The organism is Geodermatophilus sp. TF02-6 (assembly GCF_003319115.1).
GTDB lineage: Bacteria > Actinomycetota > Actinomycetes > Mycobacteriales > Geodermatophilaceae > Geodermatophilus.
On sequence record NZ_QOHF01000028.1, the window covers coordinates 1 to 53,595 of the forward strand.

General features: G+C 73.5%; 43 protein-coding genes and 1 pseudogene. 19 read left to right on the plus strand and 25 right to left on the minus strand.

Annotation, left to right across the window (positions count from 1 at the left end; translation table 11 throughout):
* From DQ238_RS23955 to DQ238_RS19835, 4 genes are all read right to left on the minus strand, one after another.
* A partial coding sequence (locus DQ238_RS23955) for a hypothetical protein (protein WP_233496127.1) occupies nt 1–495 on the minus strand: 495 nt, incomplete at its 3' end.
* Complete coding sequence (galE, locus tag DQ238_RS19825) at nt 456–1,439, minus strand: UDP-glucose 4-epimerase GalE (protein WP_113783009.1); 984 nt, start codon at nt 1,437–1,439, stop codon at nt 456–458. The genes galE and DQ238_RS23955, both read right to left, overlap by 40 nt.
* A 246-nt stretch (nt 1,440–1,685) precedes the next feature.
* The gene (locus DQ238_RS19830; protein WP_147263148.1) at nt 1,686–2,474 is read right to left on the minus strand and encodes a hypothetical protein; all 789 of its coding nucleotides are present in this window, start codon (nt 2,472–2,474) and stop codon (nt 1,686–1,688) included.
* 96 nt (nt 2,475–2,570) lie between these two features.
* Nucleotides 2,571–2,957 carry a hypothetical protein gene (locus DQ238_RS19835; protein ID WP_147263150.1) on the minus strand — a complete coding sequence of 129 codons (387 nt, stop codon included), beginning with the start codon at nt 2,955–2,957 and terminating at the stop codon, nt 2,571–2,573.
* A gap of 846 nt (nt 2,958–3,803) precedes the next feature.
* Here DQ238_RS19835 and DQ238_RS19840 point away from each other — a divergent pair.
* The 9 genes from DQ238_RS19840 to DQ238_RS19880 are packed head-to-tail and all read left to right on the plus strand — an operon-like array spanning nt 3,804 to nt 13,941.
* Nucleotides 3,804–4,745, plus strand: a complete 942-nt coding sequence (locus DQ238_RS19840) for a glycosyltransferase family 2 protein (protein ID WP_199506476.1) — start codon at nt 3,804–3,806, stop codon at nt 4,743–4,745.
* Nucleotides 4,742–5,773: a glycosyltransferase family 2 protein gene (locus DQ238_RS19845; protein ID WP_113782975.1), complete on the plus strand. Its 1,032-nt coding sequence runs from the start codon at nt 4,742–4,744 to the stop codon at nt 5,771–5,773. The genes DQ238_RS19840 and DQ238_RS19845 overlap by 4 nt, the downstream gene beginning before the upstream one ends.
* Nucleotides 5,770–6,603 carry a polysaccharide deacetylase family protein gene (locus tag DQ238_RS19850; protein WP_113782976.1) on the plus strand — a complete coding sequence of 278 codons (834 nt, stop codon included), beginning with the start codon at nt 5,770–5,772 and terminating at the stop codon, nt 6,601–6,603. The genes DQ238_RS19845 and DQ238_RS19850 overlap by 4 nt, the downstream gene beginning before the upstream one ends.
* 50 nt (nt 6,604–6,653) lie before the next feature.
* Nucleotides 6,654–9,212, plus strand: coding sequence for a glycosyltransferase family 2 protein (locus tag DQ238_RS19855; protein WP_113782977.1), 2,559 nt, complete (start codon nt 6,654–6,656; stop codon nt 9,210–9,212).
* The gene (locus DQ238_RS19860) at nt 9,209–10,531 is read left to right on the plus strand and encodes a lipopolysaccharide biosynthesis protein (RefSeq protein WP_113782978.1); all 1,323 of its coding nucleotides are present in this window, start codon (nt 9,209–9,211) and stop codon (nt 10,529–10,531) included. Before DQ238_RS19855 ends, DQ238_RS19860 begins: the two co-directional genes overlap by 4 nt.
* Nucleotides 10,528–11,139 carry a DapH/DapD/GlmU-related protein gene (locus DQ238_RS19865; RefSeq protein WP_113782979.1) on the plus strand — a complete coding sequence of 204 codons (612 nt, stop codon included), beginning with the start codon at nt 10,528–10,530 and terminating at the stop codon, nt 11,137–11,139. The genes DQ238_RS19860 and DQ238_RS19865 overlap by 4 nt, the downstream gene beginning before the upstream one ends.
* Nucleotides 11,136–11,540 carry a hypothetical protein gene (locus DQ238_RS19870; RefSeq protein ID WP_113782980.1) on the plus strand — a complete coding sequence of 135 codons (405 nt, stop codon included), beginning with the start codon at nt 11,136–11,138 and terminating at the stop codon, nt 11,538–11,540. The genes DQ238_RS19865 and DQ238_RS19870 overlap by 4 nt, the downstream gene beginning before the upstream one ends.
* Nucleotides 11,537–13,390, plus strand: coding sequence for a hypothetical protein (locus DQ238_RS19875; RefSeq protein ID WP_113782981.1), 1,854 nt, complete (start codon nt 11,537–11,539; stop codon nt 13,388–13,390). The genes DQ238_RS19870 and DQ238_RS19875 overlap by 4 nt, the downstream gene beginning before the upstream one ends.
* Nucleotides 13,387–13,941 carry a serine acetyltransferase gene (locus DQ238_RS19880; RefSeq protein WP_113782982.1) on the plus strand — a complete coding sequence of 185 codons (555 nt, stop codon included), beginning with the start codon at nt 13,387–13,389 and terminating at the stop codon, nt 13,939–13,941. Before DQ238_RS19875 ends, DQ238_RS19880 begins: the two co-directional genes overlap by 4 nt.
* Before the next feature lie 49 nt (nt 13,942–13,990).
* Here the strand turns inward: DQ238_RS19880 and DQ238_RS19885 are convergent, their stop codons facing one another.
* From DQ238_RS19885 to DQ238_RS19900, 3 genes are all read right to left on the minus strand, one after another.
* Complete coding sequence (locus tag DQ238_RS19885) at nt 13,991–15,010, minus strand: endonuclease/exonuclease/phosphatase family protein (RefSeq protein WP_158550859.1); 1,020 nt, start codon at nt 15,008–15,010, stop codon at nt 13,991–13,993.
* A gap of 5 nt (nt 15,011–15,015) precedes the next feature.
* Nucleotides 15,016–15,717, minus strand: coding sequence for a family 16 glycosylhydrolase (locus DQ238_RS19890; protein ID WP_158550861.1), 702 nt, complete (start codon nt 15,715–15,717; stop codon nt 15,016–15,018).
* Between the two features lie 841 nt (nt 15,718–16,558).
* Nucleotides 16,559–17,011 (minus strand): hypothetical protein, encoded by a 453-nt coding sequence (locus tag DQ238_RS19900; protein WP_147263155.1) that lies wholly within the window; start codon nt 17,009–17,011, stop codon nt 16,559–16,561.
* 121 nt (nt 17,012–17,132) lie between these two features.
* Here DQ238_RS19900 and DQ238_RS19905 point away from each other — a divergent pair.
* A pseudogene (locus DQ238_RS19905) lies at nt 17,133–17,669 on the plus strand (glycoside hydrolase family 16 protein); the annotation flags it as partial.
* Between the two features lie 39 nt (nt 17,670–17,708).
* Here DQ238_RS19905 and DQ238_RS19910 read toward each other — a convergent pair.
* Nucleotides 17,709–18,698 (minus strand): glycosyltransferase family 2 protein, encoded by a 990-nt coding sequence (locus DQ238_RS19910; RefSeq protein ID WP_158550863.1) that lies wholly within the window; start codon nt 18,696–18,698, stop codon nt 17,709–17,711.
* Nucleotides 18,699–18,947: 249 nt separating this feature from the next.
* A complete protein-coding gene (locus DQ238_RS19915; RefSeq protein ID WP_147263157.1) occupies nt 18,948–21,566 on the minus strand; it encodes an alpha/beta fold hydrolase in 2,619 nt (872 codons plus the stop codon).
* A 314-nt stretch (nt 21,567–21,880) separates the two neighbouring features.
* On the opposite strand from DQ238_RS19915, the gene DQ238_RS19920 reads away from it, so the two are divergent.
* The 3 genes from DQ238_RS19920 to DQ238_RS19930 all read left to right on the plus strand — a co-directional run bounded on the left by DQ238_RS19920 (nt 21,881) and on the right by DQ238_RS19930 (nt 26,232).
* A complete protein-coding gene (locus DQ238_RS19920; RefSeq protein ID WP_113782990.1) occupies nt 21,881–22,594 on the plus strand; it encodes a 4'-phosphopantetheinyl transferase superfamily protein in 714 nt (237 codons plus the stop codon).
* Nucleotides 22,591–25,551 (plus strand): acetoacetate--CoA ligase, encoded by a 2,961-nt coding sequence (locus DQ238_RS19925; protein ID WP_233496128.1) that lies wholly within the window; start codon nt 22,591–22,593, stop codon nt 25,549–25,551. The genes DQ238_RS19920 and DQ238_RS19925 overlap by 4 nt, the downstream gene beginning before the upstream one ends.
* A 144-nt stretch (nt 25,552–25,695) precedes the next feature.
* On the plus strand, nt 25,696–26,232 hold the full coding sequence (locus DQ238_RS19930) for a metal-dependent hydrolase (protein ID WP_158550865.1): 537 nt from the start codon (nt 25,696–25,698) through the stop codon (nt 26,230–26,232).
* A 48-nt stretch (nt 26,233–26,280) separates the two neighbouring features.
* On the opposite strand, the gene DQ238_RS19935 is transcribed toward DQ238_RS19930, so the two are convergent.
* From DQ238_RS19935 to DQ238_RS19940, 3 genes are all read right to left on the minus strand, one after another.
* A complete protein-coding gene (locus DQ238_RS19935; RefSeq protein WP_113782992.1) occupies nt 26,281–27,600 on the minus strand; it encodes a UDP-glucose/GDP-mannose dehydrogenase family protein in 1,320 nt (439 codons plus the stop codon).
* A 302-nt stretch (nt 27,601–27,902) separates the two neighbouring features.
* Nucleotides 27,903–28,040, minus strand: a complete 138-nt coding sequence (locus tag DQ238_RS23410; RefSeq protein WP_199506477.1) for a hypothetical protein — start codon at nt 28,038–28,040, stop codon at nt 27,903–27,905.
* The gene (locus tag DQ238_RS19940) at nt 28,040–29,644 is read right to left on the minus strand and encodes a sugar transferase (protein ID WP_199506478.1); all 1,605 of its coding nucleotides are present in this window, start codon (nt 29,642–29,644) and stop codon (nt 28,040–28,042) included. Before DQ238_RS19940 ends, DQ238_RS23410 begins: the two co-directional genes overlap by 1 nt.
* Nucleotides 29,645–30,563: 919 nt before the next feature.
* Here DQ238_RS19940 and DQ238_RS19945 point away from each other — a divergent pair.
* Complete coding sequence (locus DQ238_RS19945; RefSeq protein ID WP_158550867.1) at nt 30,564–31,886, plus strand: cellulase family glycosylhydrolase; 1,323 nt, start codon at nt 30,564–30,566, stop codon at nt 31,884–31,886.
* On the opposite strand, the gene DQ238_RS19950 is transcribed toward DQ238_RS19945, so the two are convergent.
* Genes DQ238_RS19950 through DQ238_RS19960 form a run of 3 tightly spaced genes read right to left on the minus strand, consistent with a single transcriptional unit; the run spans nt 31,825 to nt 35,450 of the window.
* On the minus strand, nt 31,825–33,285 hold the full coding sequence (locus tag DQ238_RS19950; protein WP_113782994.1) for a hypothetical protein: 1,461 nt from the start codon (nt 33,283–33,285) through the stop codon (nt 31,825–31,827). The genes DQ238_RS19945 and DQ238_RS19950 overlap by 62 nt on opposite strands.
* The gene (locus tag DQ238_RS19955) at nt 33,282–34,532 is read right to left on the minus strand and encodes a hypothetical protein (RefSeq protein WP_113782995.1); all 1,251 of its coding nucleotides are present in this window, start codon (nt 34,530–34,532) and stop codon (nt 33,282–33,284) included. The genes DQ238_RS19950 and DQ238_RS19955 overlap by 4 nt, the downstream gene beginning before the upstream one ends.
* 45 nt (nt 34,533–34,577) lie before the next feature.
* Nucleotides 34,578–35,450 carry a glycosyltransferase family 2 protein gene (locus tag DQ238_RS19960; protein WP_158550869.1) on the minus strand — a complete coding sequence of 291 codons (873 nt, stop codon included), beginning with the start codon at nt 35,448–35,450 and terminating at the stop codon, nt 34,578–34,580.
* A 230-nt stretch (nt 35,451–35,680) separates the two neighbouring features.
* Here DQ238_RS19960 and DQ238_RS19965 point away from each other — a divergent pair, with 230 nt between their 5' ends.
* The gene (locus DQ238_RS19965; RefSeq protein ID WP_113782997.1) at nt 35,681–36,523 is read left to right on the plus strand and encodes a WecB/TagA/CpsF family glycosyltransferase; all 843 of its coding nucleotides are present in this window, start codon (nt 35,681–35,683) and stop codon (nt 36,521–36,523) included.
* A gap of 115 nt (nt 36,524–36,638) precedes the next feature.
* The gene (locus DQ238_RS19970; RefSeq protein ID WP_158550870.1) at nt 36,639–38,213 is read left to right on the plus strand and encodes a polysaccharide biosynthesis tyrosine autokinase; all 1,575 of its coding nucleotides are present in this window, start codon (nt 36,639–36,641) and stop codon (nt 38,211–38,213) included.
* Between the two features lies 1 nt (nt 38,214).
* Here DQ238_RS19970 and DQ238_RS19975 read toward each other — a convergent pair whose 3' ends face one another.
* From DQ238_RS19975 to DQ238_RS19990, 4 genes are all read right to left on the minus strand, one after another.
* Nucleotides 38,215–39,336 carry a glycosyltransferase family 4 protein gene (locus DQ238_RS19975; protein WP_158550872.1) on the minus strand — a complete coding sequence of 374 codons (1,122 nt, stop codon included), beginning with the start codon at nt 39,334–39,336 and terminating at the stop codon, nt 38,215–38,217.
* Between the two features lie 16 nt (nt 39,337–39,352).
* Entirely contained in the window at nt 39,353–40,330 is a 978-nt protein-coding gene (locus tag DQ238_RS22930; protein WP_158550874.1) for an NAD(P)-dependent oxidoreductase, read from the minus strand.
* A gap of 63 nt (nt 40,331–40,393) precedes the next feature.
* Complete coding sequence (locus DQ238_RS19985; RefSeq protein WP_113783000.1) at nt 40,394–41,386, minus strand: NAD-dependent epimerase/dehydratase family protein; 993 nt, start codon at nt 41,384–41,386, stop codon at nt 40,394–40,396.
* A gap of 252 nt (nt 41,387–41,638) precedes the next feature.
* The gene (locus tag DQ238_RS19990; protein WP_113783001.1) at nt 41,639–42,484 is read right to left on the minus strand and encodes a class I SAM-dependent methyltransferase; all 846 of its coding nucleotides are present in this window, start codon (nt 42,482–42,484) and stop codon (nt 41,639–41,641) included.
* 296 nt (nt 42,485–42,780) lie between these two features.
* On the opposite strand from DQ238_RS19990, the gene DQ238_RS19995 reads away from it, so the two are divergent.
* Nucleotides 42,781–45,738 (plus strand): acetoacetate--CoA ligase, encoded by a 2,958-nt coding sequence (locus DQ238_RS19995; RefSeq protein ID WP_113783013.1) that lies wholly within the window; start codon nt 42,781–42,783, stop codon nt 45,736–45,738.
* Nucleotides 45,739–45,752: 14 nt separating this feature from the next.
* Here DQ238_RS19995 and DQ238_RS20000 read toward each other — a convergent pair whose 3' ends face one another.
* Nucleotides 45,753–46,877, minus strand: a complete 1,125-nt coding sequence (locus DQ238_RS20000; RefSeq protein WP_147263159.1) for a GNAT family N-acetyltransferase — start codon at nt 46,875–46,877, stop codon at nt 45,753–45,755.
* Nucleotides 46,878–47,392: 515 nt separating this feature from the next.
* Between DQ238_RS20000 and DQ238_RS20005 the strand changes: the two genes are divergently transcribed.
* Nucleotides 47,393–48,517 carry an LCP family protein gene (locus DQ238_RS20005; RefSeq protein WP_233496129.1) on the plus strand — a complete coding sequence of 375 codons (1,125 nt, stop codon included), beginning with the start codon at nt 47,393–47,395 and terminating at the stop codon, nt 48,515–48,517.
* A gap of 232 nt (nt 48,518–48,749) precedes the next feature.
* On the opposite strand, the gene DQ238_RS20010 is transcribed toward DQ238_RS20005, so the two are convergent.
* From DQ238_RS20010 to DQ238_RS20020, 3 genes are all read right to left on the minus strand, one after another.
* Nucleotides 48,750–49,370, minus strand: coding sequence for a hypothetical protein (locus DQ238_RS20010; protein WP_199506479.1), 621 nt, complete (start codon nt 49,368–49,370; stop codon nt 48,750–48,752).
* 198 nt (nt 49,371–49,568) lie between these two features.
* Nucleotides 49,569–49,769 carry a hypothetical protein gene (locus tag DQ238_RS20015; protein WP_113783004.1) on the minus strand — a complete coding sequence of 67 codons (201 nt, stop codon included), beginning with the start codon at nt 49,767–49,769 and terminating at the stop codon, nt 49,569–49,571.
* Nucleotides 49,770–49,772: 3 nt separating this feature from the next.
* A complete protein-coding gene (locus tag DQ238_RS20020; RefSeq protein WP_113783005.1) occupies nt 49,773–50,501 on the minus strand; it encodes a PP2C family serine/threonine-protein phosphatase in 729 nt (242 codons plus the stop codon).
* Nucleotides 50,502–50,711: 210 nt separating this feature from the next.
* Between DQ238_RS20020 and DQ238_RS20025 the strand changes: the two genes are divergently transcribed.
* Entirely contained in the window at nt 50,712–50,930 is a 219-nt protein-coding gene (locus DQ238_RS20025; protein WP_147263162.1) for a hypothetical protein, read from the plus strand.
* A 260-nt stretch (nt 50,931–51,190) separates the two neighbouring features.
* On the opposite strand, the gene DQ238_RS20030 is transcribed toward DQ238_RS20025, so the two are convergent.
* Both DQ238_RS20030 and DQ238_RS20035 read right to left on the minus strand, forming a co-directional pair.
* Nucleotides 51,191–53,035 (minus strand): IS1634 family transposase, encoded by a 1,845-nt coding sequence (locus DQ238_RS20030; RefSeq protein ID WP_113783007.1) that lies wholly within the window; start codon nt 53,033–53,035, stop codon nt 51,191–51,193.
* 185 nt (nt 53,036–53,220) lie between these two features.
* Nucleotides 53,221–53,457, minus strand: a complete 237-nt coding sequence (locus DQ238_RS20035; RefSeq protein WP_113783008.1) for a hypothetical protein — start codon at nt 53,455–53,457, stop codon at nt 53,221–53,223.
* Nucleotides 53,458–53,595 lie beyond the last annotated feature (138 nt).

A 53,595-nucleotide genomic window follows, 5' to 3' on the forward strand; every position in this document is an offset into this window, starting at 1 on the left:
TCCATCACGGCCACCGCCGATCTTCGAAGCTTCGCAACTCCGAAGGATCACGCGGTGGCCGCCTTCACGCCAACCCCGAATCCCAGCAGTGCAACTCCCGGGGGGCCGGGAGGTTAAACGACAAGCTGAGACCGGCTGGCGCTGGCGGCGCCGGAGCGGTCGCCGATGCTGTCCCACGCCTGGGTGGCCGCCTTCCTCGAGACCGCACTCGAGCGTGGCCAGACCTGGCGGTACCTGCTCGCCCACCGTGGCGACGCCTTCCTCGGCGTTCTGCTCGTCGTCCGCACGAGCCATCTGCAGGGCAGCCACCTGAGGCGCGTTATGTGGGTTGGCCTGTGCAACACCGAGGTCGGTGAGGTGCACGCGCAGCAAGGTGTGTGCGGCGATGGTGGCGGCGGTGCGGGTGAGAAGCCCCAAAGGTGTGGGCACCGTCGCGGCCGAAACGGCAAGCTGCCTCAGGCCGCCGGGTCCCTGCTCGCCGTCCAGCCGGCCCACGCCGAGGACACCATGGCTCGTACGTCGTGGCGCGCCTCCCACCCAAGCCCCGCGCGGATGGCGTCGGCGCTGGCCACCACCCGGGGTGGGTCGCCAGACCGGGGTGGGGCGACGATCGGTTCGGCCCATGCCTCCCCGGCCGTGCCGGTGACCGTGCGGATCACCTCCACCATCTCCCGGACCGACACCCCCTCCCCGCGGCCGACGTTCGCCGTCAGCGCGCTCGCCCGGCCATCGGCCAGCGCCCGCGCGGCGGCGACGTGGGCCGAGGCGACGTCGGCGACGTGGACGAAGTCCCGGACGCAGGAGCCGTCCGGTGTCGGGTACCGGTCCCCGAAGACGACCGGCGGCAGCCCCTGCTGGAGCCGGTCGAACACCATGGGGACGAGATTGGAGACGCCGCGGTCGGCGAGTGCGGGATCCGCCGTGCCGGCGACGTTGAAGTAGCGCAGGGTCGCGTGCCGCAGGCCGGTCACCGCCGCGACCTGCTCGATCATCCGCTCGCCGATCAGCTTCGTCGTCCCATACGGGTTGACCGGCCGGCACTCGGTGTCCTCGCGGACGAGGTCGATGTCCGGCATGCCATAGACGGCGGCGCTTGAGGAGAAGACCAGGAAACCGACGCCCGCGGCGAGGGCCTCCTCGAGCAGCACGCGCAGGCCTTCGACGTTCTCCCGGTAGTAGAACAGCGGCCGCCGAACCGACTCCTCGACCCGCTTCTTCGCCGCGACGTGCACGACGCCGCAGACCCCGTGCTCGCGGATCGTGCGGCGCAGCAGGGGGCCGTCGAGGACGCTGCCGACGACCAGAGGTACGCCCGGGATTCGGGCCCGATCACCGGTCGAGAGGTCGTCCACCACGACCACCTCGTCACCCGCCTGCCGCATGGCCGCGGTCACGTGCGCACCGATGTAGCCGGCTCCGCCGGTCACCAGCCAGGTCACGCGGAGCAGCATCGACCACGGACAGCGCATTCCCAAGCGCACCCGGGACGACGGCGTGCTGGAAGTGGGTGGGACCGCACCCGGCGCCCTGTCCATGCCGCGGTCGAGGCTCGGGCCGGCGGCTCGGCGGTTACGTTTAGTGACCGTCGGCCGTCCCGGGATCAACTGCATTGAACGGCGACAGGTGCATGTTCTCGATCACTCTGCGCAGCGGTCGTTCGGCGTGCCGCGATGGTGCGTCAAGTCTCAGTCGATCGGGTTGATCTCACCACGGACTCCGACCACAGTCGGCGACGAAGCAAGGGTCCCGCTCCGGCGGCAGCCGACACGAAGGGTGAGCGTGGTCAACAGGACGGCGTCGGAGCGCGCCTCCCTCCTGGGGACATGGGTGGCGGACACGTCACCCGACCGGGGCGGGCGGCTGTGGCTCGTGCGTGCGCTGCTCTGCGTCCTCTTCCTGTTCACTGCTTGGGCGGTACTGGTCCTGGTGAGCGGCTCGGCCCACGCGGACACGGTCGAGAGTCCACCGTCCGGCGCGTCGAGCACCGAGATGCCGGGCACGGGCGCTGACGAGCCCGTCGTCGCGGAGGCGACCACCGCCAGCACCGCCGAGTCGACCCCGGAGGCCGATTCCTCGCCCGCCGCAGTCACCGATGCGGAGTCCGCCAGTGACTCTGCGCCAACCGCTCCCGCGCCGTCGTCCGCCGTTCCCGCTCCGCCGACGGTCCAGCCGACGGACGAGGCAGTCTCAGGTGTCGACGCGCAGAACGACACCCCGAAGGCCTCCGCGGCGCCCTCGGCGAGCACCGCAGACGAGGAGACGGCCACCGGCGGATCCGTCGCGGGGACCGCGCAGGACTCCACGAGCTCCGCGGCCCCTGAGGTGCCCGCCGGCGCCGGGACACCGAAGGCCTCGATCCCGAACACCGCCGGCCCCGACCGCGCCTCTGCACCTCCGGTGCGGACGGAGCCGACCGTCCGCTCCGCTCCCGCGACCCCGAGCACCGCAGCGGTGCCGAACGGGACGAAGACCACGAGCGCGGCCTCGGCGCCCTCGGTGGGGACACCCGCGCCGGCTCCCGCCCCCTCGGGTACCGCGGCGATCACGCCCGAGCACTGCCCGGTCCCGGCTCAGATCGGCACGACCTCCCGGACCCGGGACGGCGCCACGGCCAGCGGCACCACCACGGTCACCGGCGCCGGCACCGCCACGGCCACCTCGGCGGCCGGCGCGCCGAAGGGCGGCACGACGCCGGCCTCCACCGGAAGCACCGCGAGCACGACGTCGGCCGCGACCGCCACGTCGGCCTCCCATCCTGCCGTCCCCTGCTCGATGACCTCCGGCGCAGCGCCGTCGGCCACGTCCGAGGCAACCACGAAGCCGTCCACAGGCTCGGACAAGGCCATCACGGACAAGGCCACCACGCACAAGGTCACTCCTCCCACGTCCCCCGCGCGGACCGCGACCGACAAGGCCACTGCCGAGAAGGCCCCTGCCGACAAGGCCACCCCGGGCACGGCCACTCCCGGCACGGCCACCGTGACCTCGGTGACACCGGCCGTCGTGATCGCTCCGCACCCGATGGTGCTCGACTGCGTCCGGAGCGCGGCCGGGTCACTGGCCGACTCCGCGAAGCAGGTCCAGACCATGCTCAGCAAGGGCGCGCGAGCTGCTGCGCACCGGACGTCCGTGCAGCCGTCGTCCGGGGAGTCCTCGCCTGCGCACGGGCGACCGGTCGCTCCACCGGCTGCGCCCGAGCCCGCGCCGGCACCTCCGGCGCCTCCGGCACTCCCGGCGCCGCCTGCGCCCCCAGGGGGGTCGGGGACGAACAGCTGCCCGAACGTGAGCGGCCACCACGCGGGTGGTTTGTCGGTCGACGACGCAGTCCTGCCCTCGTCGGCCGGCCGTGCGCTGGCCGACCAACGCGTGCGGCTGATCGACCCATGGGTCGCCCACGCCGTCACCGGCTCGGACGAGCCCGGTGCGCGCCCCGACTGACCCCGCGAGCCCCTGATCGACTCCGGATGGACGTGGTGGCCGTGGGTCACCGCAGGAGCCGGGGTTCACCCGATCACATGACGAGCCAGGGGCTTTCGTGGACACGACCGCAACCCTGCGTGACACTGGGTGTCGCGCCCGGGTGACAATGGCTGATCCCCGTGGTGCACGACCGGTTGGTACGGGGGCCTCATCGTGACGCGAGAGTCCAAGTCCTGAGCGCCGCGTGCCGGTACGCCGGCACGGAGACCGACACAGCAATCAGCAACACGGGTAGCGAAGACCCGTCGGGCGACCTGGTCGCCGCATGCCCGACGGCGAGCAATGGCGAAACCGGACCCGTCTCCCGCAACGAGAGGACCGGCATGCGCCCACAGCAGGGCACCACGACGATGACCCAGACGATGACCCACCGGACCAGCAGCCCCCGGATCAGCGTCATCATCCCGACGTACAACGAGGCCAAGAACCTCCCGCACGTCTTCGGCCTGCTGCCCGAGGATCTGCACGAGGTGATCGTCGTCGACGGGCACAGCGTCGACGGAACGGTCGACATGGCCCATTCCCTCCGCCCCGACGTCGTCGTCGTCGAGCAGAACCGTCGGGGCAAGGGCAACGCCATGGCATGCGGCTTCGCCGCCGCGACCGGCGACATCCTCGTCATGCTCGACGCCGACGGGTCCGCCGACCCGCGGGAGATCCCGCGCTTCGTCGCCGCGCTGACCGGTGGCGCCGACTTTGCGAAGGGCACCCGGTTCAGCCGGGGCGGCGGGAGCAGCGACATCACCCGCACCCGCGCCTGGGGCAACCGCTGGCTCAACCGCGCGGCCAACGTGTTGTTCGGCACATCCTACAGCGACCTGTGCTACGGCTACAACGCCTTCTGGGCGCACTGCCTGCCGGTCCTCGAGCTCGACGCGTCCGACGTCGGCCGGAACGGCAAGCTGTGGGGTGACGGGTTCGAGATCGAGACGATCATCAACACCCGGGTGGCCAAGGGGAAGCTCGTGATCATCGAGGTACCGAGCTTCGAGTTCCCGCGCATCCACGGGCAGAGCAATCTCAACACCTGGCGCGACGGCTTCCGGGTGCTGTGGGCGCTGGTGGTCGAGCGGGCGAACGGCATCGGCCGTGCCGCGCCGGTCGACCGGACGAGGGCTCGCGCGCTGGGCGCGACCGTGTCGTCGGCTGCCGACGTCGAGCACATGGCGGACCGCGTCGAGGGTTCCCGCGACCTCGACACGCTGGCCGAGTTGATGGCGGTCTCGCGCATCGGCATGGCAGAGCCTCGAGGTGATGTGGCATGACCTCGGTGTCGGTCGTCATCCCCTGCTTCACCGAGGAGCGGTGGGAGGAGATCACGCGAGCCGTCCGGTCGGTGCTGGAGCAGACCCACCCCTGTGACGTGATCGTGGTCGTCGACCACGATGACGTCCTGCTGGACCGACTCCGGCGGGCGGTGGGCCACCGGGCCCGGGTCGTGCCAAACCGGTTCGCCCGGGGGGCCTCCGGTGGCCGCAACACGGGCGCGCTCGTCGCCGGCAGCGACCTCCTCGTGTTCATGGACGACGACGAGGTCGCCGAACCCGACTGGGTCGAGAACCTGGTCCGCGCCCACCGGCGCGCACCGTTCGCCGTGGGTCTCGGTGGCGCGGTCGAGGCCCGCTGGCCGGGCGGGGCGCCGCACTGGTTTCCCGAGGAGTTCTCCTGGACCGTGGGTGGCACGGCGCCCCGGCCGGACGACACCGATGTGCGCAATGTCTGGGGCGGGAACATGGCCGTGCGCCGCGACCTGTTCCTCCAGGTGGGCGGGTTCGCCAACGAGTTCGGCAAGGTGGGACACGCCTCCCAGCCCGAGGACACCGAGCTCTGCCTGCGGATGAACGCCCACGTGGGCACGGGCGCACGGTGGCGCTTCGTGCCGGGGGCGGTCATCTCACACGACGTCCCGCCCGAGCGCCGCACGTTCCGCTTCTTCCTGCGCAGGAACTGGCTGGAGGGGACGGGCAAGCGGGTGATGGCGTCGCGGTCGGCCACTGGCGGTAAGGTCCTCGACGAGGAGGCCGCCTTCGTGCGTGCCGTCCTCACCCGCGGGCTGCTGCGCAACCTGGTCGTGGCCGCGCGCGGCGACCTGGGCGGCCTGGCGCGGACGGGGGCGACCGTCCTCGGCGTCGGCGCGGCCGCGCTCGGTTACCTCGCCGCGGCGGTGCGGCCGGTGCGGGCCGGCGAGCGGCGCCGCGACGTCGAGGAGGCCGTCCGCTCCCTGCCCCTGATCGACCTGTCCGCGCCGGCCGCGCCCGGACCGCAGGTGCAGAAGGTGGGGGTGGAGGCGTGACGGCGGTCGGATCCGCGAGGACCACCGGCGGGAGCGCGGTCCGGCGTGCCCGCTGGCGGATGCCGGTCCTCATGTACCACTCCGTGCCGGCGACGGCGCCGACCGTACCCGACCAGCACAAGGTGCCGGTGGCCAAGCTCGAGGAGCAGCTGACCCAGCTGGCCGAGGACGGCTGGCAGCTGATGGGCCTGACCGAGGCCCTCGCGCTGCGCGCCGCCGACCCGGCCGCGCGCGTCGTCGGCGTCACCTTCGACGACGGGCTGCTCGACTTCCTGAACGCCGTCGAGGTGCTCACCCGGGTGGGCGCACGGGCCACCATGTACGTGCCCACCGGGGACGTCGGCCTGCGCCTGGCACCCGAGGACCCCCACGGTTCCCGGCTGAGCTGGTCCCAGCTGGCCGAGGTCGCCGCCGCCGGCGTTGAGATCGGCAGCCACTCGGTCAACCACCGGACGATGGACGTGCTGCCGGCCGACGAGCTCCGGTCGGAGATCGTCGACAGCAGGTCCGCGATCGAGGACGCCCTGGCCCTGCCCGTGCGCTCCTTCTGCTACCCCCACGGATATTCCAGCCGCCGGGTGGAACGGATGGTGGCCGCCGCGGGTTACTCCAACGGGTGCATCGTGGGCCGGAGGATCGCCACGTCCTCGGACGGTCCGTACCGTGTTCCTCGTCTGCACGTTCGGCCGGGCGTCACCGGAGACGCCTTCGAGGAGCTCCTCCGCAGAGGGGAGCCCGGCCTGGCGCCGCGGCTCAAGCGCGTCGTCGCACCCGCGTGGCGGCTGACCCGCCGGGCGGCCGTGCACGTCCTGCACCGTGAGTGGACCTGAGTTCACTGTGCCCCGAGCTCAGGCCGGAGAGATGGAGTCGATGACCTGACATGACCGCCGTGGAGAACGTCACCACGTCGGTGCGCGAGGCTGTGGCGCATGTGCTCGACGTCGAGCTGTCCGGACCGATCGCTCCGGTGTCCCGCACGGCTGCCGACGGCACCACCGCCAACGAGGCGTGGCTGCTCGTCCGCCTCGACGGCGAGCCGCTGGGCTGGCAGGTCGTGCCGCTCCCGGTAGAGGGGCTGGCCGTCGACGAGCTGCAGCGGCTGCTGGACGCCCGCTGGGGCGAGGAGGTGCGCCGCCGGCGGGCGCGGGCCGAGGGCTTCGCCGAGCGGCACGCGCGCCACCTGGCGACGGCCAGCCGGGCCAGCGTCGTGCTGTGCACCCGAGAGCGCCCCGAGGCGCTCGCCGCGTGCCTGGAGAGCCTCACCGCACAGGACCACCCGGACTTCGCGGTGTGGGTGGTCGACAACGCGCCGGCCACCTCGACCACGAAGGACGTCGTCGACTCCTTCACCGGGCGGCTGGACATCCGTTACGTCGTCGAGCCGCGCCCCGGGCTGTCCCGGGCACGGAACCGAGCGCTGCGGGAGCCGCTAGAAGGCGACGTCGTCGCCTGGATCGACGACGACGAGGTCGCCGACCCGATGTGGTTGTCCGAACTGACCCGTGCGATGGCTGAGCGGCCGGGCGCCGACGCCGTCTCCGGCCTGGTCGTCCCCGCCGAGCTCGCCACTCGCGCCCAGCTGTGGTTCGAGCAGTTCGGGGGGCACAGCAAGGGCCGCGGGTTCACCCCGGCCGACTTCGGCCGCGGCAGCGACGACCGGCAGAACCCCCTGTATCCGCTACCACCGTTCGGGGTGGGCGCCAACATGGCGTTCCGGACCGCCTCGCTGTACGCGATCGGGGGCTTCGACGAGGCGCTCGGGGCGGGCACGCTGACGCACGGCGCCGAGGACACCCGGGCCTTCACTGACCTGCTGCGCGGCGGTGGCGCGACGCTGTACCGCCCGAGTGCGGTCACCCGCCACTTCCACCGGCGCGACCTGGCCGGCCTGCGCCGGCAGATGGAGGGCTACGGCACCGGCCTGACCGCCTTCTACACCTCGCTCGTCGCCGACTCCCCGCTGGTCCTCGGGCAGCTGGCGCGGCTCGCCGGCCGGGCGCTGCGCGACCTGACGAGCTCGTCGAGCCTGCGCGTGTCGGGCCTGGCCGACGACTTCCCCGCCGAGCTGCTCTCGGCCAACCGGGCCGGCATGACCCAGGGGCCCGGCGCCTACCTGCGGCAGCGCCGACTGCACCAGCGGGCAGCCCGGACGGCCGACGCGCCCCCCGCCGCGGCCGCCGCGGACGCCGCGTGGCGGCCGACCCAGGTCGTCCACTGGGACCTCGACGACCCGCCCGCCGATCTCGGCCTGACCCCCGACGACGCGGCGCGCTACGGCGCCGTCCTGTTCGTCACGTGGCGGCCCGCCCGCCCGGTCGCGCTGCTGACCCTGCCGATTGCGGAGGCCCTCGACCGCGCCACCCGCGAGGTAGCCCTGCGCCGGGTGCCGGAGGCGCCGCAGGCTCCCCCGCGGGTGCCGACCAGCGCGCTGCCCGGCGTCTCCGTGGTCATCCCCACCGTGCTCGAGCGGCCGGAGGGCCTGGCCCGCTGCCTGGACGCCCTGCTGCGGCAGGAGCACCCGCCGGTAGAGGTACTCGTGGTCGACAACCGCCGGGAGGACAGCTCGGAGCAGGCCGGTGCCGCCATCCCCGAGCTGGCCCGCCCGGGCGTGCGTCTGCTGCGCCAGCCGGTGCCCGGCATCTCCGCGGCCCGCAACCGCGGGGTGGCCGAGGCCGCGGGCGAGATCGTGGCCTTCACCGACGACGACGTCCAGGTCGACCGCGGGTGGACCCGCGCCCTGGCCGAGCGATTCGTCACCGAGCCAGAAGTGGACGGCGCCGGCGGCCTCGTGCTGCCGAGCGAACTCCAGACCCCGGCGCAGGAGGTCTTCGAGCGGCACAGCGGCGGCACGGACAAGCCCCTGCTGCCGGAGACCTACGCCCTGGAGCGTCCCCATGCCGACACCTGGCACCCCGCCCGGTACCGGGTGCTGGTCCGGCGGGCCGGCCGCGTCGTTCGCTCGTACTCGCTGTACCAGCTGGGGACCTTCATGGGGGCCAACATGGCCTTCCGCACCGCGGCCCTGCGCGCCCAGGGGCCCTTCGACGAGGCGCTCGGCACCGGGACCCCCAGCCACGGCGGGGAGGACGTCGACATGGTCGTCCGCATGCTGTCCGCCGGGCGGTCGCTGGGCTACGAACCTGCCGCGGTGACCAGCCACGTGCACCGGCGCAGCGACGCCGAGCTCGCCCGGCAGATGTCGGGGTACGGAACCGGGTTCACCGCGCTGCTGACCGCGCTGGTGGCCCGCGACCCGCGTCACCTCGTCGGGCTGGTGTACGCGGCGCTCACGGTCCTGCGCAGCCGGCTCGGTCGGCGGGACCCTGGCGTGACCACCCTGCTGGAGGGCCTGCCGCCGGAGCTGAGCCGGCTGCGGGTCCGCGGCATGCTCGCCGGACCGCGCGCCTACCTGCGCACTCGTCGGAGGGACCGCTCGTGACCGCCACCGCGACGCCGCCCAAGCGCCGGGCCATGGAGTTCAACGCCTTGGCGCTCATGGCCTCCACGGTGTTCACCGGCGTGCTCGGCATCGTCTTCTGGATCGTCGCCGCGCGCCTGCTGCCGCCGTCGGCCGTGGGCCAGGCGTCGTCGGCGTTGTCGGCGATCACCTTCCTCGCCGGGCTGGCCCAGCTGAACATCGTCAGCGTCCTGCTCCGCTTCGTCCCCCAGGCCGGTCGGGCGACCGGGGGCTTCATCGCCCGCGCGTACGGTCTGGCCGTCGGCACCGGCCTCGTGGTCACCTCCGGGTTCATCGTGCTCGGCTTCGCCGGGGACATCCTCGGCGACGAGTGGTTCGTCCCCCTGATCTTCCTCGGGGCGACCGTCTGCTACGCGATCTTCCTGGTCCAGGACGGCGCGCTGACCGCCCTGGGAGCGGCGGTGTGGGTGCCGTTGGAGAACCTGCTCGCCGGTCTGCTGCGCGTCGTCCTGCTCGTCGGGTTGGCCCTGGTCTCGACGCGGTGGGGCGCACTAGCGGCACTGGTCGCGCCCACCGTCGTGGCGATCGCCGTGGTGAACTGGTTCGTGTTCCGCCGGCTGGTGCCGCGGCACGCGGCCGGGTCGACCTCCTCGGCCGACCTGCGCTGGCGGTCGATCAGGGGCTTCGTGGCCGGTGACTACGCAGCCAGCGCGCTGGCCAGCTGCGTCTCCCTGCTCCCGCCGGTGCTGGTCTCGTCGCGGCTCGGAAGCGAGGCGGCGGCCTACTTCTACATCCCCTGGTTCGTCGGCGTCTCCTTCGGCACCCTGGTGTGGAACATCGCCATGGCCTTCGTCGTCGAGTACGCCGCCGACGGCCGCACGTTCCACCGGCTGATCCGGCGCTCGGTCCGCCTCACCACGCTGGTCAGCCTGGGCGCCTGCGCTGTGGTGGCGCTCGGTGCGCCGGTGATCCTGCAGCTGCTGGGCTCCGGCTACGCCGCCGAGGGGACGACGGCGCTGCGCCTGATCGCCCTGTCGTTCCCGTTCAGCGCCGCGTTCATCCTCTTCACCGCGCTCAGCGTCGCCCGCAAGAAGCTGGGCCCGCTGGTCTGCTCGCTCGCGGTCAAGGCCGCGGTGTTCCTCGGCACCGCCGCGCTGAGCCTGACCGCCTTCGGCATCGATGGCTTGGCGCTGCTCTACCTCGTGTGCGAGGCGGTCACCGTGCTCGTCGTCCTGCCCACCGCGCTGCGCTTCTACCGGGAGTTGACCTCCGGCGCCGGCCTCCCCCAGCCCGTCGTGCAGCCCCCGGCCTCCTCTCCGTCCCCAGGGAGCACCTCGTGATCCATCCGGCCCCGTCGCCGGACCGGCCGGCCGAGCGGTCGCCGTCGGCGTCGCTGCACCTCCTGCTGGAGTCGCTGCGCCTCGACGCGCTGACCTTCGTCCGCAACCTCTGGTTCAACCGCATCGCCGCCTCCTTCGCCGTGCCGAAGGTGCTGCGCCGCACCCTCTACCGCGCCGGCGGCATGGCGGTCGACTCCTACGCCGTCAGCGCCCTGCTGCGGGTCGAGGGCGACCCGCGCAACGTGCGCATCGGGGAGCGCACCTACCTCAACCTCGGCTGCTACCTGGAGGCGGTGGCGCCGGTGGAGATCGGCGACGACTGCGCGATCGGCATGGAGGCCCTGGTCATCACCTCCGATCACCGCGCGCCCGGTGGTGGGTGGCGGCAGGAGGCATCCGGCCTGCCCGTGCGGATCGGGCACCGGGTCTGGATCGGGGCGCGCGCCATGATCCTGCCCGGCGTCACCATCGGCGACGACGTGATCGTCGCCGCCGGCGCGGTGGTCACGGCCGACTGCGCGCCCGGAGGTGTGTACGCCGGTGTCCCCGCCCGCCGCATCCGCGAGGCGGAGCAGTCGGCACCGCGACGACGGAGGACCTCGGCATGAGCACGACCCAGGCGGCCCTCGCGGACCGCACCCCCCTGCTCGTCGGCGACCGTAGCGACCGGTTCACCCGCTCGCTGATCGCCTGGACCGGCCTGGTCACCGCGGCGCTGTCGGCCGCGGCCGTGCTGCTCGACGCCCCGTCCTGGCTGCGGCTGGTGACCGTGCTGGCCTTCGTCTGCGCCGGCCCCGGGGCGGCGGTCATGGCGCACGTTCCCGTGTGCGGCATGTCGACGTCGTGGGCGCTGACCAACGTGCTGTCCCTGGCGGTGTGGGCCGTCGGCACGGCCGTCCTCGCCTGGGTGAACCACTGGGCGCCGACCGCCCTGCTGCTGGTCCTCGCCGCCGGCACGGTCCTGTCCTGCGGCTGGGCGGAGCTGCGCACCCGGCGGGTGGCCCGGTGACCCGAACGCTGTCCGAGGAGGTCGCCGTGGTGGACACCGTCCGGGAGGCGCCGCCGCGACGCCTGGCCGTGGGAACGGGCGCACCCCAGGTCCCGCTCCTCCGCCGCTGGAGCGCACCGCTGCTCGTGCTGGCCGGCCTGGCCGCGTGGGCGGTCGGCCTGGCGCAGGTCGACCCCGCGGAGCGCTCCGACTACGGGCTGCTGGGCCTGGTCGGCCCGCTGTTCTTCGTCGGGGTGGCGCTGCTGTGCGCCGGGTTCGTCGTGGAGCTGGCTGACCAGCGGCGCTCGTCGGTGCTGGCGGCCGGCATCGTCGGCCTGGTGCTGATCCTCGACGCCTCGGTGCCGATCTTGTACAACACGCCGGAGTACGCGTGGACGTACAAGCACATCGGCGTCGTCGAGTGGTTCCGCGAGGGCCAGGGGGTCACCGACCCGCGCGACATCTACCAGCAGTGGCCGGCCTTGTTCACCGCAGTAGCAGCGCTGGGGCACCTCACCGGGGTCAGCACCCTCACGCTGGCCGCGTGGGCGCCGGTGTTCTTCAGCCTGCTGGCCTGCCTGCCGATCTTCGCGATCGTCCGGCACCTGTCCGGTGACCGGCGGGTCGCGTTCCTCACCGTCTTCCTCTTCCACGCCGGCCTGTGGGTGGGCACCGCCTACCTCTCGCCGCAGGCCTTCGCCTTCCAGCTCAGCCTGGGCTGCTTCCTGGTCGTCGTCGCCTGGCTGCGGCGCACTCCGACGCAGTGGCGACGCGGGCCGAGGCTGCTGCGCCGGCTCAAGGCGTGGTCGGTCCGCGGCGCGGAGGACGTCCCGCGGACGACCCGCTGGACCCGGGGCGCCGCGCTGGTGGCGCTGTACCTGCTCTTCCTCGCCATCACCATCGCCCACCAGCTGTCGCCGTACATGCTGGTCGCGGCGGTGGCCCTGGCCACGGTGCTCGGCCTGGTCCGGCCGCGCTGGGCGGTTGTGGGCATGCTGGTCATCGCCGGGGCCTACCTGGCTCCGCGGCTGGAGTTCATCAACAGCGCCTACGGCCTGCTGGACAGCCTGAAGTTCTGGGAGAACGCCGGGGGCGTCGTGACGACGACGACCGGCACGAGGGGCCAGCAGTTCACCAGCCAGATCTCCTCGATGCTGGCGCTGGCCATCTGGCTGCTCGGGGCGCTGGCCGTGGTGGCTTCCTGGCGCAACCCCGGCCGAGTGCTGCTGGCGGCGGCATTCGCGTTCGCCCCCTTCCTCATCTTGGTGGGGCAGAGCTACGGCGGTGAGGCGATCTACCGCGTGTACCTCTTTTCCCTGCCGTTCACCGCGTTCCTCATCGCCCAAGCGGCGCTGCGGCTGCGCTGGCGGCGGCTGGTGATGCCCGTCCTCGCGCTGTTCCTCACCCTCGCCACGCTGGCCAGCGTCCAGGGCCTGCACGGCACCCTGTCCTGGTCGACCTTCTCCGACGAGGAGGTACAGGCCATGCAGTGGTTCTACGCCAACGCCGAGGAGGGCCGCATGCTCGTCGTCGGCGCGCAGAACGGGCCGGGCCGGCTCGCGGGCAACTACAACGCCTTTGGGATCCCCTCGTCCGGCGGTGACCCGGACCTGATCACCTACGCCGGGCTGGGCGGGCGGATGTTCGACGCATCGCAGCTGGCCGCGGTCGACGACTTCATGGCCACCCAGGGCGACCGGCCCTATCTGGTGATCAGCACCGGGATGATCGAGTACGCCCGGTACTACGGTCTGCTCCCGGACGGCTCGCTGCAGGCGCTCGAGCAGACCCTGGCCACGGCTCCCGGGTGGACGACGGTGCACCGCACCGCCGACGCGGTGATCTTCCAGTACGTCGGGACGGCGCAGTGAGCACCGCGGGGCCGCGCGGCAGCTTCCTGCGCTGGGTGACCCAGGACTGGGCGGTCAACGCCGGGTACCTGGACTCCCGGCTGGTGCTGCTGTGGTTCCGGGCTGCCCAGTGGGCCGCCCGGAGCTGGGGTCTGGCCGGCCGGGCGTTCGCCGCCTTCTACTCGCTGTTCACGTCGCTGTTCATCGGGGTCGAGCTGCCGCCCGCCCTGGAGGTGGGGCCGCGGCTGCGGATCTACCATCCCCACGGCATCGTGCTCAACCCCGGCGTGCGGCTGGGCGCCGACTGCGTGCTGCGCCAGCACGTGACCATCGGCAACATCGTGCGCCGGGACGGCACGGAGAAGGGCGTGGCCAGCGCCGGGGACGGCGTCGAGTTCGGCGCCGGTTGCGTCGTGGTCGGCGGCCTGCACGTCGGCTCGCACGCCCGGGTGGCGGCGTTGGCGCTGGTGCTGCGCGACGTCCCGGAGTGGGGCGTGGCCGTGGGCAACCCGGCGGAGGTGGTCCGCGTCGATCACCCGGCCCATCGACGCCCGGAGGCCGTCGCCGGCTGAACCGGTACCCAGAGGCTGGCGGGCGGCCGCCGGTGCTGCTGTCGCCGGTTCAGCCGGCCGGGAGCCCCACCCGGACGAGCAGGCCGCGGTGGTCGGAGCCGGGGATCTCGACGGTGCGCAGGTCGTCGACCCCGGCCTTCCGGACGAGCACGTGGTCGATGCCGATGAGCGGCGGGATGGCATAGCCGGACGGGAAGGTCGCGGTCCAGGGCGCGCCGAACTGCTCGGCGGCGTCCCGGTAGCCGTTCTGCAGCAGCGTGCGGAACTGCACGTTGCCCCAGGTGGCGTTGAAGTCGCCGCCGACCAGCACGGGAGAGCCGTGCTCGTCGGCCTGAGCCGCCAGCTGGTCGAGCAGGCCCGGCAGCTTGGCCATGTCGCGGACCCAGTCGTCGGCCGACTGCGGCCACGGACCGGCCGCGTGCACCGTGAGCACGGTCGGGCCGGGCTGCCCGTCGCCTGTGTCCAGGCGCGCGGAGACCGCGGCGAACGTCAGCCCGTCGTGGTGCTGCTCGTCGACGAGGGGGTGGCGACTCCACAACCCGACGCCGTCGGCTCCCGGCAGGGCCTCCTCGACGCTGTGCGGGAGGAGCTGGTCGAGGCCGGCAGCGGTGAGCCGGGTGCGCAGCGAGGGCGTGAGCTCCTGGAGCAGCACGACGTCGGCACCGGAGCCTCGGGCGGCCGCGACCACCCCGGCCGGGTCGGCCTCGCCGAGCTCCACGTTCGCCGTCAGCACGGTGAGCGGCCGCCCGCCGGCGTGCGTCGGGCTCCCCACGTAGGTCGGCAGCAGGACGGCGACGGCTCCCGCGGTGAGCACCGTGGCCAGCCCGGCGGCCACCCGCCGGCGCGCCAGCGCCAGCAGGACGGCGGCCAGCGGACTGAGCGCCAGGAGGTGGGAGGAGAAGGCGCTGAGGGCGACCAGCCGGTTGCTGCCCGAGGGGTAGACGTGCGCCACCGCGCCGACGACCGCGGCGAGCCCGAGGAGCACACCGGCGACCGTGGCCGCACGCCACGCGAGTGTGGGACGCCGGCCGGGCAGCGGTGCGCCGGCTTGCTCGGGGGCGGAGCTCACGGCGCTCAGTGGTACATGCGCACCCAGTCCACGTAGAGGCTCACCGCGTCCGGGGTGGTCTCGTCCGGAGCGGGGATCCACGTGCCCTGGGGTCCCACGTCGAGCTGGATGGCGAGGTGCATGGGGCCGTGCGGGATGGCGGCGGGGTTGGTGGTCGAGTAGATCTGGTCGCCGTCGAGGTAGACGGTGATGCTGTCGGGCTGCCAGTCCACGGCGTAGGTGTGCCACTGCGTGAAGTCGCCGGTGACGATCCCCTCGTCGCGCTGGTCGTCTGCGCCGTAGTGCACGGTCGTGTGGTTGGTCTGCCGGTCCCCGGCGATGATCTCCATGACGTCGATCTCGCCGTCGACCGGCCAGTTGTCCGAGTCCGGCCAGAGCAGGATGGCCGGCGCGTAGCCGGTGCCGGGTTCGACGCGGGCCCGGAACTCCCACCTGCCGTAGGTGGTGGCCGGCTGGGCGTGCCAGGCCAGGCCGCCAGAGACGTCGCCGCGGGCGGTGATGACCAACGAGCCCTCGTGGAGCCACACCGACTGCGGGCTGCGCACGCCGACGCCGTTGGCCCCGGTGCCCCCGTACAGCCGCCACTTCGAGGTGTCCAGGTGGGACGTGTTGAACTCGTCCCCACCCCACTGCTGCCATCCGAACCGGCCCGCGGCGCTCGGCACCGTGGGCTCCGCGGTGCCGCTCGGCCCCTCGGGAGTGCTCACCGTGGTGTCGCTGGTGCAGGAGGCCGCCGTCAGCAGGAGGACGACCGAGGCGACGACCCGGGGGATCCAACCGCCCCGGTCGAACCGACGCAGACCCGCAGACCGCGGAGGCGTCGGGTCTGCCGGGCTGCACGAGGACATGGTCTCCCGAGGGTAACCGCCCTGGTCGGGCCCGCCTGCCGATGCGACGGGAACCACCGGATCCGGGGAGTGCCCCTGCTCACAGCCGGGCGGGTGCCGGGGGGTGTCAGCGCTCGCCCTCACCTGAGGAGGGTGAACCGCCCGCGGTAGCGGCCGCAGTCGCAGAGGGCGCAGTCAGTGCCCCTGCGGTAGTGCTCATGGGCCGTGCGCACGTGCCCGCAGCGGCACAGCCTGGTCCGGGCCGCGGGAGGTTGGGGTCGGCCGGCCTCCGGGCGGGTCGGGGTCTGCGGGTCGGCGACGGTCATCGGGTCCCACCGGGGCGCCCGCCCCCCGCGGCCCCACCCGAGGAACCGTGCCCCTGACACGGCGACGTCCTACACCACGAGCCGAACATGCCGCACCACTTTCTCGTCCGGGGCCGGAGGGGACGCGACGTCACCCCGCCTGACTGGAATCCAACGTATCCAACCGCTCACCATGAGTGAACGACTCGCGTTCAGACACGCCGCTGATAGGTGGTGCGCCGCGACGGCCGGTGGCGTCGTCCGGCACCCCGGGCGAGCGTCGGTCCTCCGCGGAATCGTGTGACGACCGGGGCGCCCGGGACGCGGGCGCCTGCTGGTGCACACGGGGACGAACCCTTGGGCCGCCCCGTGTCGACAGGTTTACTGCCTCCCATGCCTTCACACCGAGTAGTCAATCAACCCCGAAAAGTAAGAGAGCGACGGTTGTTCCGGCTCACCGCGCTGGCCACGTCGGTCACCGCGGCCTGCGGTCTCGCCGGTCTGGTGCGGGATGTACCGACCTCCGCGTCGGCCGATCCGGGGGTCCAGGACGCCTCCTGGTGGCGGACCGCCCTGCCGGGACAGATCTCGGCGCCAGGCACCGCCGCCACGTCCTCCGCCCGGCCGTCCGCACCCTCGACCACGGCCGCACCGACGACCCCGACCACGTCCCGGCCCACGCAGTCGTCGCCCCCGGCCCCAACCAGCTCGTCGCCCCGGACCACCACGGCTCCCAAGACGACCACGCCGCCCACGACCGCCGCGCCGCCCGCCGCCACGACCTCGACCCCGCGGTCGACCCCGACGGCCACGTCGTCCGCGGCACCCTCGACGGCGACGGCGACCGGCGGGGCCGGTACGGCCCCCACGGGCGACCTCGCGGGGTGGCGGCAGGTCTTCTCGGACGACTTCACCGGCTCCTCCCTCGGAGCCCGGTGGCGCCCGTACTCCGGGCAGCCCGGCGGCTCACCGTACGGCACGTGGTCGCCCTCCCAGGTACAGGTGGGCGGCGGCTACCTGAACCTGCGGAACGGCCTGCAGAACGGCCAGTGGGTCAGCGGCGGGTTGGCCAGCACCGTCAGCCAGACCTACGGCAAGTGGGAGATGCGCTTCCGGATCGACGCCAGCGACGAGATCAAGTACGCCGCGCTGCTCTGGCCGGACGGCCCGTCCTGGCCGCCGGAGATCGACTTCGCCGAGGACGCCGGCGGCAACCGCAGCGGCACCACCGCGACCCTGCACTACGGCAGCGACAACGCGATGGTCGGGGAGCAGGTCCGCACCGACCTCACCCAGTGGCACACGATGGGCGTGGAGTGGTCCCCGGGGCGGGTCGTCTACACCCTCGACGGGCAGCCCTGGGCGGCGTCGCAGCACCCGGGGGTCCCGGCCGAGCCGATGCACCTGGCGATCCAGACCCAGCCGGGCGGCTGCCAGGGCAGCGGCGGGAACTTCGGCTGCGGCGTGGGAAATCCGGCCACGACGTCCATGCAGGTCGACTGGGTGACCGTCTACGCCCCGGCCTGATCGGGCCGGCGGTCGACGACCGGCCCGCTCGGGGTGCCGTCAGCCGCGACGCACAGCCGCGGCTGCCCGCGCGGCGAGGTAGCCCCAGGCCGCGGCGAGCAGTCCGACGCCCGCGGCGACCGCCCGCACCGGTCCCCACACGTCACCGGCGAGCAGCCGACCGACGTCCCGACACACACCCCGCGGGACGACGACCAGCACGTGGCTGCGCTCGTCCCGGAGCCCGACGCCACCGTCCAGCGCGACCATCTCGGCCTTGCCCCGGCCCTCCGCGTAGCAGCGCCGCACGAAGAACGACCAGGTGGCCCGGTCGGCGGGCAGGTCGTGGACGATCTCGGCGTCGGGGACGTACAGCCACGCACGGCGGGTTGCGCCGGTGATCCGGATGCAGAACTCGGTGTCCTCGGGACGGGAGCTGGAGTCCACCTTGCCGAAGCCGTCGCGGAAGCCGCCGACACGGGCGAACTCGCCGCGCCACACGGCCATGTTCTCGCTCCAGACGTTGCGCACCTCGCTGCGGCTGCGTGGCATCCCCTCGTAGGTCACCCCCACCGCCCACAGAAACTCCGGCGGGAACCACCGCGGCGCCGCGCCGTCGGGCCAGCCTGCGCCGACCCGGCCGCCGACGCCGATCGCCTGGGGCACCTCCTGGAGGCCACGCACCAAGTTGGCCAGCCAGGTCCTCGAGGCGCGGGTGTCGTCGTCGAGGAAGGCGACGACGTCCCCGCGCGCCACCGCGGCCCCCGCGTTGCGGGTGCCGGACGCACCGCGCGAGGCCGTGTTGGCCACCGCTCGCACGTCGGGGAGCTCCTGCTCGATCCGCCTCAGCAAGGCCGGAGCGTGGTCGACCGCCACGATGACCTCGAGCGGCGGACGTTCCTGGTCGAGCGCGGAGCGGACGGCCGCGGTGAGCCCGTCCCAGCGGGCTTCGGTGTAGCAGGCGATGACCACCGACACCGTCGGTGCGTGCGCAGCCGTCGGGGGGTCGACCACGGGCAGGGCGGCGGGGGCCGGCGAAAGGCTCGGCACGGATGACCTCCAGGGTGCTTCGGAGTCCGGCGTCAAGCGGACGGGGGACGACGTCGCCCTACCGGTCGTCATCGGTGTCGACTTGGTGGATGGGGACGAAGGGATCAAGGTCTCGTACACGGCGATCGGTGAACAACTGCTCCACCCCGCTGGCGCACGAGCCGAGTCGCAGCCGTCCACCGATCACGGGTACAGCGTCCCGACACCGGCTGTGTGTTCTCTGGGAGAACGGCCGACAGGTGGCGAAGATCACCCGTATTGGGGGGGAGGGGTTCCGGTGGCCATACTGCGGGCGATCTCGTACACGAATGGCGGACGCAGCAGCGAGTTGTGCTCCCCCTCCAGGGTCACCAGGGTGACCTGACCGGTCAGCAGCTGACGCCAGACCACCAGGCTTGCGTCGTTGAGGTGGCTGACGTACACGGTCACCCGGCCGTCATAGGGTTCCGGGCGGTGCACCAGCGAGATGCGGACCCCCAGCTCCAGCAGGCCCTCGGTGCGCGCGGCCGACGGCGGCAGCGCCCCCGCCAGGGCCGCCAGGGCGCGCCGCCGCCACAGCTCCCGCCTGGTCGGTGGGGGACCATACCTGTCGTCCCCGGGCAGTGGCGCGACGGCCGGACGGCCACCACCTCCGGCCGCGGCGGGACACCACGCCCGGTCGACCAGGCCCTGCGGGAGGACGGTGTCGACCAGCGTCACCGAGGCGACCTGCTCGCCGACCTCGGCCAGCCGCCGGGCCACCTGCAGGGCGACCAGGCCACCCATCGAGTGCCCCACCAGCCGGTAGGGCCCGTGCGGCTGGATCTCGCGGAGCCGGCGCAGGTGCCGGCGCGTCGCCATGCCGATGGTGAGGTCGGGAACGGTCCAGTCCTCGAGGCCGTGCGGCTGGAAGGCGTACACGGGCTGGTCGTCGCCGAGGGCCTCGGCCAGGGGGAGGAACACCTGCCCGCCCGCGCCGGCGCCGGCGAAGCACAGCACCGGAGGCTGGGAACCGGTCTCCCGGAGGACGACCACGCTGCCGTGCCGCCGCCGTGGCGCGGTCCGCGCCCCGCCGTCCGCGCTGGACGCCTGCTGGGCCACGAGCGCGGCGAGCTCGCGCACGGTCGGACGCTCGGCGACGTGCGCGGAGGTCAGCACGACCCCGTGGTCCTCGGCGAGGCGGGTGAGCAACTCCTCGACGCCGAGCGAGTCACCGCCCAGCGCCGTGAACGTCTCGTCCCGGCCGACGCCGGCGCGGTGCAGCACCGACTCGAACAGCCCTGCGACCACCCGCTCCCAGTGCCCCTGGGGGGGTGCGGACTCGAGCCGGGTCGGGGCGGGCAGTGCTGCGCGGTCGACCTTGCCCCGCTCGTTGCGCGGGAGCTCGGGCAGCATCACCAGCTCCGCCGGGACCATCCAGCTGGGCAGCAGCGCGGCCAGGCCGCGGCGCAGCCGGGCCGGTGACGGGGTGCGCTGCTCGGCGCTCGGGGCGACGTAGCCGACGAGGACGGTGCCGGTGGCGGCGCCGTCGTCCACGGCGACGACGGCGGCGTCCGCCACTCCCTCCAGGGTGCGCAGCGCGGCCTCGACCTCGGCCGGTTCCACGAGGTAGCCGTTGACCTTCACCGCGTCGTCGGTGCGCCCCAGCTGGTACAGCACACCAGACTCGTCGAGGCGTCCGCGGTCGCCCATGCGGAAGGTCGACCGGCCGTCGTCGGCACGGCCGAACGGACCGTCCGACCGGCCCTCCAGGTAGCAGCCGAGGTGCACCCCCAGCGCCTGCAAGGTGCCGACCTCCCCGGTGCCGACCGGGAGGCCGTCCTCCCCGAGCACCCGGACCTCCTTCTCCGGCACCACGCGTCCGGCGGGCACGACGCCCTGGGGGACCGGGTCGGTGGGGGTCAGGGGTCCGAAGGTCAGCTGACCGGTCTCGGACGAGCCGAGGTGGTTGACGACGGTGACCGCGCCGAGCCGCTCGCGGGCGGCCTGCACGTCCCGCCCCTGCAGCGCCTCCCCCGCGGTGACGGCCAGCCGCAGGTCCTCCAACGGCCGCCCCGGGGACATGTTCCCGCTCAGGGCGCGCAGCAGCGACGGCGTCAGGGACAGGACGGAGACCCGTTCCTCGCGCAGCCACGCCGGCAGGCCGCGCAGGCCGCGATCGCGCGGGTCGTACACGTGCAGGCTGGCTCCGCTGAGCAGGGCCCCGAAAACCGCGTGCTCGCCGAGGGAGAAGGACGGCGGCAGGACCAGCGCCAGCCGCTGCCCCGCGGCCAGGCCCATGTGCCGCGCGGAGATGGCCGCCTCCGTGACGATCATCCCGTGGCTGTGGACGACGCCCTTCGGCCGGCCGGTCGATCCGGAGGTGAAGACGATCGTCGCCGCGCTGCCCGGTTGCACCGCGTGTGCGGGGACGGGTGCGCCGTCGTCCGGAGCGGCCGGGGCGACGACGGCGTCCAGGTCGGCATGTGCTGCGAACCCGCGGACCTCCGCAGCCCGCTCGGCGAGCCGGCCCTCGACCACGCACAGTACGGCGCCGGCCATGTCCTGGATCTGCTGGAGCCGGCCCGCGGGCAGCTGCGCATCGAGGACGACGAGCGGTCGACCGGTGAGCACGACGGCGACCATGGCGACGACCAGGTCCGGCGCCGGCGTCGCGAGAACGGCGACGGGGGCGTCGGACGCGGCACCCGGCGGCACGAGGTCGGCCAGGCGGCGGGCGCCGGCCGCTGCACGAGCGCCCAGCTCTCGGTAGGAGAGGGCGACGCCGGGTGCGCTGATCGCCGTGGCTCCGCCCCGCTCGGCCACCACCGCGGCGAACGCAGGCGCGATCGTGCCGGCGCTCGCCGGGGAGCCGAACGTGGAGGTCCGACCGGACGCAGAGGCAGTCATGTACACCGTTTCGTCCTCGTGACTGGGCCCTCCGACGCTAACCGCCCGGATCGGCGGAGGCGAGGCTGGCCTCACCCGACCGTGTGCAGAGTGTTCCGACACACGGGCCGGACGCCTCGACGGCGCTGCCGCAGCCCCCGGTCCACATCCGTCGGGCGGGGTCGTCCGCCGGCGCCCTGCGGGTACCTCCTTCCTTCAGGGGATGTCACTCTGGGTGACACCGGGGAGGATGGCCACCGCACTTGGCACACTGGGATCGGAGGCCGGCTCGGCCGTTCCACGGGCTGGGCGGAACATTATGTGTACGGAGCGTGATGCTGGTTCAGCGGTGGCATGGTGCGGGCACGGCGTCCTCCCGCGGCGCCGCGGCCGCGCCGGTGCTCCTGCGGTCCCTCGACCTGTCCGACCGGCGGTGGGACCTGGCGGCCGAGGCCGCCTGCCTCAGTGACGCCGAACGAGCGCGCGCTGACCAGGGCGTGCCGGCCGTGCGCAGACGCCGCATCCTCGTCCGCGCCGGCCTGCGCCGTGTGCTCGGCGGCGTCCTGGGGACGGCGCCGGCCGACGTGCCGTTGCGGACCGACGGGGGCCGGCCCTTCCTCCCCGGCGACCGGCTGCGCTTCTCCTGCTCGGCCAGCGGCGACGTCGCGCTGCTGGCGGTGACCCGCGGCTGCCCCGTCGGCGTCGACGTGCAGCACCACCGGGACGAGGACGTCCGCGCCGCCGCTGGCGAGGGCTGGCTGGCCGACGAGGAACTCGCGCGGATCGCCGGGCTGTCCGCCGGCGAGCGACCCGCCGTGGTCACGCGGGCGCGGACGCAGAAGGAGGCCGTGCTCAAGGCGCGCGGAACCGGTGTCCGCCGGCCACCCGTTGACGTCGTGACACCGGTAACGGAACGTGGGTGGATTGGTGCGCTCCACCTGTCGCCGGTCCCGGTCCCGTCCGGCTACGTGGCGAGCCTGGCCGCCGGGGTCCCGGTCGACCCGGACCTCGTCGATCCCGTCGCGCTGTCGCCTGGAGGTTGTGGATGACCATGCTCGACGCCGCCCGGGGCGGGCCTCCGGGCAAGGAGCAGCCGCCCCAGATCGCCGACTTCCGGGGCCGCTGCGAAGCGCTGGCCGGTCGCCGGCTCACCACCGCGCCCGCGCTGCACGCCTGGTCGGTGGCCGCGTACCGGGACTTCTGGCGCACCTTCCTCGACTGGTCGGACCTGGCCTGGGAGGGCTCGGCGCAGACGGTCAGTACCAGCGACGACGTGTGGGCCGCCCGCTTCTTCCCGGACGTCCGGCTCAACTACGCCGAGAACCTGCTCCGCCCGCTGCCCGGCGTCGACGACGCCGCGCCGGCGCTGACCTCCGTGCACGGCGACGGCTCGGTCGAGCGGCTCACCCGGGCAGAGCTGCGCCAGGCGGTCCGCCGGACCTCGCGGGCCCTGGCCACGGCAGGCGTCCGGGCCGGGGACACGGTGGCCGCGGTCGCGGCCAACAACGCCCGGGTCGCCGTCGCCGCGCTCGCCGTGGCCGGGCTCGGAGCGGCGCTGTCCACCGCCACCCCGGACATGGGCGTCAGCACGCTGCTCGGCCGGTTCGGCCAGGTCGGTGCGGCCACCGCGGTCATCGACCGTGCGGGTATGGGTGGCGACGGCCGGGCCGCCGACGAGAAGCTGGCCGAGCTGCTGGCGGGCCTACCCACCGTCCGGCGGGTGCTGTTGCTCGACGACCTGCCGCTGCCGGCGCTGCCGGGCTTCGAGGTGTCCCGCCTGGCCGACCTGGTCGCGGCCGTGCCCGCCGACGACCCCGGGCCGGAGTGGCCGCGGCAGCCGTTCGACGCTCCGCTGTGGGTGCTGTTCTCGTCCGGGACGACCGGGCCCCCGAAGGCGATGGTGCACGGGGCGGGCGGCTCGCTGCTGGAGCATGTCAAGGAGCACCGGCTGCACGGCGACCTCCGCCCGGGTGACACGCTCTACTTCCACACCACCACGGCCTGGATGATGTGGAACTGGCAGCTGTCGGCGCTCTCCGTCGGCGCGCACGTCGTCGTCTACGACGGCCCGGTCACCGGGCCGGAGACGCTGTGGCACCTCGTGGCCCGGCACGGGGTCACCGTCTTCGGCACCAGCCCGGCCTACCTGCAGCTGTGCCAGGACGAGGGCTACTCGCCGAAGGACGCCGTCAACCTGAGCGCGGTCCGGGCCGTCCTGTCCACCGGCGCGGTGCTGCACGACTGGCAGTTCGCCTGGGTCGGCGAGCACGTGGCGCCGGTGCCGGTCCAGTCCGTCTCCGGGGGCACCGACATCGTCGGCTGCTTCGTGCTCGGCCACCCGGAGGTCCCGGTGCGGCCGGGGCGGTGTCAGTCGATCAGCCTGGGCCTCGACGTGGCCGCCCTGGACGACGAGGGGCGACCGGTCCTCGGCGAGGTCGGCGAGCTGGTCTGCCGCAACCCGTTCCCCTCCCGCCCCGTCCGCTTCCTGCAGGACCCTGACGGCGAGCGGTTCCGGGTCGCCTACTTCGCCCGGCACCCCGGCACGTGGACGCACGGCGACCGCATCGAGATCGACCCGGACGGCTCCTCCCGGCTGTATGGCCGCTCGGACGGCGTCCTGAACATCAACGGCATCCGGATCGGTCCATCGGAGATCTACACCATCGTGCGCACGGTGCCGGGGGTGGCCGACGCGATCGCGGTCGAGACCCGCGATCCGGCCGCGCCCGGCAGCAGCCGCCTGGCCCTGCTGGTCGTGCTGCAGAAGAGCGTCGAGCTCGACGACGAGCTGAGCCGGCGGATCCGGGCCACGCTGCGCAGGGAGGGGTCGCCGGCCCACGTGCCCTCGCTGATCCTGGCGGTCGACGAGATCCCGCTGACGCACAACGGCAAGCGTTCGGAGAGCGCCGCGCGCGCCGTGCTCGACGGCGAAGCGGTCCGCAACGTGGCGGCGCTGAAGAACCCCGGATCCCTCGAGTCGATCGCCGCGGCCGCCGTGCGGCACGCCGAGGGGGCCGCCGTACCCCCGGAGGAGGGCGACGACGTGCACGCCGTCGTCTCCCGAGTGTTCGCCGAGGCACTCGGAGCGCCCGTGCCCGACGACGTCGACTTCTTCGACGCCGGCGGTACCTCGCGCCAGACGATGACGCTGATGCGGCGGCTGCGCATGGAGCTGCACCGGCCGCTGCTGCTGGAGGACTTCCTCGTCGACCCGTCGATCAAGGGGGTCACCGGCGCGGTGGCGGCCGGAGCCACGCAGACCTCGCCGGTCGAGGTGCTCCGTCCCGGCCGGCCAGGGGTGGCCCCGCTGTTCCTGGTGCACGGCTACCTCGGCGACGTCGACATCTACCGCTCGCTGGTCGACGCCCTGCAGACCCCGGCGCCGGTCTACGGCCTGACGTCGGACCCGGAGATCGCTGCCCGCGAAGGCGTCACCATCGTGGACATCGCCACGGCGCTGGTGGCCACGGTCCAGGAGACGGTGCCCGACGGTGACATCCGCCTGGCCGGGTACTCCTTCGGTGGTCTGGTAGCCTACGAGATGGCGCGGCAGCTCACCGCGGCCGGCCGCTCGGTGACGTTCCTCGGCCTGCTGGACACCGAGCCCCCGTTCCGCCGGCTCTCCCGGACCCATCGAGCGCTGCGCACCCTCGCCTGGTGGATCGCGCTGCTGGTGCCCGGGATGGTCGAGGACACCGTCGTCGGTGTGCTGCGACGTCGCTTCGGACGCGACGTCGCGCCGCCGGACGAGGAGGCCCGGACGTTCGCGGCCGCCTACCGGGTGTTCAACACCTACGAGTGGGGGCCCTACGACGGGCCGGTCACCTACTTCCGGGCCCGGTTCCGGGTGCCGGTGATCGCCAACCTGCTCCACCTCTGGCGCCGGCAGGCCCCGAACCTCGAGGTGCTCGACGTCCCCGGCTCGCACCACGTCCTGCTCAGCGGCGAGCACACCGGCGAGCTGGCGGCCTGCCTGGATGCGGCGCTGCAGGGCTCGTCTCATTGAGGACCGCGGCGTTCTCGGGAGGGCGGGCATCATGGGTGACGGAGCCGTCCGTCAGCACACGTCGTCCCGGAGGACCCGATCGTTCCGCATTCCGTCGCCGTCGGACGACGTCTCGACCGCTGGAGCAGGCAGCCGGCCGTCCGTGTGCTGCTGGTCCTCGCCGCCCTGGCCGCGGTCCCAGCGATCGACGCCGTCCTCGCCACCCGCCCCTGGCCGCTGGCGGTCGAGGGGGCGCTGGACGAGTCGGCGCATCTGCTGACCGCCGGGTTGTTCCTCGCGGCGCTCCCGCCCAACCGCCTGCGGATCCTCGTCCCGTGGGCGCTGCTGGGCGCCGTCGCCATCGACCTCGACCACATCCCCCTCTACCTGTGGGGCGTCGGCGCGGGCCTCGGCCGGCCCGGGACCCACTCCCTGACCTCCGTGCTGGTCCTCTTGCTCTTCTCCCGCCTTGCTCCCCGGTGGCGCCTGCCGCTGTCCGGGCTGGCGCTCGGGGTCGTGCTGCACCTCGGCCGCGACCTCGCCACGGGGCCGGGCGTCCCTCTGTTCTGGCCTGCGGCCACCACCGGGGTCCTCGTGCCCTACTCTGCCTACCTCGCCGCCCTGGCGGGGGCCGCGGCCGTGGCTGTGCTGCGGATCGGACGGCGGCGCGCGGCGTCGGAGGTGACCCGGCCGCTCGGGTGACGTGGACGGCTGCGCCGCGGGCGGTGCAGGGGCTCTGACCAACGGAGGTCAGCCGGCGCGGCGGCCCAGCGCCCGGTAGGTCCAGCCGGCGGCGGTCCAGCCGTCCCGGTCGAGGGCGTTGCGCCCGTCGAGCACCCGCTTCTGCGCCACGACCCGGCCGAAGGCGTGCGGGTCGAGGGCTCGGTACTGGCTCCACTCGGTGAGCAGCAGGACGGCGTCGGCACCGGCCGCGGCCTCCTCCGGCGTGTCGGCGTAGTCCAGCTGCGGCCACGACCGGCGTGCGTTGGCGACCGCCGCGGGGTCGGTGACCCGCACCACCGCACCCTGCAGCTGCAGCTGCGCGGCCACGTTGAGCGCCGGGCTGTCGCGGATGTCGTCGCTGTCGGGCTTGAACGCCGCCCCCAGCACCGCGATCCGCCGGCCCAGCAGCGACCCGTCGCAGACCTCGCGGGCCAGCTCCACCATGCGGGTGCGCCGGCGCATGTTGATCGCATCCACCTCCTTGAGGAACGTCAGGGCCTGGTCGGCCCCGAGTTCGCCGGCGCGGGCCATGAAGGCGCGGATGTCCTTGGGCAGGCAGCCACCGCCGAAGCCCAGCCCGGCGTTGAGGAAGCGCCGGCCGATCCGCTCGTCGTGACCGATCGCATCGGCCAGCAGCACGACGTCCGCGCCGGTGGCCTCGCACAGCTCGGCCATGGCATTGATGAAGGAGATCTTGGTGGCCAGGAAGGAGTTGGCCGCCGTCTTGACCATCTCGGCGGTGGCGTGGTCGGTGACCACCTTCGGCGTGCCGCGGGCCACGACGGGCGCGTACACCTCGTCCAGCAGCCGCTGTGCGGTCACGGCGTCCGGGCCGGCGGGCAGGCCGTAGACCAGCCGGTCGGGGCACAGGGTGTCCTGGACGGCGAACCCCTCCCGCAGGAACTCCGGGTTCCACGCCAGCAGCGCGCCGGGCACCTTCTCCCCCACCAGCTCGGCCAGCCGGGCGGCGGTGCCCACCGGCACCGTCGACTTGCCCACCACCAGCTCCCCGGGCTCGAGCACCCCCAGCAGGGACTCCACCGCGGCCTCGACGTAGCGCAGGTCGGCGGCGTACTCGCCGTACTTCTGCGGCGTCCCGACGCACACGAAGTGCACCTGCGCCCCGGCCGCCTCGGTCACGTCGGTGGTGAACCGCAACCGCCCCGTGGCCAGGGTGCGCTGCAGGAGGGCCTCGAAACCCGGCTCGTAGAACGGCGCTCGCGCACCGCTCAACGCGGCGACCTTCGCCTCGTCCACGTCGACGCCGACCACCTCGTGACCCAGTTCGGTCATCGCCGCCGCGTGCACCGCACCGAGATACCCACAACCGACGACGGAGATCTCCACGGCAGCTCCACGACGACGGGACAGGTCGACCTCGGACGGTAGGGGTTCGGCGCAGCCGCTCTCCACCCGGCTCCCCCGATGGGGCTCGCCGGCTGCCGTAGCCCCACCGGCGACGTCGTCCCCACCGGCGACGTGGTCCCCACCGGCGACGTCGTCCTCGGCCACGGGCGAGGTGGCGCGGCGGACGTCGGTCCTCCGCGACGGCCCGCTGGTCCGGACTCGGCTCCGACGACCCGGTGAGAACAGCGACTCCGAGGTCGCCGTCGCCCTCGACCGAGGCCTCTACCGCCGGACGGGCCGGCTCAGAGGCCCGGGCGGACGACGCCGCAGCGGCAGGCGTAGCAGCTCGCGTTGCTGAACGGGTCCTCGCCCGCCCAGCGGAACCAGTGCAGGTGACCGATCAGGGCCAGGCGCCGCCGGCCGACGGGAGCGGCACGCATCAGTACGCGCCATGACTGCGCAGGACCGCCCGGACCGTCCGCAGGAGGATGACGAGGTCGAGGCCGAGCGACCAGTTCTCGACGTACCGGATGTCGAGCTCGACGGCCTCGTCCCAGCTCAGGTTGGAGCGCCCGCTGACCTGCCACAGCCCGGTGAGACCAGGTTTGACCAGCAGCCGGCGTTGCATGTCCGCCCCGTACCGGGTCACCTCCCGCGCCAGGGCGGGCCGTGGGCCGACGAAGGACATGTCGCCCTTGAGGATGTTGATCAACTGTGGGAGCTCGTCGAGCGAGTACCGTCGCAGAAACCGGCCCACCGCGGTCACCCGCGGGTCACGGCGCATCTTGAACAGCACGGCGTTGCCCTCGTTGAACACCAGCAGGCTGTCGAGCGCGCTCTCCGCATCGACGACCATGCTCCGGAACTTCAGCATGTCGAAGGGTCTGCCGCGCTTGCCGATGCGGCGCTGCCGGTAGAAGGCCGGTCCGCGGCTGGTGACCCGGATGGCCACCACCAGCGCCAGGAACAGCGGAGCACCGAGCAGGAGCAACACCGTCGCAGCCAGCCGGTCCAGTGCGGTCTTCACGAGGTGCCGGTGACCTCGGAACCTGGGTTCTCTCACGTGCAGGAGCGGGAGGCTGATCGTCGGTCGGATCTGGAGCCGGTTGGGGGCCACCTCGATCAGCCCCGGACTGGCGAGGAGTTCGATGTTGGTCCCCTCCAGCTGCCATGCCAGCTCGCGCAGGTAGCGGCCGGCCGTCTCGCTGGCCGACGCCACCACCACCGCATCGGCGTGGACGTCGTCCAGGACGCGCATCACCTCGTGGAGGCCACCGAGCACCGGGATGCCGTGGTGCCGGAGGTCGGTGGCGTCACCCGGCCGGGGCACGCACGCGCCGAGCACCTGCAGGCCGGCCGTGGGGTCGCGGCGCAGTCGCCGGACGAGGTCGAGGACGGCGACGTCGCGACCGACCAGCACCACCTGTTTGGTCATGTGCCCGCGCCGCCGTGCGGCGTGCAGGCGCCACCTGCTCAGGACTCGGCTGACCAGGGTGAGCACGGTCGCCGTCGGGACCCCGAGGAGCAGGAGGTCGTGCACCCCGGCGAGGGCGGGGAAGTGCGCGGCGTAGGCGGCGACCGCGGTCGCGATGACCCCTGCGATGCCGACCCGGCGGTACTCGTCGGCGCCGGTCCCGTGCCGCCGTTCGGCGAAGGTGCCCAGGAGCATGAGCAACACCGGCCAGGCCAGCGCACCCGCGGCAGCGAGCCACTGGCCACGCACCGACACCGGGCCGGTGAGCGCGACGGTGAGGCAGGCCGCCGCCACGGCGGCGATGACGTCCCCCATGACGAGAGCGGCGGTGTAGTTGATCAGCCATTCCGGTGAGCGCCGTCGCCGGGCGCCGTAGGGGTCGTAGACCGGCCGACCGGGCGCGGGGTCCGCCGCTCCGGCGATCGCCGGCGGCCTGACCGATGGCGGCACGGGGCGCAGTTGCGCCAGACGCCGGACGCCGAGGTCGTCGTCCGCGGCCACGAGGTGAGGTGAGTAGCCGGTCCTCATGGTCAGGACGTCGTACAGCCGCTCCTCGAAGGTGTCGCTCATCTCAGTCGTCCCCGTCGCGGACGAGCCGGGGGCGGACCCCGGGGCGGCGACCGGAGCACGACCGGTGGTGGCGGTCGGCGTGCCCACCCGTGGGTGCGGCACCTGTGGGCCGCCGGGGCGGGGAGCCGGTGACGGCGTGGGTGATCATGTCGTGCCTCATTGCGGCAGTTCCTCGGCGTGCACCCGCGCCCTGTCGGAGCGCGGGCCGGTGAGCGGTGCAGAGCGTGGGAGAGCCGGGCACAGGCCGTGGCCCGGCGTGGTGCGGACTGTCCCGGCGCACCCGTGGTGCTCCGGACCCCCGGGTACCAGGGCTCAACCAGGACCGCTCTGGGGGCCCTCTCCCACCCCGCCGGTACGGCGGGAACCGGGACGACGCCCTCCACCGGTCTGCGCAGCAGCGAGCCGCGGCGACAGATCCCCACCGTGCGCCCGGATCTCGGCGCTGGCTCTCACGGTCACACCCCCGAAACGGCCTCACTCGCCGGGAACCGACTGGCCGGAGCGTCGGCGAGTGACCCTTCCGGCGGTGGGACCTTCGATCGCCGCTCACCGTGGGTCAACCACCTGCAATCCCTGTCGCGGAGCAACTCGGCGCTGCCTCACGATGGGTAGTCACAGTCATGGAATTCGCGCCCGATCGCGGTGACCCTCTGTAGGGGACGGGTGTCAGGGAGGGGCCGGAGGTCGACGCAGGGTCACCGACGGCATGCCGATCGGCGCTCCGCAGCGGGCCGACGAGGGAGGACGACGAGGCGGGTCGACGAGGCGGGTCGATGCGAGGGGCGCCGGTCGCGGCGGCCGAGGCGGAGCCGCACCGGCACCGCTCGCCAACCTGTGGAATCCGACGCGGTCGAGCCCCACCATGCCGGTGGTCGAGCTCGTCGACCGGCCGCGTCACCGAGCCCTCCCGGGAGACTGCATGGCCCTCCGTGTCCGATCCCCCGGTGCACGTCGGTGGCTGGTCGTCGCGGTCGTCGCCGGCCTCCTGGCCGTGACCGTGGCCTGGTACGTGGCCTGGTACACGGCCGGCAGGGTCGATCGGACGCCCCGTCCCGACGACGGGGTCGTCGTGTCCCCGACGTTCTTCGGGATGCACACCTCGTCGGTCAGCCTCCAAGCATGGCCGACGGCCAGCTTCGCGACCCTGCGTGTGTGGGGCCAGTACCCGTCCGTCACGTGGGCTGCGCTGAACCCTGCTCCGGGGGTCTACGACTGGGCCGACCTCGACACCGTCGTCGCCGAGGCAGCTCGGCGGGGGATCGACGTCGTGTACACGTTCGGCGACACCCCGGGATGGGCGTCGACCGATCCCCTGGGCACGGGGTGCGCCTACGGCGCTGGGTCGTGCTACGCGCCCACCGAGGCCTCGTGGCGGGCGTTCGTCACGGCCATCACCACGCGGTACGCGGGCCTCGTGCGGTACTGGGAGCTCTGGAACGAACCGAACGCGGAGAACTTCTGGAGCGGGACCACGAGGCACATGGTCGAGATGGCCCGGACCGCGTATCCGATCATCAAGGGGGCGGACCCGCGGAACGTCGTCCTCTCGCCGTCCCCACAGGGGACGCACGCCCATCGGTGGCTGGACGCCTACCTCGGGTCCGGCGGAGTGACGGTGACCGACGTCGTCGCGTTCCACGGCTACCTCCCCGCCGAACCGGAAGCCCTCGTCCCGCTGGTCGACGACATCCGAGGCGTCCTCGCCCGCCACCCCCACCTCGCCGGCAGGCCCCTCTGGGACACCGAGCACAGCTGGGGTACCGCGAGCTCGCCGTTCGGCGTCACCCAGGACCTGCAGTCGGCCTGGCTGGCCAGGCACCTCGTCCTCAGCGCCTCGAGCGGGATCGCCCGCTCCTTCTGGTACCTCTGGGACGGCTACGACGGGCAGCCGCAGTGGGGGATGCTGTTCAACGCCACGACGCAGCAGCTCCAAGAACCCGGTGTCGCCTACCAGCAGGTGCACGACTGGCTGACCGGCGCGACCCTCCACCCCTGTGTGGCACACCGCGGCGTGTACCAGTGCCAGCTCACCCGCAGCGGCGGCTACCGAGGGCTCGTCGTGTGGGCCGCGACCGACGACCCGTCGCGGGTCACCTCCTGGGACGTCCCCGAGCCGTACACCACCTACCGCACCGTCGAGGGGACGACCCGCGCCATCGACGCGGGACGCTCTGTCGACGTCACGATGACCCCCGTCCTCCTGCAGGGTCCCGGCGCTCCCGTCCTCCCGCGCGACTCGTGAGGGTCCGCACCCGGGCGGCAGCGTCACCCCGGTCCTCCGGTGCGGGTGACTCCGGTCGGCAGGCCGCCACGAGGGCGGCGAGGACCGCGAACGTGACCGCGCTGGCGCCGGGGTTCATGAACACCGGGTTGGCGAAGGCGCTCACCGCGGCCCCGTTGACCGCCGCCAGCAGCACGACCACGGTGCGGCGCTGCCACACGCCGGCGGGCCCGCGCACGGTGCGCAGCGCCAGACCGTTGGCCAGCAGGAAGACGCCCAACAGCAGGGCGGATGCCACGACACCCCCGCCGAGGGTGACGGCCAGGTAGTCGTTGTGCACCGGGACGACGACGTCGGTCCCGGCGAGCTTGCCCACCACCGTGGTCTCGCGGGTGAAGAGGTCGGACAGGACCGGATCGTGCAGCCGGCCCAGGGCGGTCCGGTACAGGGCCTCGCGGGTGGCGCCGTTGTCGGTCTTGCCGACCAGCCGGAAGTACTCGTCGAAGACCCCGATCAGCTCGTCGACGTGGAGGACGGCGATCACCGTGCCGATCGCCACGGCCGCGGCCAGGCCGACCCGGCAGACGAGCCCGGGAGCCCAGCCGGCGAGGGCGACCGTGCCCGCCGCGGCTGCCGCAGCGACCAGGTACGTGGCCGCCGAGTAGGTCACGAACGCGAACACCGTCGCGGCCAGGGACAGCGGCACGAGCACGCGGTCCCGGGCGGCGAGTGCAGCGGTGACGCCCAGCACGACGAGGTACGCCTTCTCGTGGTTGAGCACGTCGATCTGCGCCGCGGGCAGGACACCGAGCCGGGAGAGCCCCGAACCCACCGCGAAGAGGCTGCACGCCACGCTCAGGACGCGGAGCCCGGAGCGCCAGCACGCCGTGGCGGACCAGTTCCTGACCGGTGGGAGGCAGGCGATCACCATCGGGCCGATGAGCGGCAACGCCCCGTCGACCGTGCCGAGGACCAGCCGACCGTAGAGGGTGCCGAGGATGCCGTAGACGACCAGCACTGCGGCCACCGACCGCAACGCCGCGCTGCGGGCGTCCCGCCGGACGCCGACGGCCAGGATGGTCGCGAGGACCACCACCGTGGCGAGGTACCGGACGGGGCCGGTCGCCAGCGAGCGACCGGACGTGTCGGCGAGCAGGAAGGTGACGCCGACCAACGGTGGCAGGCACCAGGCGGCACCCTCGACGAGCCGTCGCGCGAACGGGATCGCGGCCAGCGCGACGACCACGCCGAGCGCCGCCGGCCGAGCGGACGGGACGGCGACCGCACCGCCGGCCAGCGATGCCGAACACGCGGTGACGAGGACCGCGGTCCGCCGGCTCCGCCGGCCGCGCCGTCCCGCCTGTCCGGCCGGCGGCAGGGAACCGGTGACCGTGTCGAGCCCCGAGCGCCCGGCGGTCACGGCACGGTCCCGGATGCGACGTCCACCGCCCGGGGCGCGACCCGACGCCCCTTCCGCGACTCGACCCACTGCAGCACCGCGACCGCGCACACCCCCGAGAGCACGGAGGCCACGGCAGTGCTCCAGAAGAAGCCCTGCACACCGGCGAGCAGCGCGCCCGCGAGAGGCAGCGCGAAGCTCAGGACGCCGATCACGATGCGGGCCACCAGGGAGGCGCGCGCCGCGCCCAGAGCACGGAGGGCGATCATCGGCCCCCAGAGCACGCACGCCGTCACCAGGGAGACCGCACACGGCAGCAGGACCGTGGCGAAGGCGGGCGCCGTGCCGCCCAGGGCCGCGCGCAGCACCGAGGCCGGCAGGAGCCCCACCGCGATCGCGTACCCCGCCGACAGCACGACGAGCAGTGCGGAGATGCCCAGCGCCGCCGGCACGAGGCTCGACCACCGGCTCCGGTGCGCCACCAGCTCCGGCAGCACGAGGAGCGCCACCGCGGTGGTCAGCGTCGTGACGGGACCGAAGACGACTCCCTGGGCCCGCAGCAGGAGCGGGATCAGGGGGAGGCCGAACGCCGCCACGACGAGGCCGGTGGACTGCGCCAGTCCGGAGGTCAGGAACCACTCGGCTGCGTAGTACCAGTGCGCCGGGCGCAGCTCGCTCCTGCCGGGCCGGGGACCTCTGCCCAGCGAGAGGACGACGGCGACGAGGCTGACCGCTGCCGTCAGGACCAGACCCCACGCCGGCGAGCCCCCCAGCACCGCGATGACCAGGCCGGCGGCGGCGGCGAGGAGTTGGGCGGTGCTGATCGGTGCGGCCCGGGGGGCGCGTCCGGCGCCGGTCCACATCGAACGGATCGAGTCCGTGGGCACGACCAGCACGGTGAAGGCCAGGCTGCACAGCCCGACCGAGGTCTCCGGGCGCACGAAGACGGCCGAGACGAGCGCTGAGACCACGCCGAACCCCAGGCCGGTGACCGATGCGGCACGAACCCGCGCCCGAACCCGGTCCAGGGACGTGCCGGGCAGCTCCTGCGCCACCGGCTCACTGGTGAGGCTGCGGCTGAGCCCGACCGCGAGCGTGTGGATCAGGAAGACGACGGCGAAGTCCACGGCTCCCGCGGCGCCACCGCGCAGGACGCCGATGGACAGGCAGAGGGTCGTCAGGCTGGCGGCTGCCTGGTCCGACAGTCCGCACGACACCCGCCACAGGGCACCTCCGGCCCACGGCGCCGGCACGGCGCCCTGCCGCATCAGCTCCGCTCCCTTGGCGCGGTCACCCCGCTGCCGACAGCGCTGTCACCCGGCGTCCTCCGGCGCGACCGGCACCTGCGGGTTGAGGCGGGCCGCTGCCGCGACCCGCAGCGGGTCACCGACCGAGCCCAGCGGCGTACCGCGCAGCCCCTGCGCCCGCAGTTGACGCCGATAGCTGCCGTTGACCGTCTTCAGCGCCACCCGGTGGGCGCGGGAGAGGTGGTGGCGCCAGAGCGGGTTGACGATGCCGAAGTCGGCCCGCATGCAGGCCTTCTCCTGCCGGGAGCGCTCCGCGAGCCGCTCGGTCACCTGCCCGGGGTGCCGGGTGAACCCGGCGAACACGACCGGTTCGTAGCCGAACCGGGCACCGGCCCGGTCCAGGCGGAGCCACAGGTCCCAGTCCATGATCGTGCGCAGGTCCTCCCGCAGGCCGCCGACGCGCACCAGGGACTCGCGGCGGATGAAGGTGGCGCACGTGGGCAGGTAGCAGTTGACCCGGCGCAGGATCGACGGGGAGTAGCGGTGGTTGGTCACCAGGCGCAGCAGCCGACCCTCGGTGTCGACCTCGGCGAAGTCGCCGAACAGCACGTCGACGTCATCGGCCCGCAGCCGCTCCTGGACCCACTCCAGGACGCCCGGTAGGTAGAACTCGTCGGCGTTGAGCCAGCCGATCCAGGTGCCGGTGGCCTCGGTGAGCGCCTTGTTGAGCGCGTGGGACTGCCCCCGGTCCGGCTCCGACCGCCAGGTGACGGCCGGTTCGGCCTCGAGCAGGGCGACCGTGCCGTCCGAGGAACCGCCGTCCATCACGACGTGCTGCACGCCTCGGCCCCGGACGCTGGCGAGCGCGCGGCCGAGGAAGGGTCCGCTCTGGTAGGTCGGCGTGACGATCGAGAGGGAGCCCGGATCACCGGGGGGCATCGACGACCTCCGCTCTGGGCGGGCAGCGGGACAGGCGCGGCTGACGGGCCCCGCTGGACCTCCTCGGCGAGGAGGCGGGACGCATCCTGCCCTGACGGCGGCGGCCGATCCATACATTGGGTCCTCGTCCATCGGGTCCTCGTCACATCGGGTCCTCGTCACATCGGGTCCTCGTCCACCCAGGGCTCGAGGACGGGCACAGCGGGGGCTCTCCGGCGGGAGGGGGACACGTGGGAGACGAGACCACCACGACGACGCTGGTCGGGATGCCGTTCCCGCACTGGGACCAGGGCGAGGCGTGCCGCACGCTCCTGGCCGCGGACCGGCCGCCGGCGGCGGTCCCCTGGCGACTGGTCAACACCCACACCATCTCGCTGATGCGCGACGGTGGGGCGTACGCGGACCTGTTGCGCAGCCCCGGCGTGAACCTGGCCGACGGCAGACCGGTGGCCTGGCTCCTGGGCTGGCTGAGCCGCCGCTCCGGCTGTCGGACCGCCCCCCGCCACGTGCGCGGACCGGGGCTCTTCGCGCGGGTCCTCGACGAGAGCCAGGACACGCCCGTCAGCCACTACCTGCTGGGGGGGACCCCCCAGACCCTCGACGCCCTGCAGCGGGTGATCAGCGTCCGTTTCCCGGGTGCGCGGATCGCGGGAGCAGACTCCCCTCCCTTCCGTCCGCTCACGGCGGCGGAGGTCGCCGCCCAGGACGCGCGCATCCGGCACAGCGGTGCCGACATCGTCTGGGTCGGGTTGGGAACACCTCGTCAGGACGTCGAGGCCGCTCGACTGGCCGCCACGGTGAGGCGGCCGGCCATCGCGGTGGGTGCGGCCTTCGACTTCCTGGCCGGAACCCGCCCCGAGGCGCCCGTCTGGGTCCAGCGCCTCACCCTCGAATGGCTCTTCCGCCTGCTGTCGGAGCCGTCCCGACTCTGGCGGCGGTACACGATCGGGCTGCTGAGGTTCGCCGGCGTGACCAGCGCCGACCTCCTCCGCCGCGGGACCGGTGACCGCGTGGGCGCGCCGACCTCTCCGACACCGGATCCCCCACCGGATCCCCGGCAGCCGAGCCCGTGACCTGACGCGGGTCCCCGGGCCGGGAGAGCAGCCAGCCGCGCCGTTCGTGGTGGACCAGACGGCCCGGAGCCCTCATGCTCTCGCGGACGGCGCCGGGAAGCGGGAAGGAGGCGACGTGGACATCCGTGACTACGCGCGTGCCGTCCGCGCCAGCGGTGTCCTGCTGGTCCTCGGTCTCCTGCTCGGCGGGTGTGTCGCCGGCGTGGTGAGCGCGCTGCTGCCCGAGCAGTACACGGCGAACAGCCAGCTGCTCGTGTCGAGCAGGGTGACGGGTGACCCGGCGACAGCGGCGCAGGCCGGCCAGTTCGCCGCACAGCGGATCGCCTCCTACGAAGCGGTGCTCACCAGCCGGGACCTCGCCTCCGCCGTCATCCGCGACCTGTCGCTGGACGAGGAGCCGGAGGACCTCCTCGCCCGGATCGACGTCTCGCTCCAGCCCGAGACGACCGTCCTCGACGTCAGTGTCACCGCGCCGTCCGCGCAGCGCGCGCTCGCCGAGGTGCAGTCGGTCGACCAGAACTTCCAGAGCTTCGTGCAGTCCCTGGAGACACCTCCGGGGACGAACGTCTCCCCGGTGCGGGTCGACGTCATCGGAGCACCGGTGCTGCCCGACGCGCCGAGCTCGCCCCGGCTGGCCGTCAACACCGCCGTCGGAGCCGCCGTGGGCCTGCTGCTGGCCGCGGTCGTCGCCGTCCTCCGGTACCGCCTGGACACGACCGTGAAGGACGACGCCACCGCCTCGAGCGCCGCCGGCGGGGCGCCCGTCGTGGGCCACGTCCCCAAGGACGACGGGCTGGCCCGGAGGCAGCTGCTGCCCCCACGCAGCACGACGCTGACCGCGGAGGCGTTCCGCCACCTGCGGACGAACCTCAACTTCCTCGACGTGGACGATCCACCGCGGTCGATCCTGGTGACCAGTTCGGTGCCGGGTGAGGGCAAGACGACGGTCACGGTCAACCTCGCGACGGTCCTGGCGGAGTCGGGCAACGCGGTCACCGTGGTCGACGGCGACCTCCGCAGGCCACGGCTCGACGACCACCTGGGCCTCCCCGGTGGCACCGGCCTGACCACGGTCCTCATCGGGGCGGCACCGTTGCCGCAGGTCCTGCAGTCGCTGGACGGGGGCGCCGTGCAGGTCCTCACCGGCGGGCCCATCCCGCCCAACCCCAGCGAGCTGCTCTCCTCCGTCGCCATGGCCGAGGTCCTCCGGCAGCTCGCGGCCGACCGGGACGTCGTCCTCATCGACGCCCCACCCCTCCTCCCGGTGACGGACGCGGCCGCCCTGGCCGGCCTGGTCGACGGGGTGCTGCTCTGCGCCCGGTGGGGCGAGGTCACCGGCGAGCAGCTGCGGCGGAGCGCGACCACCATCGAGCGGGTGGGTGGTCGCCTCATGGGGGTGATCCTCACCGTGATCCCGGGTCGGCCCGAGACGGCCTCCTACGGGTACGGGGTCGAGCCCCCGACGCCCCTGGACCGGGTGGCCCGGCTGCTGCACGCTCTCCGCAGACGCGAGCAGGTGCTGCCGGACCTGCGCCTCCCCCTCCCGGCCGTGCGGCCGCGCAAGGCCCCTCCGGCCGGCCTGCACCGCGAGCGGGTCGGCCGGTCCGCAGCGGAGCACACCGACCCGCAGGAGCACCGGAGGCCGGGCGCTCCACCACCGTCCACGGGCGCGGGCGGCATCCCCGCCTGAGCTATCCCGGACCCCTGCTCGTCAGCAGGTCGGCGGCGACCGCGCGCACGGCCGCCGCCTCGGAGAACAGCCGCGCCCGCTCGGCGGCCGCTCGGCCGAGCCGACGAGCGGCCGCCGGGTCCTGGAGCAGGTCCCGGAGCGCCGCCGTGAGGGCGGGGACGTCGCCCGTCGGGACCAACACGCCGTCGACTCCGGAGCGGATGACCTCGGCCGGCCCGCCGGGGGTCGTCGCGACGACCGGTCGGCCCACGGCCATGGCCTCGACGACCACCTTGCCGAAGGGTTCGGGGACCTTGGAGGGGACCACCACGACGTCCGCCGAGGCCATCGCCTCGCGGGCGTCGTCCACCTCCCCGTCGAAGCAGACCCGGTCGGTCAACCCCGCAGCCGCGACCTGCTCGTGCAACCGGGCGACGAGGTGCTCATCACCCGGGAACGCGCTGCCGACCAGGCGGCAGGTGAAGGAGACCCCTCCTGCCGCCAGGGCCGCGAGCGCCTCCAGGAGGACGTCCTGCCCCTTCCAGTGGTTGACCCGCCCGACGCAGACGACGCACGGGGCCGCACCAGTGCTCATCGGCTCGCTCGACGCCGGGAGCTCACCGTCGACCAGGTGGGTGCCCGTGTGCGCCACCGTCATCGGGAGCGTCGGGAACTGCCCGGCGACGTACGACGAGCAGGCGTAGAGCCGGTCCGCCCCGGCGAGCAGAACGCGGAAGACGTCGCGCTCGCGGGCGCTGCGCACGGTCTCGTGCACGCTCCAGTGCAGGGGGACACCGGCCGTCCTCGCCACCAGCGGGCCGGCCACGCTGGCCAGGGTCACGGCGTGCACGACGGCGACCCGGTCGCGCATCGCCCGGACCAGGCGGACCACCCTGAGCGCGTCGGCCGCCATCCTGGTGGCCGTGGCCGCGGCTCGGCGCGCCCCCCGCCAGTCGCCCCGCCGGAGGACCGGCACCGGTGCGATGCGCACGCTGACCGACGGAGAACGCACCAGCGTGCCGATACCGTGGTCGAACGGGACCCAGATCTCGGCACAGGCGCCCTGCCGCGCCACCTCCTCGGCCAGCGCGGCGGTGAACCTGCTGGCTCCGTAGCGGTCCCCCGCGGGGTCGAGGAGCACCACGACCGGACGGGAACGGTCAGGCCCGCTGCTCGGCACCGTCGAACCACCGCAGCCACTCGACGGTCTCCCGCACACCGTCGCGCCAGTCGACGGACGGCAGGCCCAGCAGGTCGAAGGTCGGTTGCATGGGGACCAGGTCGCTGGTGGTCATGCTCCGCCACCGGGACGTGGTCATCGGCGCCCTCACCCCCAGCCTGGCCAGCACGTCGCCGACCTTGGCCGCCGCGACGAACAGCTCCCGGGGGGCGTCCCGGGCCGGCGTCCCCCGCAGGGCCAGGGAGAACTCGTCCACCCAGTCCTGCATGGGGACGGGCGGGTCACCGACGTAGTACGTCCCTCCCAGGGCCCGATCCCGCCGGGCCACCAGGCCCTCCACCTGCTCGACCACGGTGCCCACCCATCCGTAGGCCCGGTGCACGGGGCCCTGACGCGGGTTCCGGTACAGGCCCTCGGCCACGTAGCGCCACAGCTCCGTGGGGAACGTCGGGTGCCACGGCCCCCACACGTTCGTGGGACGGATGATCGTCCACGGGAGGGCGTCCCCCCGGCTGCGCACCAGGCGCTCGACGAGGACCTTGCTGGCGCCGTACGCCGTGTGGGGGTCGTACCGCTGCAGGTCCTCGACGAGGACGCCCGGTCTGATGACGTACTGCGTCGAGGTGATGATCGCGTGGACGATCCGGGTGCCGTGCACCGCGTCGAGCAGGCGGGCCGTGGCCACGTGGTTGTCCGCGTAGTCCTCGACGCTGCGCGACCGCGTGTCCGTCCGTGCCGCCAGGTGGACCAGCACGTAGGCCGGGAGATCGGCGAGCGCGGCCTCGGCAGCGCCCTCGGCGAGGAGGTCGCACCGCCGCCACGACGAGAGCTGGCTGTCGACCCTCGGCTCGCGTCGGTCGAGGTTGAGGACGCTGCGTCCCTGCGCCAGCAGTGCTCCCACGAGGTTGGTGCCGATGAAGCCCGACCCACCCGTGACGACCCACACCGGCTCGGTCACCCCGTCTGCCCACCCTCCGGTCCCGGCTCCGCCCGGTCGTCGCGGTCGATCACCGGGAACGCGTCAGCGGACCGCGCCGACGACCGGCCGCTGGCGGGCGGCCACCTGGTCGTGGATCCAGCGGTACGTCGACTCCAGCCCGGCGCGGAGGGACGTCGTGGGCTCCCACCCGTACCGCTCCAGGATGAGGGTGTTGTCGCTGTTGCGGCCGCGGACCCCCTGCGGAGCGCTGAGGTCGTGGCGGCGCCTCACCCGGACCCCGGCGATCTCCTCGAGCACCGACACCATCTGGTTGATCGACACCAGTTCGCTGGAGCCCAGGTTCACCGGCGAGCCGTAGGGCCCGTCGGCGATCATCCGGGTTCCGCGGACGCAGTCGTCGATGTACATGAAGCTGCGCGTCTGCTCACCGTCACCCCAGACCTCGATGACGTCCTCGCCGGTGAGGGCCGCCACGGCGATCTTGCGGGCGAGCGCGGCCGGCGCCTTCTCCCGACCGCCTTCGAACGTGCCGTGGGGCCCGTAGACGTTGTGGTACCGCGCGACGCGCGTCTCGAGGCCGAAGTCCTCGTAGAAGTGGCGGCACATGCGCTCGGTGAACAGCTTCTCCCACCCGTAGCCGTCCTCGGCCATGGCGGGGTAGGCGTCCTCCTCGCGCAGGGCGGTGACGTCGACGTCGGTCTGCTTGTCCGCGGCGTAGACGCAGGCGGAGGAGGAGTAGAAGAAGCGTTCGACGCCCTCGTCCCGAGCCGCCACGAGCATGTGCGTGCTGGTGAGCACGGAGAGCATGCACAGGGCCTTGTTGTTCTCGATGAACCCCATGCCGCCCATGTCCGCGGCGAGGTTGTAGACCTGCTCCGTGCCGCGCACCGCCGCGCGACAGGCCTCGATGCCCTGCAGGTCGGCCACCACGTTCTCCGCGCCCGGCTGCACCTGGTACCACTCGTCCACCGGCTTGCGGTCGACGCACCGGAGCGTGTGACCCTCTTCGGCCAGCGCTGCTGCCAGGGCACCTCCGATGAAGCCACCCGCACCCGTCACGAGGATTCGTGCCATCTCGTCGCCTCCTGCGTCTGCTCCGTCGAGACGAGATGCGGACCCTAGGAGCGCCGAGGCCGCCGTGGGTGACTTTCGTCTCCCCCGGCCCGGGATCGCTCGCGGAACGCGACGCTGCGGCACCGCGGACACACCGACAGTCCCGTCTCGACGGCGGGCACTGCGCAAGGTGTCCGCATCGGTGCGCGCTGCGGTCACGGTCGCGCGCTGCCGCCGGCGCCCGAGGTGCCCTGCTGCGGAGCCGCGGAGCGGTCAGCGCGACGGCGGGTCGTTCCTCGGCCACGACGCCGCGCCGATCCCGTCCCCCGGGTACCAGTGGTCCGCGGGCTCCTCGCGGAAGAACAGGAACTGCCGACCGGTCTTCTCGGCCCAGGCGCTCAGGGCGTCGGTCACGTGCGAGTTGTCCGACAGGACCACCGCCCGCCGGCTCAGTCGCGGGTCCACCGCCGCCAACTCGGCGGTCTCGTACTCCCACGTGTGCAGGCTGTCGTGGAGGAACACGTCGACGGGCTCGGCCGAGGAACCCAGAACGGCGACCGAGTCCCCGACGACCCGGTCCACGACCTCGGCGTACCTGCCGGCGATCAGGTAACCGCTGTCGGGGTTCACGTCGACCGTGGTGAGCCTCCCACGACCGTTGCGGAGCAGAGCCGACGCGAGGAGGACCGAGCCGAGCCCCTTGTCGGTGCCGGTCTCCACGATCCGGTCGGGCTTGACGGCACGGGCGATCGCGTACCACCCCAACCGCCGACCGAGCCGCGCCGTCGGGTCGGCGAGACCGCGCCGGCTGCTGCGCAGGGTCGCCTCCCGCACGTGCTCGCGCAGGTCGCCGTCCTCTCGGGCCTCGGCGATGTGGGCCCGCGCCTCGGCGACCGGGGTGTCCGTGACCACCGAGACCCACCAGGCCAGGTGTCCGAGGTTCCGGTCGGTCAGGTCGTAGGTGTAGTTGGTGTGCTCACGTGACCGGGCGAGCCACCGGGCCGACCTGGCGAGGAGCTGCGCGTCGTAGCCGGCCACCGAGGCCGCTCGGACGGGTAGGGCCACCGCGGGCGCCAACCTGGTCCGCGCCACCCGCCGTCGCATCGAGATCCAGTCCATCGGGCCTCCCTCGGAGGAACGTCAGTGCAGCGGAGGCAGGGGACCCTATGCCCCCCGACCTCGACCGAACCGGTCCACCGCCGTCCCGGGTCGGCGGTCGGGAGGCCACCGGGACGGGGAGGCTGCCGTCGTCGCGAAACCTACGCGTGAGTAGCTCCCGTTCCGGCCCTGCCGAGGTGTGACCATGCGGAGGTGGGCAGAGGAGCCCCTGACCTGGTGGGCGACGGGCGCGACGGCGCGTCGACGGAGGAGCGACGGATGCCGTGCGCACGTCGAGGCCGCGGAACCGGGGTGCCGTGACCACCACGGGGCGTCCCCTCCCCTCGACCGCGACGGGCACCGTCGCGCAGCTGGCCGACTTCCGGGCGCTGTGCAGCCGGCGGACCGGCCTCGACCTCTCCGGGCCGGCAGACCTGCACGCCTTCTCCGTCCAGCAACCGGAGGTCTTCTGGCGGGCACTGCTGGACTGGAGCGGTGTCCCGTGGTCCGGCTCGGCGGACCGGGTGCTGCTCGGGGACCAGGTGGAGACCGCTCGGTTCTTCCCGGACCTGCGGCTCAACCACGCGGAGGTCCTCCTGCGCCGGCTGCCCGGCGTGGACGACGATGCGCCGGCGCTGACCGCGGTCCACGCCGACCGACCCCGCGAGGTGTTCAGCCGTCGGGCGCTGCGGGAGGCGGTGGAGCGCACTGCGACGGCGCTGGCCGCCGGAGGCCTCACCGTGGGCGACCGAGTCGTCCTGGTGTCGCCGAACACCGCGCTGGCCGCCGTCGCGGCGTTGGCCGTGACCGCACTGGGCGCGACCCTGTCGACCGCGGCACCCGACATGGGCGCCCCGGCGCTGCTCGACCGGTTCGAGCAGGTCGACCCCGTGCTGCTGGTGGTCGACCGCACCGGGACACCCCCCGACGTGGTCGCCCGCCTCGTCCGGGGCCTGCCGACCCTGCGACGGGTCCTGCTGCTCGACGGGGAGCCGCTCCCGGAGGACCGACCGGTGCCGATGGCACCGCTGGTCGGGGTCGTCGAGGCACACGGGCAGGACGCGACGGCCCAGTGGCCGCGGGTGCCGTTCGACGACCCGCTGTTCGTGATGTTCTCGTCGGGGACGACCGGTCGACCGAAGGCGATCGTCCACGGGGTCGGCGGAACGCTGCTGGAACACCTCAAGGAGCACCGCCTCCACGGCGACCTGCGCCCCGGCGACACCCTGTACTTCCACACGACGACGGCCTGGATGATGTGGCACTGGCAGCTGTCGGCACTTGCCGCCGGCGCCCACGTCGTCGTCTTCGACGGGCCGGTGGCCGGGGCGGAGACCCTGTGGCGCCTGGTGGGCGACCACGGGGTCACGGTGTTCGGCACGAGCCCCGCCCACCTGCAACTGTGCCAGGACGCGGGGTACCGGCCGGTGGAGGACGTCGACCTGTCCCGGTTGCGGACGGTCATGAGCACCGGCGCGGTGCTGCACGACTGGCAGTTCGACTGGGTGGGGGGTGCGGTCGGCCCGGTACCGGTGCAGTCGATCTCCGGCGGCACCGACATCATCGGCTGCTTCGTGCTGGGCTCCCCGGAGACGGCGGTGCGCCGCGGCCGCTGTCAGGCGCGCAGCCTGGGGCTGGATGTGGCCGCGGTCGACGGGTCCGGCCGGGAACTCGTCGGCCGGGTGGGGGACCTGGTCTGCCGCCGGCCCTTCCCGTCACGGCCGGTCGGCTTCCTCCGCGACCCGGACGGCTCGCGCTTCCACGCCACCTACTTCGCCGAGCACCCCGGCATGTGGACCCACGGGGACCTCGTCGACTTCGACGTCGACGGGACGGCGCGGCTGCACGGGCGCTCGGACGGCGTCCTCAACGTCAACGGCATCCGCGTCGGCCCGACCGAGGTCTACTCCGCGCTGCGGGGTGTGCCCCAGGTGGCCGATGCCATGGCCGTGGAGCAGCGCGACCCGCACGTCCCCGGCAGCTCGCGGATGGTCCTGCTCGTGGTCCTGCGGCCCGGATCGGTCCTGGACGGCGACCTGGACCGGACGATCCGCCGCACCCTGCGGACCGAGGCCTCGGCAGCACACGTCCCGTCGCTGGTGGTGGCGGTCCCGGAACTGCCGCACACGCACAACGGCAAGCGGTCGGAGACGGCCGCCCGGGACGCGCTCAACGGAGTCGCCGTCCCCAACGCCCGAGCGCTGCGCAACCCCGGGATCCTGGAGACGATCCGGGCCGCCGTGGCAGCCGCGAGCGGCGGAGCCGACGACGAGCAGCCGAGCCCCGCAGGCCTCCCGCCCGCCGGGCCGGTGACGGACGCCGTGACCCTGGATCGACTGGCCCGGATCTGGTGCGAGGTCCTGGGTCTGGGCGAGGCCGGTCCCGACGACGACCTGTCGGACCTGGGAGGGACGTCGCGCCAGTCGGTGCGGCTGCTGCGCCGTGTGTCGCTGGAGCTGGGTGTGGACGTCCCGATGAGCGCCTTCGCCGCCCGCCCGACGCTGCGGGGGCTGGCCACCGCCGTCGGGGCCGGGCGGGTCGCCGGGGTAGTGCGCGTGCCGCTGCTGCGTCCGGGCGTCGGGGCGCCGGTGCACGTGGTGGCCGACCTGTACGGCCAGCTGCACAGCTACCACCGGCTGGTCGAGAGCCTCACCACCGAGCGGCCGGTGCACGGTCTGGTCCCGCCGGTCGTCGACGCCGGCGGCGCGCGCCGGGCCGTCGCCGAGGTGGTCGAGGACACGCTCTCGCTGCTCCGGACGGCCCGGCCGCGCGGCCCTTACCGGCTGCTCGGGTACTCGTTCGGTGGGCTGGTGGCCTACGAGGTGGCGGCCCGGTTGCGCGAGGCCGGGGAGACGGTCGCCTATCTCGGCCTGCTCGACGTGCGGCCTCCCCGGGCGTCGCTCACCCCGGGCGAGGTCGTGGCGCAGAAGGCGGCGTCGACGGCGCGCAAGCTGCGGGTGCTGCTGTCGAGGCGCGGCCCCGCCGTCGTGCGGGCGCGCCTGGACCTGCGGCGATCGGGGTCGGTCTCCCCGGAGGAGCAGGTCGTGGCCCGGACCTGGCCCGTCTTCAACGGCCACCGGCTGTCCCGCTGTGACGCGGCGGTCACCTACTACCTGGCCCGCCAGCGACTGCCGGTGGTGGGCAACACCCTCGGCGCGTGGCGTCGCGCGGCTCCGAACCTGCTGGTCCTCGAGGTGCCCGGCGGACACTTCGACCTGCTGGACCAGGACCGGATCGGAGAGCTGGCCGCCCGGGTGTCCGCGACGCTCACCTGAGCGGTCTGCCTCGCTCAGGGCGTGGCGGGCTCCGCGCGTTCGCGGTGGGGATGGTGGACGGTGTGGCGGCGCAGGTGCCTCAGGCTGCGGGCGAGCCAGTAGAGGGTGAAGGTGAGCCTCGAGCCCCGGCGCGGGTTGACCACCGCGAAGGAGTGACTGACCCGGACGGTCGGGCTCCAGCGCTGCTTGGCGGCGTCCACGCCCGTCGAGAAGACGACGCTCGTCTGCCGACGGCGCACCGCGTCCTGGACGGCCTCCCACTGCAGGCGGGTCACGCCACCGACGTGCCAGGCGTCGGGCGAGACGCCCGAGACGCTCAACCAGGTCCGGGTCACCGAGTGGAAGACCAGCAGGGCTGCGACGGCGACGTCGTCTCTCAGCAGGCGGTGCACGCGCGGCAGCGTGGCAGCCGGGGTGCCGGCGAGTGCAGCGAGGAACTCCCCCTGCGACGTCCCGCGGAACACGTCCGGATGGGCGATGACGCCCGTCATCCCGGCGCGGGCGCGGTGCAGGCGTCGGAGGTCCGCGACGGCCTCGTCCCAGCACGGGTGCTCGGGGCCGACCTCGTCCACCCGCCACTCACCGGCCGGCCCCTTCGTACGGTTGCGACTGCGCCGCAGGCTCTCGCGCAGGTTGCGGCCCAGCGGGGGGAGGTCCCCGGTGTCCGGCAGGTCCAGGACCACGCTCGGGAGCACCGACTTGTGCACGAGGATCGCCGGGTCGAGGCCGGCGTCGGCGAGCCAACGCGACACCGGCCACGGCTGCTCCTCCCCCAGGGTCAGCTCCACCCAGTCCCACTCGCGGTGCTCGGCGAGCCACGCGACGACGGTGACCAACGCCGCTCGCGCGTGCTCCGGCTGCACCAGCAGCTCGGGCAGCTCCAGCAGCAGTGGTTCCCGGAAGGCGCCGAAGAGCGCGAGCACCCTGCCCCGCATCCCGCGGCCGCCCACCGTGGCGAGGAACAGCGGCACGACCGCGACGAGCTCCCGGGTGTCGGCGTGCCGGACGGCGAGGATGCGCTCGTCGCCGTCGTCGACGAACCGGTCGCACCACACCATCTGGTAGTCGGGGTCGGTGAACGGCGACCAGCCGCCGAGGCGCCGGTGCAGGCCGCGCCACTCGGGCAGGACGGCACCCACGTCCCCTCGGGACAGCAGCTCGACCTGGTACCGACCGTACGTCCGACCGGAGCGGGGAGAGGACGTGCCCAGCGCCGGGGGCTGCTCGTGGAGGTGGACCGGACCGCGGTGACCCTTGCTGGGGTGGGGTGCGGTGGCGGAGGGACGGCCTTCGGTGAGGCCGGGTGCGCCGCACCGGGACCTCGGCGCCAGGTCCGGGTCCATCCTCCACCTCCCCCGTGATGGAGCTCGAGACGGCGGTGCTCACCGCGGACCCCGGGCGCTGACGGACGGAGGATAGGTGGAACGGTCCGTTGCAGGACCGGATTGCTGCACGGTGCGATCCGGGAGCCGCAGCGAGGCTCGACGCTCGGCACCTGCTCGCCGTGGCGGCCTGCACCCGCGACCGGGTGCGGCTGGGCGGCCCCTGCGCCACACCTGTCCCTGATCGGCGCGCACTCCGGCGTGGCGCCGGCGCCCCGGGCCGGCGGCCCCCATCGTCGTAGCCTCGACGAGTCCACGCGGACGGGAGAGCGGTGAACGACGACTCGCAGCGCATCGGGCTGCCCGACCCCGGGGACGCTCCCGAGGCTCCCGGCGACGGCGACCTCCTCCCCGGGGAGGACGAGGACCCGACGGACCCCGAGCCGCGCCGCCGCCGGGGCCTGCGGCGCCTGCTGGTCGTCCTGGGCGCGCTCGGTCTGGTCCTCGCGCTGCTCGTCGGCGGCGGGTTCTGGTACCTGACCAGCCGCTACGGCGGCAACATCGACCGGGTCGGCGACGTCTTCGCCGACCTGGACGAGAGCTCCCGGCCGGCACCCGCCTCCCCCGCGCAGGGCGCCGGCGAGGCCCCGGTGACCTTCCTGCTGATGGGCTCGGACACCCGCGCCACCGCCGACGAGGGGATCGCCGCGGGCGGGCGCGCCGATGCCGTCATGATCGCCCGCTTCAGCGGCGACCGGCAGCACGCGCAGGTCGTCTCCATCCCCCGGGACAGCTGGGTCGACGTCCCCGGGCACGGCAAGGACAAGATCAACGCGGCGTACGCCTACGGCGGGCCGACCCTGCTCGTGCAGACCGTCGAGCAGCTGACCGGCGTCCGCATCGACCACTACGCCGCCATCGACTTCGAGGGCCTCGTCCAGGTGACCGACGACCTCGGCGGCGTGGACGTCGTCGTCGCCGAGACGACGAGCAACGGCCCGTACACCTTTTCCGCGGGCGTCAACCACCTGGACGGCGACCAGGCGCGCTGGTACCTCGGCCAGCGCCACGGCCTGCCCGGCGGCGACTTCGACCGGGTGCGGCGCCAGCAGCAGTACCTGCAGGCGGTGTTCGGCAAGCTGTTCGGCGCCCACACCTCCACCGACCCTGGGCGCCTCGACTCGGCGCTGCTCACGGTCACCGACGCGGTGGCGGTCGACGAGAGTCTGGACAACGCCACCCTGCTGTCGCTGGCCTACTCGCTGCGCGGGGTGACGCCGGAGACGGTGGACTTCTTCACCGCCCCGGTGCTGGGCACGGGCACGGAAGGGGCGGCCAGCGTCGTGTACCTGGATCAGAGCGCCGCCGCCCGGATGTGGGAGTACCTGGACACCGACTCGCTCGGCGCGAACGCCGCCGAGTTCGGCGACGAGGCCCTCCCGGATGTCCCGCGGTGAGGCGACTCGACCGGTTCGCGCGAGCGGTCCTCCTGCCGCCGGACAGCACCCGTCGAGCCTGGACGGATCTCGTCGCCGCATCGGACGACGAACGCGCTGCTGCGGTTCCGGCGGTCATCCCGGACGTCGTCCTCCCGCGGCCACGGATCACTGCACCGTCGCACGCCCTGTCTGGGGCCGTGGCAGCGTGGACCGCGCTGCCCACACAGGTGCCCTGACGCGCACGAGCGGCTCAGGTCCGGACGTCGGCCGGGCGCAGCGCGGCGATGCGGGCCAGGACGGGGATGAGCGCGGCGGCCACCGCGTCGCCGGCCTCTGCGTGCACCTCGGCCGGCATCCCGATCGGGTCGCGGATGTCGTCCTCCAGACTGCTCCGGCGGTGGGACCTCGCGGCGGCGAGCTGCTCGACGAGACTGCGGGCGCGCTCGGCGAGCCCGTTGCCGGCGACGTCGACGTCCTCCCCCACCAGTTCGACGAGGCCCGCGGCCTCGCGCAGGGTGAAGGTGCGGGCCAGTGCGCGTGGGGCGCCGCGGAGCACGTCGCGCTGGTGCTGGCGGGTCATGGTGAGCGTCAGGTCGGCGTCGATGGCCATGTCGTCGGCGAGCTGACGGGCCACGAAGCCGTCCGGGTCGCCGCCGAGGCTGCGCAGGACGAGGGCACTGTCCGGGTGCATGGTCGAGCCGGCCACGGCCCGGACACCGGCGCTCGTCACCCGGACCTGGTCGGCGTCCGCACCGAGTGTCTCCGCCAGGTACGCCCGCCCGAGGCGCTCGGCGAGCGCCGACCGGCAGATGTTGCCGGTGCAGACGAGGAGCACGGTGAAGACCGACTCGGGCGGCCAGTGCCGGGACACGGCTCCAGTGTCCGACCCGGCGGTTGACCGCGCCGTGGCACCATGGCTGCGGGGACTGGAACGCCGAGGTCGCTGGCCGGAAGGGGAAGCCATACCTGCCCACGGGAGCGCCGCCTGGCACCGCGGAGGGTCGGTACCTCCGTCGCGCTGACCCCGTGAGCGGGGACGACCGACTCACTGACGCGACGCGCGCGAGGTCTACAACCGGTCCACCGTGTCACCGGTCAGCACGCCACGGGTGTCGAACACCCGGACGCCGTCCAGCGTGCCCCCGAGGTACTCGCGGTGGGCCTGCAGGAGGACGACGACGTCCGCCTCGTCTACCGCCTGCCGGAGGTCGGCCTCGCCGGTGAGGAGGCGCTCTGGCTCCCGGTGCTCGGCCGCGTTCCACGTGTGCACCGGCTACCCGACGGAGCCGCGGACCTCCACGTCGACGACGGTCACGTTGTCCTGGGCGCCTCGTGCGACCGCCTCGTCAGCCAGACGGGAGGCATGGTCGTCGGGAACGGCGTCCGTGGCCATCAACTCGGCGATGCGGTCGTCGTCGAGGACGCCGGTCAGGCCGTCGGAGCAGGCGAGGAAGCGCTCCCCCGGCACGACGGGGCGCAGCGTGACGTCCGGCTCGCTGCGCGGGCCGACACCGAGCGCGCGGGTGATGATGTGCCGCTGCGGGTGCGTGGCGACGCTCGCGTCGGAGATGTAACCGGCGTCGAGGAGCTCCTGCACCACCGAGTGGTCGGTCGTCAGCGGCTCGAGCTCGCCGTCGTGCCAGCGGTACACCCGCGAGTCCCCGATGTGGAACACCGCCCACTGCGGCCCGTCGCCCTCGTCGACCAGAGCGACGCCGGCGACCGTCGTCCCGGCGCCGGCCCTGTCCGGCCCGGTGAAGGTGCGGATCTCGCCGTCCGCCCGCTGCAGGGCCGAGCGGATCGCCGCCACGGTCGTCGTCCCCCCGCCGGTCAGCGAGCCCAACGCCTCGACGACCGCCTGCGCCGCGGCCGCGCCGCCGGCGTGGCCGCCCATCCCGTCGGCGACGGCGAAGACCGGGAGCTCGGCGAGGTACCTGTCCTGGTTGTCCTCCCGCTGGCCGACCGCGGTCGCCGCACCCCACGACAGCTCGACCGGCGGCATCCGCCCTCCACAGCGCGCATCGACGACAGGACCCGCGCGGAAAGGCAGGCGGAAAGAGCGTAGGCGGTCGTCGGCGAACCGGCACGGAGACGCGGTGCAGCAGGACGACGTCCCTCGGTGGCGCCGGTGGCCGCGGGAGGACGGTCCGGACCGGTGTTCGTGTCCGGGCCGGTGTTCGTGTCCGGGCCGGGACGTGACTACCGTCGGCTCGTGCTCCGGTGGCTGCTCGCGCTCGTCGTCGCAGGGGTGCTGTCGGCGTTCGCCCTCCTCCTGCTGACCGGCCGGTACTTCGAGGAGGGGCCGGTCCTCGTGCGGTTGACCACGACCCACGGCGTCCACCAGGGCGATCTCTACGTCGTCAGCGGGTGGGCCGTCGCTGTCCTGTGCGTCCTGGGCCTCGTCCTGTCCGCCGGGCGCCGCTCCCGCTGACCGTCGGCCACCGGCCGACGCCTCACCTCCAGGAGGACGCGGCCGGCACCGCCCCCGGCGTGCGGGACGTCCACCCCCGGATCGGGAGACCGGAGCTCGGGACAGGAGCGGTGCACCCGCCACTTGGCTGCATCACGCCTCGGGTTCCGCAGCAGCGTTCGCGGCTGATGACGTGAACTGCCGGGTTGACGTGCGTGGATGCCCGTCCTGGGGGTGACGGGGCGTGTCACTAGGCGTTCAGAGAACGCCCAGGTAGGCGGTCAGGTCGGCGGCTGCTCGGGCTCGCCTGCGGCGGAGGTGGTGGCTGGGCTGAGGTGCAAGATCTTCTTGGGCGGGGCGACCTCGAGCGCGGCGAGCACGGTCTTGACCGCGGGAGTGGGCTCGCTGGTCTGGGTGAAGATGCCGGCCGGGCCGCAGAAGACACCCACATGCAGGTCGTTGAGGTCCTCGCGCACCGCGGCCCAGGTGCGCCCGGTGCCGGTCTCGACGATGCGCACCAGCAGCAAGGCCAGCCAGCACAGCAGCACGTGGGCGCGGATGCGGAACTCCAGGCGGTGGTAGACTGGGCGCAGCTCCAGGTGGGTCTTGAGGTCTCGCCAGCCGCGTTCGACGGCGACCAGCTGCTTGTAGCCCAGCGCGATGTCCTCGGCGCTCATCGCGGGATCCGAGCAGCGCAGCAGGTACTTGCCATCCAGGCGGGCTTCGGCGGCCACCTTGGCCTTGTCCACCCGCAGCAGCCCGGCGGGAGTGCGGCGCAGGTAGCGGGCCGGCCCGGGCATCATGCTGATCCGCCCGGCCAGCTCGGCCCGCTTGGTGGCCGAGAGGGTGTCGGAGCCGGCGATCAGTCCGCTCAGCTTGTCGACCAGGACCGCGCGCACGGCGGCGTCGCGGGTGGCGGCCTCGGGGTTGAAGCAGACGACGAACCGCTCGTCATCGGCGATGCGCACCTCTTTGACCTGCAGGTTGTCCGCCACGTGCTGATAGCGGCCCGGCCGGGCCAGCGCCGCCGTGGCCTCGGCCGAGCCCGAGCGCAGGCGCTCGCCGAGGATGTAGCCGTGCCCGCCGGCGCGCAGCTCGCGGCGGTTAGCCGCGGAGGTGAACCCGCGGTCACCGACCCACACGATCCGGGCCAGGGTCCACTCCCGCAGATCGGCGCGGGCTTGGCGGATGAGCGCGGAGTCGGTGGCGTTGCCCGGCCAGCACCACACCCGCACCGGGATGCCGGTGCGGGTGACGGCCATGCCGATGACGATCTGGGGCAGGTCGCCGCGGAAGTCCTTGGACTTGCCCCAGGTCCGGAACCCGGCACGGCTGTCCTCGCTGGTGTCTTGGTTGGTGGCGTTTGGCTCGCCGGCGGCGCTGTCGTCGCCATCGGCAGCAGCCTGCGCATCGGGCTGGGGGTCGGGCAGGCGGTGGCCGCGCTCGTCGCGCAGCACCGGTTCATCGGCGTCGTCGATTTCGAAGTAGCTGCTGGTGGTGTCGAAGAACAGCAGGTCGACCTCGAGATCGAGCAGCGAGGCGACCGACCAGAACACCTCCCGCTCGACCTGCGGCGCAGCGTCGATCAGCCAGTCCATCGCCCGGTAGCACTCATCGTCGCTGACCTCCCCACCGGCCCCGGCGGTGGAGTCGGCGGAGTCGGTGAGGCCGGCGATGTGCGTGCGGCGGGTCAACCACGCGGCGGTCGCCAGCTTGGACGCCGGCTCGATGGCCCGCGCGGCGACCAGCCCGAAGAGCACCCGCTCGACCCGCTCACTGCGGCGGGTATCGGCCAGCAGCCGGGTCAACAGCCCATCCAGGCCGAGGGAGCGCCACACCCCGTCCAGCGCCCAGGTCGCGCCGAGTGCGCGGGAGGAGACGAAGGCCAGCTCCGGCGCTGTCGCGCCCACGGTCGCCTGCAGCGCGGCGGCGGGGTCGAGCAGCTTGCTCAGCGAGGCGATCAGCCGCTCGATCCCAGCCCGGTCGAGTTGGTCTTCCCGACCGAATGAGTGCAGCACCTGCATCTTGGACGCGCCGGCCACCGGGTCCCACCGGTTGTGCACCAGCTGCAGGTAGCGCACGGGTGTCCCGGCCGAGTTTCGGCGGGTCGAGGTGCGCACGAACACGTCGCTAGACGTTAGGGCCTATCAGCGCAGGCAGTCAACGTGTGGACAACCCGCCTCCGTCACTAGGCGCCTCGGCGCCGCTGAGCGACTGCTCGACCGTTGACCAGGCCATTCGCCGGAGCCCGTCACCAGGATCGGCACTCAGCTGCGGACCCGAGCCGAGGCAATCATCGGGTGACCTGCGGCTACTGCTTCTGCGACCGCAGAGACTCCACGATGCTCACCTGTCCGGCTCGGCTCACACGCTCGCTGCCGATCTCGTCCATCCACCAGTCCGGCGGATGAGGATCGCCAAGACGCACTCCGAGGTTGAGCGGGAAGGCGGCGAACCCATCCATGATCTCGAACTCGAACGGCGCGCGGGCATCCTTGCGCAGAATGACCGACCCGTCGGGCAGAACGCCACCCTCTGGAGTCCACACGTCACGCCGCTGACTGAGGTTTTCTCAACGGATTGGCGTGTGAGCCATTCTCCGGCCCGAGGATGTGCAGGTCGGCGGGCTGAAGGGAGTGTCACTGCATAGGCGCGGGGTCCTGCGAGAGGATCGGTTCTGCTCAAG

Excerpts from the sequence above, each read along its gene's own strand:
- DQ238_RS19840 (WP_199506476.1), top strand. The coding sequence starts at position 3,804 with ATGCGCCCACAGCAGGGCACCACGACGATGACCCAGACGATGACCCAC.
- DQ238_RS19845 (WP_113782975.1), top strand. The coding sequence starts at position 4,742 with ATGACCTCGGTGTCGGTCGTCATCCCCTGCTTCACCGAGGAGCGGTGG.
- DQ238_RS19855 (WP_113782977.1), top strand. The coding sequence starts at position 6,654 with ATGACCGCCGTGGAGAACGTCACCACGTCGGTGCGCGAGGCTGTGGCG.
- DQ238_RS19870 (WP_113782980.1), top strand. The coding sequence starts at position 11,136 with ATGAGCACGACCCAGGCGGCCCTCGCGGACCGCACCCCCCTGCTCGTC.
- DQ238_RS19915 (WP_147263157.1), bottom strand. The coding sequence starts at position 21,566 with ATGACTGCCTCTGCGTCCGGTCGGACCTCCACGTTCGGCTCCCCGGCG.
- DQ238_RS19920 (WP_113782990.1), top strand. The coding sequence starts at position 21,881 with ATGCTGGTTCAGCGGTGGCATGGTGCGGGCACGGCGTCCTCCCGCGGC.
- DQ238_RS19925 (WP_233496128.1), top strand. The coding sequence starts at position 22,591 with ATGACCATGCTCGACGCCGCCCGGGGCGGGCCTCCGGGCAAGGAGCAG.
- DQ238_RS23410 (WP_199506477.1), bottom strand. The coding sequence starts at position 28,040 with ATGCGTGCCGCTCCCGTCGGCCGGCGGCGCCTGGCCCTGATCGGTCAC.
- DQ238_RS19940 (WP_199506478.1), bottom strand. The coding sequence starts at position 29,644 with ATGAGCGACACCTTCGAGGAGCGGCTGTACGACGTCCTGACCATGAGG.
- DQ238_RS19945 (WP_158550867.1), top strand. The coding sequence starts at position 30,564 with ATGGCCCTCCGTGTCCGATCCCCCGGTGCACGTCGGTGGCTGGTCGTC.
- DQ238_RS19955 (WP_113782995.1), bottom strand. The coding sequence starts at position 34,532 with ATGCGGCAGGGCGCCGTGCCGGCGCCGTGGGCCGGAGGTGCCCTGTGG.
- DQ238_RS19960 (WP_158550869.1), bottom strand. The coding sequence starts at position 35,450 with ATGCCCCCCGGTGATCCGGGCTCCCTCTCGATCGTCACGCCGACCTAC.
- DQ238_RS19985 (WP_113783000.1), bottom strand. The coding sequence starts at position 41,386 with ATGGCACGAATCCTCGTGACGGGTGCGGGTGGCTTCATCGGAGGTGCC.
- DQ238_RS19990 (WP_113783001.1), bottom strand. The coding sequence starts at position 42,484 with ATGGACTGGATCTCGATGCGACGGCGGGTGGCGCGGACCAGGTTGGCG.
- DQ238_RS20020 (WP_113783005.1), bottom strand. The coding sequence starts at position 50,501 with ATGCCGCCGGTCGAGCTGTCGTGGGGTGCGGCGACCGCGGTCGGCCAG.